Origin of the sequence: Streptomyces sp. NPDC058000, assembly GCF_042886435.1 — a bacterium.
Taxonomy (GTDB): Bacteria; Actinomycetota; Actinomycetes; order Streptomycetales; family Streptomycetaceae; genus Streptomyces.
Genome location: NZ_JBHVQS010000025.1, coordinates 57,672 through 114,081, shown reverse-complemented (window position 1 = coordinate 114,081; position 56,410 = coordinate 57,672). Strand labels below are relative to the sequence as shown.

The 56,410-nt window shown below is 70.8% G+C and carries 51 protein-coding genes and 1 pseudogene (2 of these 52 only partly in view); 29 read left to right on the top strand and 23 right to left on the bottom strand.

Annotated elements, in window-relative coordinates; all coding sequences use genetic code 11:
- From ACFVT2_RS23805 to ACFVT2_RS23790, 4 genes are all read left to right on the top strand, one after another.
- Positions 1-1,057, top strand: partial view of a sugar ABC transporter ATP-binding protein gene (locus ACFVT2_RS23805; RefSeq protein ID WP_390021155.1) — the 3' portion only. The gene continues 479 nt to the left of window position 1, outside the view; only the last 1,057 of its 1,536 coding nucleotides appear in the window; its start codon lies beyond the left edge, outside the window; the stop codon is at positions 1,055-1,057.
- On the top strand, positions 1,054-2,094 hold the full coding sequence (locus ACFVT2_RS23800; protein ID WP_390021154.1) for an ABC transporter permease: 1,041 nt from the start codon (positions 1,054-1,056) through the stop codon (positions 2,092-2,094). The genes ACFVT2_RS23805 and ACFVT2_RS23800 overlap by 4 nt, the downstream gene beginning before the upstream one ends.
- Before the next feature lie 68 nt (positions 2,095-2,162).
- A complete protein-coding gene (locus tag ACFVT2_RS23795; protein WP_390021152.1) occupies positions 2,163-3,308 on the top strand; it encodes a substrate-binding domain-containing protein in 1,146 nt (381 codons plus the stop codon).
- 257 nt (positions 3,309-3,565) lie between these two features.
- The gene (locus ACFVT2_RS23790) at positions 3,566-4,825 is read left to right on the top strand and encodes a hypothetical protein (protein ID WP_390021151.1); all 1,260 of its coding nucleotides are present in this window, start codon (positions 3,566-3,568) and stop codon (positions 4,823-4,825) included.
- Positions 4,826-4,860: 35 nt separating this feature from the next.
- On the opposite strand, the gene ACFVT2_RS23785 is transcribed toward ACFVT2_RS23790, so the two are convergent.
- The 4 genes from ACFVT2_RS23785 to ACFVT2_RS23770 all read right to left on the bottom strand — a co-directional run bounded on the left by ACFVT2_RS23785 (position 4,861) and on the right by ACFVT2_RS23770 (position 8,615).
- Positions 4,861-6,000 (bottom strand): IS30 family transposase, encoded by a 1,140-nt coding sequence (locus ACFVT2_RS23785; RefSeq protein WP_390021171.1) that lies wholly within the window; start codon positions 5,998-6,000, stop codon positions 4,861-4,863.
- 201 nt (positions 6,001-6,201) lie between these two features.
- The gene (locus ACFVT2_RS23780) at positions 6,202-7,236 is read right to left on the bottom strand and encodes a cytotoxin leucocidin (protein WP_390021149.1); all 1,035 of its coding nucleotides are present in this window, start codon (positions 7,234-7,236) and stop codon (positions 6,202-6,204) included.
- Between the two features lie 144 nt (positions 7,237-7,380).
- The gene (locus ACFVT2_RS23775) at positions 7,381-7,875 is read right to left on the bottom strand and encodes a hypothetical protein (protein ID WP_390021147.1); all 495 of its coding nucleotides are present in this window, start codon (positions 7,873-7,875) and stop codon (positions 7,381-7,383) included.
- A gap of 2 nt (positions 7,876-7,877) precedes the next feature.
- The gene (locus ACFVT2_RS23770) at positions 7,878-8,615 is read right to left on the bottom strand and encodes a molybdopterin-dependent oxidoreductase (protein ID WP_390021146.1); all 738 of its coding nucleotides are present in this window, start codon (positions 8,613-8,615) and stop codon (positions 7,878-7,880) included.
- A gap of 444 nt (positions 8,616-9,059) precedes the next feature.
- On the opposite strand from ACFVT2_RS23770, the gene ACFVT2_RS23765 reads away from it, so the two are divergent.
- From ACFVT2_RS23765 to ACFVT2_RS23755, 3 genes are all read left to right on the top strand, one after another.
- Entirely contained in the window at positions 9,060-9,506 is a 447-nt protein-coding gene (locus ACFVT2_RS23765; RefSeq protein WP_390021144.1) for a GtrA family protein, read from the top strand.
- Positions 9,507-9,607: 101 nt separating this feature from the next.
- A complete protein-coding gene (locus ACFVT2_RS23760; RefSeq protein WP_390021142.1) occupies positions 9,608-10,324 on the top strand; it encodes a molybdopterin-dependent oxidoreductase in 717 nt (238 codons plus the stop codon).
- Positions 10,308-10,934: a cytochrome b/b6 domain-containing protein gene (locus ACFVT2_RS23755; protein ID WP_390021140.1), complete on the top strand. Its 627-nt coding sequence runs from the start codon at positions 10,308-10,310 to the stop codon at positions 10,932-10,934. The genes ACFVT2_RS23760 and ACFVT2_RS23755 overlap by 17 nt, the downstream gene beginning before the upstream one ends.
- A gap of 128 nt (positions 10,935-11,062) precedes the next feature.
- On the opposite strand, the gene ACFVT2_RS23750 is transcribed toward ACFVT2_RS23755, so the two are convergent.
- The 5 genes from ACFVT2_RS23750 to ACFVT2_RS23730 form a co-directional block, all read right to left on the bottom strand.
- Positions 11,063-12,460 (bottom strand): glycosyltransferase 87 family protein, encoded by a 1,398-nt coding sequence (locus ACFVT2_RS23750; RefSeq protein ID WP_390021137.1) that lies wholly within the window; start codon positions 12,458-12,460, stop codon positions 11,063-11,065.
- On the bottom strand, positions 12,457-13,113 hold the full coding sequence (locus ACFVT2_RS23745; protein ID WP_390021134.1) for a DUF2064 domain-containing protein: 657 nt from the start codon (positions 13,111-13,113) through the stop codon (positions 12,457-12,459). The genes ACFVT2_RS23750 and ACFVT2_RS23745 overlap by 4 nt, the downstream gene beginning before the upstream one ends.
- Positions 13,110-13,835 (bottom strand): glycosyltransferase family 2 protein, encoded by a 726-nt coding sequence (locus ACFVT2_RS23740; protein WP_390021131.1) that lies wholly within the window; start codon positions 13,833-13,835, stop codon positions 13,110-13,112. The genes ACFVT2_RS23745 and ACFVT2_RS23740 overlap by 4 nt, the downstream gene beginning before the upstream one ends.
- 203 nt (positions 13,836-14,038) lie before the next feature.
- A complete protein-coding gene (locus tag ACFVT2_RS23735; RefSeq protein ID WP_390021128.1) occupies positions 14,039-15,091 on the bottom strand; it encodes an NAD-dependent epimerase/dehydratase family protein in 1,053 nt (350 codons plus the stop codon).
- Between the two features lie 214 nt (positions 15,092-15,305).
- Positions 15,306-15,782 carry a rhodanese-like domain-containing protein gene (locus tag ACFVT2_RS23730; protein ID WP_390021125.1) on the bottom strand — a complete coding sequence of 159 codons (477 nt, stop codon included), beginning with the start codon at positions 15,780-15,782 and terminating at the stop codon, positions 15,306-15,308.
- Positions 15,783-15,875: 93 nt separating this feature from the next.
- Between ACFVT2_RS23730 and ACFVT2_RS23725 the strand changes: the two genes are divergently transcribed.
- Complete coding sequence (locus tag ACFVT2_RS23725) at positions 15,876-16,349, top strand: Lrp/AsnC family transcriptional regulator (RefSeq protein WP_390021122.1); 474 nt, start codon at positions 15,876-15,878, stop codon at positions 16,347-16,349.
- Between the two features lie 50 nt (positions 16,350-16,399).
- Here the strand turns inward: ACFVT2_RS23725 and ACFVT2_RS23720 are convergent, their stop codons facing one another.
- Positions 16,400-17,047, bottom strand: coding sequence for a GNAT family N-acetyltransferase (locus ACFVT2_RS23720; protein ID WP_390021119.1), 648 nt, complete (start codon positions 17,045-17,047; stop codon positions 16,400-16,402).
- A gap of 152 nt (positions 17,048-17,199) precedes the next feature.
- Here ACFVT2_RS23720 and ACFVT2_RS23715 point away from each other — a divergent pair, with 152 nt between their 5' ends.
- From ACFVT2_RS23715 to ACFVT2_RS23705, 3 genes are all read left to right on the top strand, one after another.
- Positions 17,200-17,874, top strand: coding sequence for a TetR/AcrR family transcriptional regulator (locus ACFVT2_RS23715; RefSeq protein WP_390021116.1), 675 nt, complete (start codon positions 17,200-17,202; stop codon positions 17,872-17,874).
- Positions 17,875-17,898: 24 nt separating this feature from the next.
- Positions 17,899-19,098 (top strand): acyltransferase family protein, encoded by a 1,200-nt coding sequence (locus ACFVT2_RS23710; protein WP_390021113.1) that lies wholly within the window; start codon positions 17,899-17,901, stop codon positions 19,096-19,098.
- A 240-nt stretch (positions 19,099-19,338) separates the two neighbouring features.
- Entirely contained in the window at positions 19,339-19,662 is a 324-nt protein-coding gene (locus ACFVT2_RS23705) for a hypothetical protein (protein ID WP_390021110.1), read from the top strand.
- 16 nt (positions 19,663-19,678) lie between these two features.
- Here the strand turns inward: ACFVT2_RS23705 and ACFVT2_RS23700 are convergent, their stop codons facing one another.
- Positions 19,679-20,269 (bottom strand): TetR/AcrR family transcriptional regulator, encoded by a 591-nt coding sequence (locus ACFVT2_RS23700; RefSeq protein WP_390021107.1) that lies wholly within the window; start codon positions 20,267-20,269, stop codon positions 19,679-19,681.
- Between the two features lie 138 nt (positions 20,270-20,407).
- Here ACFVT2_RS23700 and ACFVT2_RS23695 point away from each other — a divergent pair, with 138 nt between their 5' ends.
- Positions 20,408-21,142: an SDR family oxidoreductase gene (locus ACFVT2_RS23695; protein ID WP_390021104.1), complete on the top strand. Its 735-nt coding sequence runs from the start codon at positions 20,408-20,410 to the stop codon at positions 21,140-21,142.
- Positions 21,143-21,390: 248 nt separating this feature from the next.
- Here the strand turns inward: ACFVT2_RS23695 and ACFVT2_RS23690 are convergent, their stop codons facing one another.
- Entirely contained in the window at positions 21,391-21,882 is a 492-nt protein-coding gene (locus ACFVT2_RS23690) for an HPP family protein (RefSeq protein WP_390021101.1), read from the bottom strand.
- Positions 21,883-22,088: 206 nt separating this feature from the next.
- On the opposite strand from ACFVT2_RS23690, the gene ACFVT2_RS23685 reads away from it, so the two are divergent.
- The gene (locus tag ACFVT2_RS23685; RefSeq protein WP_390021098.1) at positions 22,089-22,610 is read left to right on the top strand and encodes a MarR family winged helix-turn-helix transcriptional regulator; all 522 of its coding nucleotides are present in this window, start codon (positions 22,089-22,091) and stop codon (positions 22,608-22,610) included.
- Positions 22,611-22,716: 106 nt separating this feature from the next.
- Here ACFVT2_RS23685 and ACFVT2_RS23680 read toward each other — a convergent pair whose 3' ends face one another.
- The 3 genes from ACFVT2_RS23680 to ACFVT2_RS23670 form a co-directional block, all read right to left on the bottom strand.
- Positions 22,717-24,477 carry a chloride channel protein gene (locus tag ACFVT2_RS23680; RefSeq protein ID WP_390021095.1) on the bottom strand — a complete coding sequence of 587 codons (1,761 nt, stop codon included), beginning with the start codon at positions 24,475-24,477 and terminating at the stop codon, positions 22,717-22,719.
- A gap of 427 nt (positions 24,478-24,904) precedes the next feature.
- Entirely contained in the window at positions 24,905-25,141 is a 237-nt protein-coding gene (locus ACFVT2_RS23675; protein WP_390021170.1) for a DUF2180 family protein, read from the bottom strand.
- Between the two features lie 264 nt (positions 25,142-25,405).
- A complete protein-coding gene (locus ACFVT2_RS23670; protein ID WP_390021092.1) occupies positions 25,406-26,047 on the bottom strand; it encodes a carbonic anhydrase in 642 nt (213 codons plus the stop codon).
- 279 nt (positions 26,048-26,326) lie between these two features.
- Between ACFVT2_RS23670 and ACFVT2_RS23665 the strand changes: the two genes are divergently transcribed.
- From ACFVT2_RS23665 to narI, 4 genes are read left to right on the top strand one after another with little or no spacing between them, the layout of a single operon-like run.
- Positions 26,327-30,022, top strand: a complete 3,696-nt coding sequence (locus ACFVT2_RS23665; protein WP_390021168.1) for a nitrate reductase subunit alpha — start codon at positions 26,327-26,329, stop codon at positions 30,020-30,022.
- 2 nt (positions 30,023-30,024) lie between these two features.
- Positions 30,025-31,665, top strand: coding sequence for a nitrate reductase subunit beta (narH, locus tag ACFVT2_RS23660; protein WP_390021089.1), 1,641 nt, complete (start codon positions 30,025-30,027; stop codon positions 31,663-31,665).
- Entirely contained in the window at positions 31,662-32,252 is a 591-nt protein-coding gene (gene narJ / locus ACFVT2_RS23655) for a nitrate reductase molybdenum cofactor assembly chaperone (RefSeq protein WP_390021086.1), read from the top strand. The genes narH and narJ overlap by 4 nt, the downstream gene beginning before the upstream one ends.
- A complete protein-coding gene (narI, locus tag ACFVT2_RS23650; RefSeq protein ID WP_390021083.1) occupies positions 32,249-32,995 on the top strand; it encodes a respiratory nitrate reductase subunit gamma in 747 nt (248 codons plus the stop codon). Before narJ ends, narI begins: the two co-directional genes overlap by 4 nt.
- A gap of 129 nt (positions 32,996-33,124) precedes the next feature.
- On the opposite strand, the pseudogene ACFVT2_RS23645 reads toward narI, so the two are convergent.
- Positions 33,125-33,643, bottom strand: a pseudogene (locus ACFVT2_RS23645) (MarR family winged helix-turn-helix transcriptional regulator); the annotation flags it as partial.
- Positions 33,644-33,847: 204 nt separating this feature from the next.
- Here ACFVT2_RS23645 and ACFVT2_RS23640 point away from each other — a divergent pair.
- A complete protein-coding gene (locus tag ACFVT2_RS23640; RefSeq protein ID WP_390021080.1) occupies positions 33,848-34,018 on the top strand; it encodes a hypothetical protein in 171 nt (56 codons plus the stop codon).
- Between the two features lie 184 nt (positions 34,019-34,202).
- Here ACFVT2_RS23640 and ACFVT2_RS23635 read toward each other — a convergent pair whose 3' ends face one another.
- Genes ACFVT2_RS23635 through ACFVT2_RS23625 form a run of 3 tightly spaced genes read right to left on the bottom strand, consistent with a single transcriptional unit; the run spans position 34,203 to position 37,633 of the window.
- Positions 34,203-35,081, bottom strand: coding sequence for a geranyl diphosphate 2-C-methyltransferase (locus tag ACFVT2_RS23635; RefSeq protein ID WP_390021077.1), 879 nt, complete (start codon positions 35,079-35,081; stop codon positions 34,203-34,205).
- A gap of 32 nt (positions 35,082-35,113) precedes the next feature.
- Entirely contained in the window at positions 35,114-36,172 is a 1,059-nt protein-coding gene (locus tag ACFVT2_RS23630; protein ID WP_390021074.1) for a family 2 encapsulin nanocompartment cargo protein terpene cyclase, read from the bottom strand.
- An 18-nt stretch (positions 36,173-36,190) separates the two neighbouring features.
- Entirely contained in the window at positions 36,191-37,633 is a 1,443-nt protein-coding gene (locus tag ACFVT2_RS23625; RefSeq protein ID WP_390021071.1) for a family 2B encapsulin nanocompartment shell protein, read from the bottom strand.
- Between the two features lie 515 nt (positions 37,634-38,148).
- Here ACFVT2_RS23625 and ACFVT2_RS23620 point away from each other — a divergent pair.
- A complete protein-coding gene (locus tag ACFVT2_RS23620) occupies positions 38,149-38,619 on the top strand; it encodes a methyltransferase (RefSeq protein WP_390021166.1) in 471 nt (156 codons plus the stop codon).
- 159 nt (positions 38,620-38,778) lie between these two features.
- Here ACFVT2_RS23620 and ACFVT2_RS23615 read toward each other — a convergent pair whose 3' ends face one another.
- Positions 38,779-38,946 carry a hypothetical protein gene (locus tag ACFVT2_RS23615; protein ID WP_390021068.1) on the bottom strand — a complete coding sequence of 56 codons (168 nt, stop codon included), beginning with the start codon at positions 38,944-38,946 and terminating at the stop codon, positions 38,779-38,781.
- A gap of 215 nt (positions 38,947-39,161) precedes the next feature.
- The gene (locus ACFVT2_RS23610) at positions 39,162-40,235 is read right to left on the bottom strand and encodes a hypothetical protein (protein ID WP_390021065.1); all 1,074 of its coding nucleotides are present in this window, start codon (positions 40,233-40,235) and stop codon (positions 39,162-39,164) included.
- A 1,074-nt stretch (positions 40,236-41,309) separates the two neighbouring features.
- Between ACFVT2_RS23610 and ACFVT2_RS23605 the strand changes: the two genes are divergently transcribed.
- The 6 genes from ACFVT2_RS23605 (at position 41,310) to ACFVT2_RS23580 (ending at position 51,169) form a co-directional block, all read left to right on the top strand.
- On the top strand, positions 41,310-43,991 hold the full coding sequence (locus ACFVT2_RS23605; RefSeq protein ID WP_390021062.1) for a Pls/PosA family non-ribosomal peptide synthetase: 2,682 nt from the start codon (positions 41,310-41,312) through the stop codon (positions 43,989-43,991).
- Entirely contained in the window at positions 43,988-47,242 is a 3,255-nt protein-coding gene (locus ACFVT2_RS23600; protein WP_390021060.1) for an amino acid adenylation domain-containing protein, read from the top strand. Before ACFVT2_RS23605 ends, ACFVT2_RS23600 begins: the two co-directional genes overlap by 4 nt.
- A gap of 82 nt (positions 47,243-47,324) precedes the next feature.
- Positions 47,325-48,329 carry a TauD/TfdA family dioxygenase gene (locus ACFVT2_RS23595; protein WP_390021057.1) on the top strand — a complete coding sequence of 335 codons (1,005 nt, stop codon included), beginning with the start codon at positions 47,325-47,327 and terminating at the stop codon, positions 48,327-48,329.
- A complete protein-coding gene (gene sbnB, locus ACFVT2_RS23590) occupies positions 48,326-49,396 on the top strand; it encodes a 2,3-diaminopropionate biosynthesis protein SbnB (protein WP_390021054.1) in 1,071 nt (356 codons plus the stop codon). The genes ACFVT2_RS23595 and sbnB overlap by 4 nt, the downstream gene beginning before the upstream one ends.
- 36 nt (positions 49,397-49,432) lie before the next feature.
- Complete coding sequence (sbnA, locus tag ACFVT2_RS23585) at positions 49,433-50,419, top strand: 2,3-diaminopropionate biosynthesis protein SbnA (protein WP_390021051.1); 987 nt, start codon at positions 49,433-49,435, stop codon at positions 50,417-50,419.
- 171 nt (positions 50,420-50,590) lie between these two features.
- Positions 50,591-51,169 (top strand): methyltransferase family protein, encoded by a 579-nt coding sequence (locus ACFVT2_RS23580; RefSeq protein WP_390021048.1) that lies wholly within the window; start codon positions 50,591-50,593, stop codon positions 51,167-51,169.
- A gap of 126 nt (positions 51,170-51,295) precedes the next feature.
- On the opposite strand, the gene ACFVT2_RS23575 is transcribed toward ACFVT2_RS23580, so the two are convergent.
- Positions 51,296-51,784, bottom strand: coding sequence for a MarR family winged helix-turn-helix transcriptional regulator (locus ACFVT2_RS23575; RefSeq protein WP_390021045.1), 489 nt, complete (start codon positions 51,782-51,784; stop codon positions 51,296-51,298).
- A gap of 120 nt (positions 51,785-51,904) precedes the next feature.
- Between ACFVT2_RS23575 and lgt the strand changes: the two genes are divergently transcribed.
- Positions 51,905-52,810 (top strand): prolipoprotein diacylglyceryl transferase, encoded by a 906-nt coding sequence (gene lgt / locus ACFVT2_RS23570; protein WP_390021042.1) that lies wholly within the window; start codon positions 51,905-51,907, stop codon positions 52,808-52,810.
- Positions 52,811-53,031: 221 nt separating this feature from the next.
- On the opposite strand, the gene ACFVT2_RS23565 is transcribed toward lgt, so the two are convergent.
- On the bottom strand, positions 53,032-53,640 hold the full coding sequence (locus ACFVT2_RS23565; RefSeq protein WP_390021039.1) for an ArsR/SmtB family transcription factor: 609 nt from the start codon (positions 53,638-53,640) through the stop codon (positions 53,032-53,034).
- Positions 53,641-53,778: 138 nt separating this feature from the next.
- Here ACFVT2_RS23565 and def point away from each other — a divergent pair, with 138 nt between their 5' ends.
- The 3 genes from def to ACFVT2_RS23550 form a co-directional block, all read left to right on the top strand.
- Entirely contained in the window at positions 53,779-54,411 is a 633-nt protein-coding gene (def, locus tag ACFVT2_RS23560; protein ID WP_390021165.1) for a peptide deformylase, read from the top strand.
- A gap of 270 nt (positions 54,412-54,681) precedes the next feature.
- Positions 54,682-55,557, top strand: coding sequence for an NAD(P)H-binding protein (locus tag ACFVT2_RS23555; RefSeq protein WP_390021036.1), 876 nt, complete (start codon positions 54,682-54,684; stop codon positions 55,555-55,557).
- 450 nt (positions 55,558-56,007) lie between these two features.
- Positions 56,008-56,410 carry the 5' portion of a DUF4360 domain-containing protein gene (locus ACFVT2_RS23550; RefSeq protein WP_390021033.1) on the top strand. It continues 251 nt past the right edge of the window, so 403 of the gene's 654 nt are visible here — the first part of the coding sequence; the start codon lies at positions 56,008-56,010; the stop codon falls past the right edge of the window.

The following is a 56,410-nucleotide window of genomic DNA, read 5'->3' as shown; positions in this document are numbered from 1 at the left end:
GGCCATCGCCCGGGCGCTGTCCACACGGGCCAGGGTCATCGTCCTCGACGAGCCGACGGCCAGCCTTCCGGCAGCGGACTGCGCCCGGCTCTTCGGCGTACTGCACACCCTGCGCGACCAGGGCCACGCCATCGTCTACGTCACCCACCGGCTCGACGAGGTGTACAAGGTCGCCGACGCCTTCGCCGTCCTGCGTGACGGCCGTCTCATCCGCCACGGCGCTCTTGCCGACCACAGCCCGGCCCGGCTGGTGCGGGACATCGTGGGCCACGAACCCGGCGGCTACCGTTTCTCCCCCGCCACGGGCCGCACCGTGTTGCAACTCGACCGCGTACGGACCGACAACACCGCACCGGCCAGCCTGGAACTGCACGCCGGTGAGATTCTGGGCATGGTGGGACTCACCGGCGCCGGGCACATGGAGCTGGGGCGCGCGCTGGCCGGCGCGGGACATCTCCTCGGCGGACGGGCCCTGCTCGACGGACGTCCCTACCGACCGGGGTCGGTCGCGGCCGCGGTCGACCGCGGCGTCGGCTTCGTGAGCAGCAACCGTCAGGAAGAGGGCTGCGCCGCCGAACTGACCGTACGGGAAAACTTCCTGGCCAACCCACGGGCGAGCGGCCTGCCGGCCTTCCACCGGATCGGCCCCCGACGCGAACGGGCCCAGGCCGATGCGCTGATCACCCGGTTCGCGGTGTACCCCCGGGACAGCGAAGCACCGATCTCCACCCTGTCCGGGGGGAATCAGCAGAAGGTCATGGTCGGCCGGTGGCTCGGGACGAGCCGAAGGCTGCTGATCCTCGAAGAGCCGACCGCCGGGGTGGACGTAGGGGCGAAAACGGCGATCTACCGCCTGCTCCGGGACGCGCTGGCCGACGGCCTCGCCGTCCTGCTTCTCTCCACCGACTTCGAGGAGGTCACCCACGTGTGCCATCGGGCCCTGGTGTTCGTCCGCGGGACGGTGACGACGGAGCTGAGCGGCGATGCCCTCACCGTCAGCGGACTCACCCGGGCTTCCTCGGCCATGCCCGCTCTCACCGGGACCACGGGCCCGTGACCCGCTCCCCCCGTCACCCGCCGGGGCACCGGTTCGGACACTTCCTCGGCGCCTACGGCCTCCTGGCCCTGGCCGCCCTGCTGTTCCTGGTCTTCTCCCTCATCCTGCCGGACACCTTTCCCACCCTGGACAACATCTCCGCGGTCCTGTCGAACCAGTCGATCCCCGCCCTCCTCGCGCTCGGCGCGACGATCCCCATCGTCACCCGCAAGTTCGACCTGTCCCTCGGCTACGGTCTCGGGCTCGCGCACGTGATGACCATGCAGCTCATCGCCAACGAAGCCTGGCCCTGGCCGCTCGCCTGTCTCGTGGTGGTACTCGGCGGGGCGGTCGTCGGCGCCTTCAACGGTGTGGTCGTCGAATTCGCGAGGATCGACTCCTTCATCGCCACCCTCGGCACCGGCAGCATCCTGTACGCCGTCACCGGCTGGATCACCGACGGGGCCCGGATCGTCCCCGGCCCGCACGGCCTGCCGGCCGCCTTCACCGATCTGTACGACTCCAGGTTCCTCGGCCTTCCGGTATCCGCCTGCTACGTCCTGATCCTCACCGCCGTACTGTGGCTGCTGTTGGAACGGCTGCCGCTCGGCCGGTACCTGTACGTCATCGGCTCCAACCCCCGCGCCGCCGAGTTGGTCGGCATCCCCACCCGGCGCTACGTCATCCACGCCTTCGTCGGATCGGGGCTGGTCGTCGGCATCGCCGGTGTGCTGCTCGCCGCACAGCAACGCATCGGCAATCCCAGCGTCGGCCTGGACTATCTGCTGCCCGCCTTCGTCGGTGCGCTGCTCGGCTCCACCGCGATCACACCCGGCCGGGCCAACGCGTTGGGCACCCTGGTCGCCGTCGTCGTCCTCGCCATCGGGCTCGCCGGCATCGGCCAGTTGGGCGCCCAGTTCTGGGTCACCCCGCTGTTCCACGGCACCACCCTGCTCCTCGCCGTCGGCCTGGCCGGCTACACCGCTCGACGGCAGCTGCGGCAACGGCGCAAGGAACCTCCGCGGGCGGTCCCTGATCTGCCCAAGGTCACCTCGTGACCTCCGCCCGTCACCACCGCGCCGCCGCTGCGCGAGGAGGCCCGCTCCCCTCGCCCCACAGGACCGCCATGGACAGCGCCGTCGCCGTATTGGTCGCGGCCGCCGTCCTCACCGGCAGCGCCGTCCTCGTCGGCTGTGAGCGCGGCGCCTCGGTCGGCGGTGGTTCCTTCTCGGCGGGCCCGGCGAGCACCGGCTGCCCCGCCACCCTGGCTCGCGCCGAGGCGGCCGTTGAGCGGGCCGAGAAGACCATCCCCGCAGCGCACGGCATCCCCGACGGCCCCACGGCAGCCTCCGGCAAGAACATCGTGTACGTCGCGCAGACCATGACCAACCCCGGCGTCGCGGGCGCCGCCAAGGGTGTGCAGGAGGCCGCCCGGGCCATCGGTTGGCGCCTCCGGCTGATCGACGGCCAAGGCACCCCCGCCGGGATCCAGGCAGCCTTCGACCAGGCCGTCGACCTCCGGCCCTCGGGCATCGTCATCGGCGGGTTCGACCCCGATCTGACGTCCGCTCAGGTCGCGCGGGCGACCGCGAAACACCTCCCGCTCGTCGGCTGGCACGCGGTCGGCTCCCCCGGCCCGAGCAAGCACCCCGCGCTCTTCAGCAACGTCACCACCGAGGTGGAGGACGTCGCGAAGGCCAGTGCGGACTGGGTCATCGCGCATTCCCACGGCCACGCCGGAGTCGTCGTGTTCACCGATGCCTCGATCCCGTTCGCCCGAAGCAAGTCCGCACTGATCGAGAAGGAACTCGCCACCTGCCGCGGTGTGCGGCTGCTGGCGGAGGAGAACATCCCGATCCCGGACTCCAGCAGCCGGACTCCCGTGGAGGTCTCCTCGCTCCTCGCCCGCTACCGGGATGCCTGGACCCACTCGGTCGCCATCAACGACGTGTACTTCGCCGACGCCGCCCCGGCCTTGCGCGCGGCACGCAGGAAGGGGGCGGCGGCCCCCTTCAACATCGGTGCGGGCGACGGCGATCCGTCCGCCTTCCAGCGCATCAACAGCCGGCAGTTCCAGGCAGCCACCGTTCCCGAGCCGTTCGCCCAGCAGGGCTGGCAGATCCTCGACGAATTCAACCGCGCCTTCGCAGGCGCCCCCGCCAGCGGATATGTCGCGCCTGTGCACATCGCCACGGCCGCCAACAGCCGCGGGGCGACGACCTGGGACCCGCCCGGCTATCGCGCGGCGTACCGGAGGATCTGGGGCAGGTAAGTGCCGGTTGACGGCTTCTGCGCACCGACGACACATGGCATGATCATCCCAATCATTACCTGCGGGTAATAGCTCGGCCGGAGTGCTTCCTCCCTCCGGCCGCCCCACATCACGCCCCCGAGGAACCAACTGTGCGCAAGACCATCAGATACGCCGTTTTACCGGCACTCGCGGCCACGTCCCTGCTCGTCGTCAGCGGGTGTGCGCAGGGGCCGTCCGATACCTCCGCCGCCGGGAAAAGCGACGGTAAGGGGCCGGTGAGCGCCGTCGAGGACACCGACGCGCAGTCACCGCTCGCCGTGACCGCGGCGCCCACCGGGGCCGGTGCCCCCAGCGCCGTGGCGAAACCGGGGACAGGCGGCCGTCCGGCGGCCAAGTCGCCGCTGAAGATCGTCGCGTTCGACAGGAACAGTGGTCGGGCCGTCCTCGCCGCGGCGGCCCCCACTGCCCCGCCGAAGGGCGCCGGCAAAGGCGGCGACCACGGCAGCAACGGGGACGAGCACCAGGCCGGGGACCACGGGAAGGGCTCAACTCCCCAGCACCCGGCTCCCGTTGCGGTCGGCGACGTGATCGCCAGCGCCCCTGCCCCTGGTGCGCCGCACGGCACGCTGGCCAAGGTCACCGCGGTGGTGGGCAAGACCGAACAGGGCACCGAGGTCAAGACCGCCCCGGCCACCCTGGGCGCGCTGCTCGGCGGTTCCACGGCGAAGGGGCGGGTCCCCGTCGACCCCTCCGCGGTGAAGGTCGAGCCGCTCACCCCGAACGTCAAGGTCTCCTGGGCGAAGACCGGCAGCGTGCACTTCGGGCCCGAGGGGGCGCAGTTGCCGCTGGGCAACCTGCGGGTCGACGTGAGTGCGGTGCTGCCCACGGTCAAGACGCCGGCGGGTACCGTCGACGCGTCGGCCTCGGGCTTCGTCCAGCTCGCACCCGAGGTCGACTTCTCCTACGACGGCCAGGGCCACACCACCGGCACACCAGGCACCGCATCGGTGAGCCTGTCCGGCGACTGGGCCTCGCAGTGGGAGCTCAAGGGCCAGGCGGCCACCTCCACTCCGGACGGCAAACCGGTCCGGGTGCCGTTCGCCAAGCTGCACGCCGACCCCGTCATCCAGGTCGGCGTGGTGCCGGTCGTGGTCAACCTCGACCTGACCTGCTATCTCCAGGTCGACGCCGACGGCAAGGTGAGCGTCGACGTCAGGCAGGACGTCAAGGGGCACTTCCGGGTCGGCGGCTCCTACAGCCGGGCCAAGGGCTGGACGCCCGTCGCCCAGGCCGACATGACCGGCACCCCGGTGACGGCGACGGCAACGGCCGCCGGAAAGGTGAAGGCCGCACTCGGCACAGAGGCGAGCGTCGGCCTCTACGGCACCGTCGGCGTCACCGGCACACTGGCCCCGTACCTGCGCGCCGAGGTCACCGGCACGGCCACCGGCACGTCGAACGGCACGGGCTCGCTGGTCGGAAAGTGGGCGGCGTACGGCGGCGTCGACCTCTCCGGCGCCCTCCGGGCACGGTGAATTCGAGGGGTCGTTGCAACACTGTGGTCGGTTGATCAGGCCGCGAGCAGTTTAGACAGGTGCTCGGCTGGGGTTTCCCAGCCGAGCGTCTTGCGTGGGCGGCTGTTGAGTTCGGCGGCGACGGCGTCGAGGTCCTCGCGGCTGTGGACGGACAGGTCGGTGCCTTTGGGGAAGTACTGCCGGAGCAGGCCGTTCGTGTTCTCGTTGGAGCCGCGCTGCCAGGGGCTGGCGGGGTCGCAGAAGTAGACCGGGACGTCCGTGGCGATGGTGAACGCCCGGTGGGCGGCCATCTCCGATCCCTGGTCCCAGGTCAGCGAGCGTCGCAGATACGCCGGAAGTGTCCTGACTGTCTCGACCAGGGCGTCCCTGGTTTTCGGCGCGGTGTGGTCGATGGGGAGGTGGACCAGCATCACGTAGCGCGTGGTGCGTTCGACGAGCGTGCCGATCGCGGATTTGTTTTCCGTGCCGATGATGAGGTCGCCCTCCCAGTGGCCGGGGACGGCCCGGTCTGCAGCGTCGGCCGGGCGCTCGCTGATCATCACCATGTCCCTGACCGCGCGGGGCTGGCGCTTGCTGGACTGGCGGTGCGGTCGGCGTCGGGCGCGTCCGGTCCGCAGAGCCTTGGTGAGTTCGCGGCGGAGTTCGCCCCGGCCCTGGACGTAGAGGGCCTGGTAGACCGTCTCGTGCGTCACGTGCATCTCCGGCCGGTCGGGGAACTGTCTGCGCAGAGCCTGACAGATCTGCTCGGGGCTCCACCGCCGGGTCAGATGCTCCTGGATGAAGTCCCGCAGTTCGGGGTTCTGGCCGATCTTTGCGGGCTTGGGCCGGGGCCGGCGGGCATCGGCGCGGGCCTGGGCCGCATGCGGCCGGTAGTGCCACTGGCTGTGCGCCCCGATGGTGCGGTTGCGGCGGATCTCCCGGCTGACGGTGGAGGGGCTGCGGCCCAGTTCGGCCGCGATGGCCCGGATGGTGGCCTTCTCCCGCAGCCGGTCGGCGATGTGGATGCGCTCGTCCTCGCGCAGGTACCGCGACGCAGTGGACCGCGGCGTCCGCGGAGCAAGCGCGGGTGCCACGGTCCGGTTGGGACTCGTCCTGCCGTTCCGCCATTCACGGCCGGTTCTCAGGTTGATCCCGACGACCCGGCAGGCTTCCTTGTTCGAGTACCCCAGCTGCATGAGGCGGAAGTATTCCTCCCGCTCCCGACGCAGCTTCTTGGGCCCCTGAGCCTTCCGCACCTTGCGGATTTCGAAGTCCATCGCATCCCCTGAGCTGGGGTGTTGCGACGACCACTAGAACTCAAGCCTCACTCCGGCGGGGCTTCTTCGTCCGCTGCGCCACGGGGAGGCGGCCCGGGCATCCCGGACGGCTTCCACCGGTCAGCGGCCGGCGTGGATGACCTTCGCGCCGTCCCGGCTGAGCGGGACCGGGACCGTCCGTGGCGCGTCGCGCCGCTCGCGCCCTTCGAGGTCCTTCTGGACCACGTTCACGTTGAGGGACACGCCCTGGCCGCCGCTGAACTTCCCGCTCGCGAAGGCGCCCACGCCGTCCGTGGTGATCTCGTAGCCGGTCGTGTCGACGATCGCGTGGGCGCGGCAGTCGCGGAACACCTCCTCGATGGGGACGAACCAGAGCCAGTGGTAGTCACCGTCGTGCTGGAGGTCGACCTTCTCCTCGAACCAGATCGCCACGTTTCCCACCAGGTTCACGGTGGCCGTCCAGTCGATGTCGTACTTCTGGGTACCGACCACGAGCGACGCCTCGATGAGCGACTTCGACGGGATCCGCAGCGGGAGGTCGACGCTCCAGTTCTGCGTCTCCTTGTGCGTGAACTCCTGCGTCGAGGTCAGGGTCGCCTCGATCGAGGTCGTCTCGCTGACCTTCGCCACGGCCGGGACCTCCGCCGAGACCTCCACCGTGACGCCGATCTTCAGCGACTCCGTCACCGAGATCCGCAGGTCCTGTTCGGTCGTCTTGGCCTGCTTGTACGTGACGACCTGTTCGACCGTGGATCCGTTGCGGTAGTTGGTGGTCACGGAGCTGACCTGGCCCGGTATGGGCGAGGGGGCGTTGGGGTCGTACGTGATGCCGTGGTACTCGGCGCCGACCTGGTGCCTGTGGTAGTCACCGAGCGCGCTCTGCTTGCCGTAGTCGGTGGAGGCGGTGAACCGACAGCCGTGGGAGCCGGGGAAGCGCTCCTTGGCCATCCATGCCCCCCACGCGTCCGTGATCTCCTGCAACGAGCGGGCCGCCGCCTTGCGCTGCGGGGCGGCCGCTCCCCCCTGTGGCCGGGCGCTCGGTCGGCCGGGGGCGGCGGCCGCGGTGCCGGCAGTGGCGAGGGAACCGGGGACGGCCGCGGCAAGGCCGGCGGCCGGGGCGAGGGCGAGCAGGCGGCGCCTGGAGACATGGCTCATGGAGGTCCCAATCCGGTAGGGGCGGAACGGAGAAAACGTCGTGGGAAACCATGCAACCGACGATCCTCCGCAGCGCGTAGGGGCTTTGGTCCCGACGTCCGTGTGGCGCACCTGCCGGGCGGTGGGCGGTGGACCACGTGCTCGTCAGCGGTCCTTGTCTCCGCGGGCGGCACGGGCGACACGATCGGCGCGTCGCATGCGGCCCAGTCGCAGGGCGAGGGCCAGGGCGGAGGCGCCGAAGAGCACACCCGTGATCGCCAACCAGCGGCCGAGGTAGACGTCTTCGGACAACCGCGTGGCACCGGGGTAGGGGGCCGAGAGACCGAAGACGAGGGGGAACCAGACGAGGAGGAGCACGCCGGAGAGGAAGGCGGGCACGCGGAGGTAGTTGATCCATGGTGCGGTCGGCATGCCTGTGGTGCGGTGCCGCAGCACGGTGTGGGTGGAGAGGTCGGCCAGGGAGTACAGGGGCAGCAGGATCAGGTCGTGGAGGATCGCCGCGCCGAGGAACCAGATCGCCACGGCCAGCGGCCGGACGGCGAGCAGCCGCACCAGGGCGTAGCCGGTGAGGGCGAACGAGCAGACCAGTACGAGCAGGTGCAGGGGGTTGGCGCCGTACCAGCGCACGAAGCGTGCCACGGTCAGGTCCTGAAGGTGAGCCGGTGGACCCACTTGGTGTTGTTCACGCCGGGGTTGGCCGGGACGATGATGCGGGCCGGGTAGCCGTGGTCGAGGGAGAGAGCCGCGCCGTTGACGCGCAGGGCGAGCAGCGCTCGCGGGTCGTGGATCTGGTTGCCGCTGAGCAGCACGGAGCTGTAGGGGCCCGGGGGTTGGACGGATTCCACCAGGACGCTGCCGGCACCGGGCAGTCCGGCCATGGCGGCGAGGTCCGCCAGGCGCAGGCCGCTCCAGTGCTGGTCGGGGGTGGACCAGCCCTCCACACAGGCGATCGGCAGGGCGGCGGCGTGCTGGGGCATGCGTTCCAGTCCGTGGGCGGGGCTGCGGACCGGCAGCCAGGTGAACAGTTTCGGGATCACCGACCACAACTTGGCCAGCAGCACCGGCACCAGCATCACGCCCAGTGTCACGTGCACGCCCTGGGTCAGCCGGTACAACCAGGGGGGACGGGTGGGCCAGTCGAAGAGGTAGAAGCCCAGCAGGCCCTTGTCCGGGGTCTGGTCGTTGATGCGGCCCAGTCCGGGGTTGTAAGCGGCGTAGGACAGCATTCCGGTGACGAACATCAGCGGGATGCCGAAGAGCAGTACCAGGCCGAACACCGAGGTCAGCCAGGGGCCGCGGAGCGGGCTGCGCCAGAATTCCGGGCGGAACGGCCCCGGGGGCGGCGGGATCCGGCCGGCTCGCCGTGCGAGGGCGGCCACGCCGGCTGCGGCCCCGGCGGCCCGAGCCACCGTGGCGGTGCGGATCCCCCGGAGACTCCCCCGTCCCCGCTTCGGCCGCGTGCCCGGCGCCGGGCGCTCCGGCCCGCCGGATGCGGCCGGGGCCGACGGCCGTCCGCCCTCTTCCATCGGTTCTCTCCTCCGTCCTGGGCCTACGCGGCACGGTGCGGTGCGGTGTGATGCGGTGCCCGTGGCGTCCCATCGGTGCCCAGTTCATGGGCTCATCTCAGGTGACTGGCTCAGGTGCCTGGCGCCGGTGCCGGGTGAGTGGGCAGAGTGGGCAGAGTGGGCAGGCTTCAAAGTGCCCCAGGTCCGCTCCACCGGTCGGGTCCGACGTGCCCGCGCGGGTCCGGCTCCAACCGAACGGGCGAACCGCTGCTCCGCACGGTGCTACGGGTTCCCGCGTGCCGGCCCCATCATGGTGGGGTGCGAAACCCCCGCGCACGGTGCGCCGCAGCCAGCTCCGCCCGGCCCGGGCGCGCCACGCTGACCAGGGAGGTCGGCTGGTTCGTCGTGATCGGGGTGGCCTCCACGGTCGCCCAGGGCCTGTTGTACTGGGTGCTGCGTCACTGGTGGCCGCCCCTGTCGGCCAATTTCGTCTCCCTCGTCGTCGTCACCGTCCTCAATACGGAGGCCAACCGGCGGCTGACCTTCCGCGGATCCGGGGTCCGGGTCCTCCGGACCCACCTGGCCGCGGGCGGCCTGTTCGTCCTGGCCTACCTGATCACCTCCGGCGCGGTCCTGCTGCTCCGCCACCTCCGGCCCACCGCCTCGACCGCAGCGGAGATCGCGGTACTGGTGCCGAGCGCCGCCCTGGTGACCGTGGTGCGCTTCACCGTGCTGCGGCTGCTCGTCTTCCGCCGCCGTCGCTGACGCCCCCACGGTCGGCGGTCGGCGGGGCCGAACCTTACGAATCGCTGACGACAGGGCACACGGGCTGGTCGGCGACCCCGGAGCAATGTTCTGCTGGTCGCATGGTCGGAGAGAGTCAAGGCAGGCCCGTCGGGCGACGGCTGATCCTGGGGATGCTCGGTCTGGGTGCCGTGGGAGTGGCGGCCGGGGCGCCCCTACAGGACGGCGTGGGCAGGGTGCTCGGCGCGGTGCGCGACAAGGACCCCACCGGCATCACGGGCGTACTGCCCGGCTCGGGCGGGTTCCGGTTCTACTCGGTGGCGTCCTCGGTCCCGCAGCGGTCCGCCACCGACTATCGCCTCTCCGTGGACGGGCTCGTCGAGCGTCCGGCGGTGTACACCTTGGCGGACCTCCAGGGGATGCCGCGTACCCGGCTGGTGCGGGACGTGCAGTGCGTCACCGGCTGGCGGGTTCCCCAGACACCGTTCGCCGGGGTGCTGTTGTCCCATCTGCTCACCACGGCCGGGGTGAAACCGGGGGCCGCGGCAGTGCGCTTCACCTGCTTCGACGGCGTGTACAGCGAGAGCCTCACCCTGGATCAGGCCCGGCGGCCGGACATGCTGGTCGCGTACGAGATGGCGGGCCGACCGGTGACGGACGGGCACGGCGGCCCGGTCCGCCTGTATGCCGCGCCGATGTACTTCTACAAATCGGCGAAATGGCTGTCCGGCATCACGGTCACCGACCGTGTCCGGCCCGGTTATTGGGAGCAGTACGGGTATGACGTGGATGCCTGGGTCGGCAGGTCGAACGGGCGTGACGATGCCCCGGTCGCCTGAGTCTTCGGCCCCGGTGCGGGCATCGGGGACGCTGCGGCGGTTCAGCGTCGCGGAGCGGTGGGTGCACCGGACCACGGCGGCGCTGATGGGCGTCCTGCTGGTCACCGCGGCCTGCCTGTACGTGCCGTCGCTGGCGGAACTCGTGGGGCGCCGCCGGCTGGTGGTCACCGTGCACGAGTGGGCGGGGCTCGCCTTGCCGTTGCCGTTGCTGGCCGGTCTCGTCTCGCGGGCCCTCCGCGCGGATCTGGGCCGGCTGAACCGGTTCGGCCCACACGACCGCGGTTGGGTCCGGGCCGCCCTGCGCGGGGAACGCCGCCCCTCGGGAAAGTTCAACGCCGGGCAGAAGCTGTACGCGGCACTGATCGCCGGATCGGCGCTCGTCCTGCTCGGCACCGGTCTGCTCCTGTGGTTCCCGCGTCTGGCACCCCTGCTCTGGCGGACCGGAGCGACCTTCGTCCACGACTGGACCGCCCTGCTCGTCGGCGTCCTCGTCCTCGGCCACCTGTGGATGGCCGCCCGTGACCCGGAGGCCCGCCGTGCCCTGCGCACCGGCTACGCCTCCCGTGACTGGGCACGGCGGGAGCATCCGCTGTGGGAAGAGGAATCCTGAACGGCGTTGCTCGTGCGGGGAGGGAGGGAGCCGGCGGCCGGTTGTCCTGTCTGGGGCGCGGCGTCGTACCGGACCCCGCGGGTGCGGGTCTGCAACAGTCCGGCGCCCGGCCGGCTCAGGCGGCCGGCTCAGGCGGGCGGCCGGCACCGGAGATGACGTCCGGTCAGGAGGTGCCGGGCGGTATCGGCGCGGGCGACGGTACCGGCCGTGACGGCCAGGGCGGCGCTGCCGTACGTCACCGCCTGGAGGGGAAAGCCGGGCAGCACAGGCCCCGCGAGGTACAGCACGGCGCCGGTGAGGGGGACCGCCAGCCACTCCCAGCGGCCGTCGAGGGCGACGAGGCCGACGACGAGCAGGGCGTACCAGGGGTAGTTGGGCGAGAGCAGCAACAGAGCCGTGCCGGTCACCAGGAGGGCGCCGCGCCAGGGGCGTGCGGGGTCGCCGTACCACCACACGGACAGGGCGAGCAGCGCGAGCAGCACGACGGCGGTCACCGCGGCGGCGGTATCCGGCAGCAGCAGACGCAGCAGGGCGAAGCGGCGCACGTCGCCGGGTGCGTAGCCCTCCTCCTGGAGGTAGCCGGGCAGGTAGCCCAGGACGGCCTGGCCGGAGAGGAGGACGTACGGCAGGTAGCCGAGCGCGATCGTGGCGAGCAGGGGTGCGAGCAGGCGGATCACCCGCTTCGGGGTGCGCTGACCGGACAGAGCGCCGGGCAGCGCCAGGACGGGCAGCAGTTTCACGGCGATCGCGGCACCGAGGAGTGCACCGCGGCGGGCCCCGGCGGTCGCGGTGCCGAGGGCGAGCACGGTGAGCAGGACGCCGAGGGCGTCGATATGGGCGTTGTTGACGGCGTCGAAGGGGACGGCCGGACACCACGCCCACAGGGCGGCGCGGGACGGGGCCCGGTGCGGATCGCCGCGTCGGCGCACCACGGTGAGCAGGGCGACGGTGGTCCCGAACGCCAGGGCGGCGCCGCCGACTTGGAACGGCTTGTGGCGGCTGTCCGGTGGGGAAAGGGCGTGAACGGCGACGTACCAGCCTTCGGCGAGCGGAGGGTAGAGGGTGCGGACCGTGGGGCGGTTGATGCGGGTGCACAGGCCGGTTTCGGTGCGGGTCAGGCCCCAGCCCGTGCAGGGGCCCGTGGTGGGGAAGAGCCAGTCGTCGCGCAGTCCGGCGAGTTCGGGGGCGGCGGGCGGTTGGGCGTAGGGGGAGATGCCGGCGGCCTGGACGCGGCCGTCCCAGGCATAGCGGTACATGTCGGTGCTGGTGCGCGGCGGGGTGGTGATCCCGGCCAGCGCCAGGGCCGCCGCACCGACCAGGACCAGTCCCGTGGCGGCGCGCGCCGGGACCTTGCGCACGGTCCATGCGGCGGCGGCGAACAGGCCCCAGGCGAGGGCGTAGCCGGCCACGAGGCGGCCGGGGGCGCGCTGGCTGTCACCGGCGTGCAGGGTGCCGATGACGGCAGCGGTGAGGGTGGCGAGCAGGACGGCGGTGACGACGGTGCCGGTACGGGCCGGGACCTTCACCGCGCCACGCCCGCGAGCAGGGTGACAGTGGCGGCGAACCGCGAGCCAGGTGGGCAGCAGGCGGCGACCGGGGCGACGTCGGCGGCGGTGTCCACGTCACGCAGCACCGGCAGGTCGCACACCGTCAGTCCCGCCGCGACGAGCCGGCGGCGCTGGATCTCCCCGGTGCGGTCGGTGGACATCGGGACGCCCGGCACGAGGGCCGGGGCGCGCGCCGGGTCGGCGAAACCCAGGGCCCAGAATCCGCCGTCGGCCGCCGGGCCGAACCAGGCGTCGTGCTCCTCTCCGCCGACCCCCGCGAGGAGAGCGGCGGTCAGCTGGGGCGTGTCCATGCCGATCAGGAGCGCCGGTCCGCGGTCGCACTGGGCGAAGGCGGCCGCGATGCGGTCGTCGAGGCCGCCGGTCGCCTGGGGCAGGACGTCGAAGCCCGGCGGAAGCCAGGGGCCCGGACGACCGTCGAGGACGAGGACGCGCCGCCGGGCGGGGGCCCGGGACACGGTGTGCAGGGTGTCGGCGAGGGCGGCCTCGGCCAGGGCGGCCGCCTCCTGGGGCGTATAGGGCGGGGTGAGCCGGGTCTTGACCCGGCCGGGCGTGGGTTCCTTGGCGAGGACCAGGAGCGTGGCCGGGCCCGGCGCCGGGATGCGGGCGGTCATCGCTCGACTCCGGGGACGTGAGCGGTCCTCGCTGGGCCGGTGGCCGGCCGCTCGGCGAGCACCGCGCGCATATCGCGGACCGCCTGCCAGGTGCCGCGCCAGGTGCCGGTGACCTTCGAACGGCCCGTGCGCGGGTGGTAGGGCACGTCCGTCTCCCGTACCCGCCAGCCGGCGTCGGCGGCCCGGACCAGCATTTGCAGCGGGTAGCCGGAACGACGGTCGGTCAGGGCCAGGGCGATCAGTGCCTCGCGGCGGGCGGCGCGCATCGGTCCGAGGTCGTGCAGCCGCAGTCCGGTGCGCCGCCGGACCAGACGGGCCAACTCCACATTGGCCAGGCGGGCGTGGAGTGGCCAGGCACGCAGTGTGGTGGGCCGGCGGCGGCCGAGGACCAGGTCGGCGGAGCCGTCGAGGACGGGCCCGGCGACCTCGGGCAGCAGTCCGGGGTCGAGGGAGGCGTCGCAGTCGCAGAAGCAGACGACGTCGGCGGTCGCGGCGGTCAGGCCGGCGTGGCAGGCGGCGCCGAAGCCGCGGCGGGGCTCGTGGACGACGTGTGCGCCGAGGCGGCGGGCGATGTCCGGGGAGGCGTCGGTGGAGCCGTTGTCGACGACGATCGCCCGCCAGCCCGACGGGATCCGGTCCAGCACCCACGGCAGCGCCGCGGCCTCGTCCAGGCAGGGCAGCACGACATCGACCGTTGAAGGGGAGGGGGAGGGCTCGTTCACCCCACTCACCCTACGAGCCCAAAGGGCGCGAAAAGGACTTTGTAGCCTTACGGATCGCTGACGTCGCGGCACGGGACGGACGGGCCGCACGACGGGGACGACCGTCGACGGAGGGCAGACGGCGGACGGCGGACGGCGGCCACCCTCCGCCGCCTTCCGCCGGCATCACCGACATCACCGACATCACCGACATCACCGGCAAGTCAGCCGGCGCGCAGCGGTGCCGCCGCGAACTCCGCCACCCCCGCCGCGAAGGCGATCCCCGGCTGCCAGCCGAGTTCCGCACGGAGCCGGTGCGAGGAGGCGGTGATATGGCGGACGTCGCCGAGCCGGTACTCCCCCGTGACGACCGGCGCCGGACCGCCGTAGGCCGCGGCCAGGGCGGCGGCCATCTCCCCCACCGTGTGCGGCTCGCCGCTGCCGACGTTGTACGCCCGGGCCGCGCCCGACGGCAGGTCGTGCACGCCGGCCAGGGCCGCGAGGTTGGCCGCGGCGACGTCCCGCACGTGCACGAAGTCCCGCCGCTGGCCGCCGTCCTCGAACACCCGGGGCGCCGCGCCGCGCGCCAACGCGGAGCGGAACAGCGAGGCGACGCCCGCGTAGGGGGTGTCGCGCGGCATCCCGGGGCCGTACACGTTGTGGTAGCGCAGGGCCGCGGCCCGCCCGCCGGTCGCCCGCGCCCATGCGGCGGCCAGATGCTCCTGGGCGAGCTTCGTTCCGGCGTACACGTTGCGCGGGTCGGTCGGCGCGTCCTCGTCCACCAGCCCGGGGGCGAGCGGCTCGCCGCACGTCGGGCAGGACGGTTCGAAGCGTCCCGCCTCCAGGTCCGCGACCCGACGCGGCCCGGGCCGTACGACGCCATGCCGGGAGCACACGTACCGGCCCTCCCCGTAAACCACCATCGAACTCGCCAGGACCAGACGTCGCACCCCGGCCGCGGCCATGCCCGCCAGCAGCACGGCGGTGCCCAGGTCGTTGCACCCGACGTAGGCGGGAGCGTCCGCAAAGTCCTTGCCGAGCCCGACCATTGCGGCCTGGTGGCAGACGGCATCGACGCCGTGCAGCGCATCGGCGACGGCGTCCTCGTCGCGGACGTCGGCGTGCCGCCAGTCCACCCCGTCGGGGATCGGCGGGGCGGTGCGGTGGGCGGCGGGCAGCAGGGCGTCGAGCACGCGCACGGCGTGCCCGGCCCCGGTGAGTGCGGTGACGAGGTGCGAGCCGATGAAGCCCGCGCCTCCGGTGACCAGGATCAGCATGGCACCGACCGTACGGCCGCCCGCCAGCCCGCCGGCCGCACCGCGACGGAACGTCAGACTTTCGTCATTCTTCCTGCCGGCGGTCGGCCCACGTCATGGTGAGCTCGCGTCCGAAGTTGACGTGGCCGGCGCGGTGGAAGGCGTTGGCCATCGGCAGGTTGCCGAGGTCCGTCGACGCCCGGATGCGGGGCGAGGCACCGCGTGCTGCGCCTGTTCAGCAGGCGCAGTGGGGGGATCCGATCGGGGCCGTCAACGGGTCGACCGGTGCGCGCCGCAGGTCGCCGTTGGCGTCGGCGACCGGCAGTCCTTCGCGGGTCCAGTACTCGATTCCGCCGATCATCTCCTTGACCTGGTAACCGAGTCGGGCCAGGGCGAGGGCCGCACGGGTCGCCCCGTCGCAGCCGGGTCCCCAGCAGTACGTGATCACGGGCACGGTCGGATCCAACAGCGTTGCGGCGCGGGCCGGAATGTCGGCGGTGGGCAGATGCACCGCGCCAGGCACGTGCCCCTGCGTCCATGCGGCGTCCCCGCGCGAGTCGACGAGCACGAAGCCGGGGTCGCCGGATTCCAGTGAGGCATGCACATCGGACACGTCCGCCTGGAAGGCCAGTCGGGCGGCGAAGAAGGCGGCCGCGTCGGCGGGTGCCGCCGGCGGCACCCGGAGGGCGGCGCTGATCTGGGTCTTTGTCATGCCCCAAACGCTATGCTCCCCGCCCCCTCTCCAGAACCCGCGATCCACGGCCCTGCCTGCTCCGCGCCGGGATTTCCGTGGTATTACTCGGCCATGGCCGCTGATTCCCTCGACCCCACCGATATACGACTGCTGGAAGCGCTACAGCGCAACGGGCGGGCCAGCTATGCCGAGTTGGCCCGCAGCGTGGCAATGTCACCGAGCGCCGTCACGGAACGGGTACGTCGGCTGGAGGAGAGCGGCGTCATCTCCGGCTACTCCACCCTTGTGCGCCCGGAGGCCCTGGGGCTCGACGTCCTGGCCTTCGTCCGGCTCCGCTATCCCAACGGGAACTACAAGCCGTTCCATGACCTGCTCGACACCACGCCCGAGATCGTGGAGGCCCACCATGTGACGGGCGAGGACTGCTTCGTCCTCAAGGTCGTCGCGCGTTCGATGCGCGACCTTGAAGTCACCACCGGCCGCATCGCCGCCCTGGGTTCCGTCACCACGAGCGTCGTCTATTCCAGTCCGCTCCCCAACCGGTCGTTGACGACGGCCGTTTCCCGAGGCCCGTCGGGCGGGTAGCGGGGCGTGGGGTGGGTGGCAGGCACCCGATGCGGAGTTGCGTCAGCAGGTCAGACGTCGCCCTGTACGAGCGCGTGCAGATGCTCGTCGTGCCATCCGTCCGCGTGCAGCAGTGCGCTCCGCATGGTGCCTTCGAAGGAGAAACCGGCCTTGGTCGCGACCCGGCAGGACGCCGGATTGGCCACCGAGTGGCACAGTCGCAGCCGATGCAGACCGAGGTCGTCCAGGGCCCACCGGCTCACGCGTCGGGTGGCCTCGGTCACGACACCGCCACCGCGTGCCGCGGGCAGGAGCCAGTACACGATCTCGGCGCTGCCGCCCCGGAGATCGATGTCGCCCCACCCGATGAGCCCGACGGCCTCGCCGTCCGGTTGCGCCAGGGCCCAGATCGCGCTCAGCTCGGCGCGCCAGCGCTGGTGCATGCGCTCGATCCGCTGCCGGGCCGCTTCGGCCGTCTCCACCAGGAGGCGGTTCCACTGCCGTATCGCCGGGTCCTGACTGGCGGCAACCAGGACATCGGCGTCGGTCGGGCGCCAGGGGCGTAGTGCCCAACCACTCGGCAGATTGAGCACGGGTTGACTGTGCAGGGCCATCCGGCCCGCGGGCACGACGGCCGGGATACCGGTCGGTGCGCTGGTGGGTGCGGCGGTTGGCGCGGCGATTGGCGCGCCGGTCGGCTGGGGCGAGTTGGTGGTCATCGCGGCATCGTGCCACAGCAGGTCGGGAACCGGCTGCGTTGCTGGTCACGGCAGTCCACACCGTTGCCTGTGGGGCTTTGACGTGGCGTCAGGCATGGTCGGTCATCGGTCTCCGCTGGACATCGATTGGCCGGGCGGCTAAATTTCTGGCCATGCGGTCAGAAAATGGTCCGAGCGGCCAGCCCGGTGGCGGGAAGAGCAGACAGCCGGCGCCGGAGCCGGAGCGTTCGCTCATCGAGAAGGTGCGCCGGGCCCAGATCGTCGAGGCTGCCATCGAAGTCATCGCGGTACGGGGGTTCGCGAAGGCTTCGATGGCGCAGATCGCCGAGCAGGCCGGCGTCAGCAAGGGCGTGATCTCGTATCACTTCGCAGGCAAGAACGAGTTGATCGAGCGGACCGTCGAGCAGGTCTACGACGGCCTCGGCACCTTCGTCGCATCCCGCCTCCCGGAACAGACCGGCACGGCCGCCTGGCTGCGCGTCTACATCGGTTCGATCGCGGAGTACATGGCCGACCACCGGATCCAACTCAGTGCGCTCGGTGAGATCTTCACCAACTTCCGCACCGAGGACGGGGGTCTCCGGTACGGCATCGCCTCCAGCGAGTCGATCTACGCCCACTTGGAGGACGTGTTCCGCGCGGGCCAACAGTGCGGGGAACTGCGTGCGTTCGACGCCCGGGTGATGGCCGTCAGCCTTCAGGCCGCGATCGACGACATGTTCGCGTACTGGAGCGTCCACCCCGACCACGACCTGACGGCGCACGCCCGCGAGCTCACCGACCTCTTCTGGCACGCCACCCGCGCGGACCGCCCGTCCGCGTCCTGAACCACACCCAACGGGGGAATTTCCATGGCACATGACCTCGGGCGTACGGTGGCGCCCGCCGACACCGCCGGGCCGACGCGCCCACGCCTGCACTACGTCGACAACCTGCGCATCGCCCTGACGGCGCTGGTGGTGCTGCACCACACGGCCGTCACCTACGGCAACATCCCCGCCTGGTACTACACCGAGCCCGCCAAGGACGGGACCGGGCTGATCCTGGACGCCTTCGTCGTCGTCAACCAGGCGTTCTTCATGGGCTTCTTCTTCATGATCGCCGGGTTCTTCACCCCGGCGTCCTACGACCGCAAGGGCCCGGGCCCGTTCCTCCGGGACCGACTCAAGCGGCTCGGCATCCCGCTGCTCGCCTTCCTGCTGCTGATACGTCCGCTCACCGGCCTCGACGCGTACTTCCACCTGAAGACCGCTTTCGCGGAGCGCGGCGATGCCCTGCCCTACTGGGTCTACTACCTGGCGAGTTGGGACGCGGGCCCGCTGTGGTTCGTGGAAGTGCTCCTGGTGTTCGCCCTGCTCTACGCCCTCGTCCGGCGCCGTGGCGCCCGGCGTGCCCTGGCCGCGGCCGGCACGTCGACGAACGGCCTCCCGACGCCCCAGCCACTGCGGCCGCTGCGGCCGCGTGCCATCGTCCTCTTCACCCTCGCTCTCGCCCTGGCCACCTACGGATGGCGCATCCTCGTACCGGTCGGCGTGTACGTCCCGTTCGTCGGGCTGCCCACCCCCAGCTATGCCGTGCAGTACGGGAGTTTCTTCGTGCTGGGCGTGCTCGCGCACCGCCGTGGTTGGGCGCAGTCCCTCTCCCGCCGTACGGGGCGGGTGGGCTTCATGGTCGCCAGCGTCGCGACCCTCGCCTATCTGCCGGTCCTCGCCACGGCGAAGGCCGGGGCGACGGACGGACACGGTACGTGGCAGTCGCTGGCCGCGGCCGCCTGGGAGTCGACGTTCGCGGTGGGGGTCGTCCTGGGGCTGACCGTGCTCTTCCGGGAACGCCTCAACCGCCAAGGCCGGAAGGCCGCGTTCCTTTCCCGGCACGCCTTCGGGGTCTACGTCCTGCACGCGCCGGTACTGGTCGGGCTCGGGCTGGCCTTCCGCTGGTTGGACGCCCCGGCGGTCGCCAAGTTCGCGCTGGTCGCCGCCCTCGCCCTGCCCCTGTGCTGGGCCGTGGCCTACGTCGTCCGCCGCATACCGCGCGTCGATCGGGTGCTGTAGGGGCGGCTGGCCGGTTCCCCTCCTGCTGGATGCGGCAACTGGGGCCTGTCCGGGCCTGATCCACCGGACAGGCCCCAGCGTGCCGCGGAGGGAAAATCCCCCGGCGTTCTCCGTGCGATCTACGGAAAAGCGGTCAGACTCAACGGAGACGGCCTGCCGGGACCCCCACCCCGGCAGGCGCGTCGCGTTGCCCCGCGCTTCCCTTCCCCCCTGCACCCCGTGCCGAGGAGTCGACATCGCATGACCGACACCGAGCAGACCGCCCGCACCCGGCGGGCGGCGTTCCGAGCCGCGGCCTTCGCCCGTGACGGGCGCTGGCACCTGGAGATCACCAGCCTCGACCGCGAACCCGACACCGGTGACACCGAGGCCGTCCTCGTCACGCTCTGGCCCACCGGGGCAACCCCGGACGGCGCCGGGTTCCCGGCGGACGGCCTGCGCGCACAGTTGCTCAGCAACGGCTTCGCCCTCGATGACCCCGGCGCCGGGAGGGGCGGATGGACACGCACGGAAGACCAGGAGCACTACACCGCGGCGTGCCATCCGACGGCGGGAGCGGTCTGATCGGGTCCCTGCCCCGTCAGCGTTCCGGGGTGCGCGGCACCAGGTGCTTCAGTCCGTCCACGGTGAGGTCGAGGAGCCGTTCGGCCTGCCCCCGCTGCTCGGGTCGCGCCGAGGTGAGGGCGACGCCGGCGAGGGCGGCGAACATGTCGGTCGGGCGGATGTCGGACCTGAACACGCCGGCTGTCGTACCGGCCTCCAGGAGGGAGGAGAGGGCCGCCTGAATCATCTCGCGGCTCTCGCCGTAGGGGTTGGCGCCCGCGGCGACGACGGCGCGCAGGGCCTCGGCCATGCCGAGTTTGGCGGTGGCGTAGTCGATGAAGCGACGCGTCCACGCGCGCAGGGCCTCATCGGGCGGCAAGGTCGCCAGGAGGCCGGGTACGGCATCGCAGAGCCGCGCCACCTCATTGCGGTAGGCCGCCTCGATCAGGGCCTCCCGGGTCGGGAAGTTCCGGTACAGGGTGCCGCTGCCCACGCCCGCTTCCTTGGCGATGCGCTCGAAGTGTGCGTCCAGTCCCTCTTCGGTGAACACCCGCACCGCCGCGGCCAGGATCTTGTCCCGGTTGCGCTGTGCGTCGGCCCTCAGTGGGCGATCTGCGGCTCGGGCCATCGGTGGCTCTCCTCTCCTCACCGGTTGCTAACTGGAGGCGTCGCCACTTAACGTACGATCAAGTGGCGGCGCCCCCACTTTCACTGTAGGGCATGGCTCCGGTCTGCCCTCTTCCCCCTCCTGGAAGGGCTGTCCATCATGTCGGGAATCGAAGGCAAGGTCGTGGCGATCACCGGCGCAAGCAGCGGCATCGGCGAGGCGACCGCCCTGCTGCTCGCCGAGCGCGGCGCCCGGGTCGTCCTCGGGGCACGCCGCCCGGAACGCCTTGCGGCCCTGGCCGCGCGCATCGAAGAGGCCGGCGGCCAAGCCGCCTGGTCCCGCACGGACGTGACGCGGCGCGCGGACCTGTCCGACCTCGTCACGCTGGCGTGCGACCGCTACGGCAAGCTCGACGTCCTCGTCAGCAACGCCGGGGTCGGCTTGATCTCCCCCCTGGACGACCTGCGCGTCGAGGACTGGGAGGAGATGATCGACGTCAACGTCAAAGGGGTGCTGTACGGGATCGCCGCCGCCCTGCCCGTCTTCCGGGCACAGGGCTTCGGACACTTCGTCAACACCGTTTCCACCGCCGGACTGCGCATCGTTCCGCTCCAGTCGGTGTACGCCGCCACGAAGAACGCCGTCCGCACCCTCTCCGAGGGCCTGCGTCAGGAAGCCGGCGACAGTCTCCGCGTCACCGTCGTCTCGCCGGGCTTCGTCCGTACGGAGTTCGCAGAGCGCATCGATCCGTCCGTGAAGGCCCGGATCGTCGACAAGATGGACGCGATGGGGCTCTCGCCGGACGCGGTGGCCCGCGCCATCGCGTTCGCCATCGAGCAGCCGGACGGTGTCGACGTGGGTGACATCGTCGTCCGGCCCACCGCCCAGGATTGAGGGGGCGTACTCGCTTGATCGACGGGCGAGTTGGACGGCGGTGCAGCGGGCCGCGCCGGCCGGGAGAGCCGCGTTCGCGGGCGCACGGTACCGACTGCGCCGGTGGCAGTGCCCGTGGCTGCGTCTGTGGCGGTGATCGCGCCTGCGTCAGGCGGATTGACGGGACGTCATGGGGGCGCCGGGCCGTGTGCGTCATGGTGGGCGCAGTGGGTGCGGGGCGGACTATCAGAGGCGGTGGGGCGGCAGTGTCACCAGGCAACCGGGTAGCGAACCGGGTGCCCTCCTATGCGGCCCGGCAACAGGCCGATCGCCACCAGCAGCACGGTGGCCAGCCCGAGCAGCGGGAGGAACGGCATCGGATGCGGGGCCTGCAGCACCACGATCACCGACGTGGCGGCGGCCGGAGAGTGGGAAAGGTGGGTGAGCATCATCGCGCCCAGCGAAAGCCCGGCGGCCACCGCGGCGCCCCAGGCGGTGCTCCCGGTCACCGCCAGGGTGCCGAAGCCGATCGCAGCGGACATCAACTGGCCACCGACCAGGTTGCGCGGCTGGGAGATCGGCAGCCCGGGCGCCCCGTGCACCAGGGCCGCGCTGGCCGCCAGGGGCGGGATCAACAGCGGCTCGTGCAGCAGCACACCCATCCCGACCAGGAGGAGCAGGGCACCGATGGCGAAGGCGGTTTCCCTCAACACGTGCAACGGGTGCGGCCTGGGGGTGGCAGGGGGCAGTGGTACGGACATGCAGGGACTCCAGGCAGGCAGGTGCGGCCTCCTGATCATAAACAAAATGTTGATTGAACCGTGAACGTACCCTCACGGGACCAGCCAGCCAGGCAGATCACGCTTGAGCGAGACCCCTCGACCGCCCGCCGACAGCTCCGTGCACCCACCAGTCCGCACGGGGGCTCGCCCTTCGTCGCCACCCTGGGGAACGGTATAAAAGCGGTATGGTGCGACAAGCTCAGGACGGTGGACAGCGAAGCCCGGCCGACCGGCCGGCGGACGACCTGTACGAGACCGTGGAGGAGGTCGCCGCGGCCGTGATGACGGCGTCCCGCCTGTTCGTTGCGCTCTCCGCGCGGGCACTCGCCGAGACCGAGCCGACACTGACGCTGCCGCAACTGCGCACTCTGGTGGTCCTGCACAGTGAGGGCCCGGTCAAGCTCGCCGCGCTCGCCGCAGGGCTGGACGTGAACCCGTCCACGGCGATGCGGATGGTCGACAAGCTGGAGGCGCGCGGCCTCGTGGACCGTCAGATGAACCCCGACAACCGTCGCGAGGTCATCCTGGGCCTCAAGCCGCACGGCCGGCGCCTGGTCGAGAAGGTCTTGGCCCACCGGCATCAGGAGATCCAGGCCATCGTCGCCAGCCTGCCGGCCGACCGGCGCGCCGAGTTGGTGCGGGGACTGCGCGCCCTGACCGATGCGGCCGGTGAGCAAACCGTCGATTCGCTGACGGAGCGGTACTGACTGACGCAGTTCCCAGGCAGGTTGGCCGGGTGTCGAGAGGTCCGGCGAGCCGAACGAACCAGGTGTGCGAACGGGGCCTTCGCCGCGACGAAGGCCCCGGGGGAACTCAGGTGAGGACGACGTCCGGGTCACGTCGACGGTTGCCCGGAAGCAGACGTTGCCGGTGGTGCTCCTCCGTCAGGTCGTGCCGTCGCGCGTGGAGCAGATGGTGGAGCGTGACTGTCCCCACGACGCGGGCGTCGGGGCCGTGACTGACCACGGGGGCCTGGGTCACGTCGTGTTCGGCGAAGAGGTAGGCGGCACGGCGCAGGGTGTCGTCCGGCCGGAGGGTCACCGGAGACGGTACGCAGACATCCGCCACGGTGCTGCTCCCTTGCAGACCGGCGTCCTGGGCGAGCGCTTCCAGCAGCCGGTCCCGGGTCGTCACCATGCCCGTCGTACCCTCGTCGGTCGTCACCGGGACCAGCCGCTGTCCATCGCCTGCGGAGCCTTCCGCATCCCTGATGAGCTTGATCGCGACGTCCACGCCGCCCTTTCCCTCAAGGAGGAGGGGCTGGCGTTCCATGACCTCTTCGACGAAGAACGTCTCCAGCGGGTCGGTGGAGTATTCCCTGGTCAGGTGCAGACCACGGCGGGCGATCTTCTCGGTGAGCACCGAGCGCTTGAGCAGGAGAGCGGACAGCGCGTAGGCGGCGGTGGAGGAGATCAACAACGGCAACACCGCGCCCCAGGCATGGGTGAGTTCGAGGGTGAAGACCACTCCGGTCAACGGTGACCGCATCACCCCGCCCACCACGGCGGCCAGTCCCATCATCGCCCAGAAGCCTGGAATGACGTGGGGGAAGACCAGCCCTTCGGCCGCGCCGACCGCCCCACCGATCATGAAGACCGGAGCGAGGACCCCGCCGGAGGTACCCGAGCCGAGCGAGAGCGACCAGATCAACGTCTTGACGATGAGGATGCCGACGATGAGCGACACCGTGGCGCGGCCGGTCAGCAACTGCTCGATGACGTCGTAGCCGACACCGAGGGCACGCGGCTCGACCAACCCGCCCAGGCCGATGACCAGCCCGCCGATGGCGGGCCACCACATCCAGTGGAAGGGCAGCCGGGCGAAGCCGTCCTCGGCCCGGTAGACCAGCCAGGTCGCGGCCACCGCCAGGGCACCGCCGAGCAGTCCGGCCACCGCGCAGAGCACGTTGACCGCGGGGGCGACGTGGAGGCCGGCGGCGGACACCGGGAAGACGGGGGCCGTCCCCAGCAGGAAGCCGCGCACCACAGTGCTGACACCGACCGCCGCGACCACCGGCACGAAGCTGCGCGGGCGCCACTCGAAGAGCAAAAGTTCGACGGCGAGCAGCACGGCCGCCAGCGGCGAGTTGAAGGTCGCCGCCATACCGGCCGCCGCCCCGGAGACCAGCAGCGTCTTGCGTTCATCGGCGCTCAGCCGCAGAGCCTGCGCCAGGATCGAGCCGATCGCGCCACCGGTCATGATGATCGGCCCTTCGGCACCGAACGGGCCGCCGGTGCCGATGCTGATCGCCGCCGACACCGGCTTGAGCACCGCCACCCGGGGCTCGACCCGGCTGCCACCGGTCAGGATCGCCTCGATCGCCTCGGGCATACCGTGCCCGCGGATCTTCTCCGACCCGTAGCGCGCCATCACACCGATCACCAGTCCGCCGAGCACCGGCGCGCCCAGCACCAACCACCACGGCCGGTGCTCCAGGCCCGGCGCAACCAGCGAGGTCGACCAACGCTGGTAGAACACCACGTTGGTGACCAGTCCGATCAACCGCAACAACGCCAGCGCTGCCACCGCACCTGCGCCGCCGACCAGCAATGCCCAGCCGCAGATCACCAGCATTCTCGGCTGAACCGTGAAGTCACCGAGGTGGGCGCCCCGGTGTCTCGTCTTCCCCGTGCGCGCCCCGTTCACCGCAGCGACCCACCACATCGCGGCGCGTCGGTGGACACCGCTCGCCCGCCTGACCACAGGCACGTTCGTATGATTTCCATAGCGCAAGTATTGCAGTGTGCAAGACTTGCAGACAGGTGGTGTCCAGCACCCGGACGGACCGGTGGTCGGCTCCCGGGGGCGGACACCCCAGGAAGTGCGCCCGAGCGCACCACTCCCCACCACCCTGGAGACGTCAAGGCAGCCGACGGCACCGGCCCGGATCACGAGGGGCGGCGCGTTGCCGCCGCACAGGCATCCCCCAGGCACCCACGCGGACCCGCCCCCCAGCCAACCCCGACGCCGCCCGCACGACCCGCACCCCGGGCCGGCGCCGTTAACGCACGCTCTTCTTCGCCTCAGCCTGGTACGTGGGAGCCATCGCGAAGTGGCAGGTCAGACAGGTGAGTTCGCGCGCCGGCCGAGAGAGCGTCGACTGGCCGACCCCGGCAAGCCGATGGCCGGGCTCCAAGGCAACATGACAGTGCCGGAGGCAGACACCCACACCGCAGTGATGACAGATACCCACGGCGTCGACGACCTCTTCGGCCCACGCGCAGTCGAAGCACTTCATGAGACTCACCCGCCTCCTGTGCGCCCACCCGAACCCATTCTATCGCCAGGAAAGTATTGCGGTAGGCAATGTTCCAGCGCCGCGGCCCGCGCCAGGCAGACCGTGAGCAACACCGTGCCCACCGTCACCGCCGCGTACGCGGGGCACACACATGTAGGTACTCCGGAGCCGCACGCACCGTCCGGGCTACGCACGGTTACGCATGGCGACGGACGGGACTCCCCCCCCGACCCCGACAAGCCCCGACCGACGCCGTTCGGACGGTCAGGACGAGGGGCCGGCGGGTTCGTCGAGGCCGCGGGCCGCGACGAGGTGGGCGCTACCGTCGGCCAGCCGGTAGGACAGCCCCACCACCGCCGCCCGGCGGGCCGCCACCCGCCGGGCCAGCTCCCGAGAGCGGTCCAGCAGCAAGTCGACCGTGTGCCGTACGTGCTCGGCGAGGATCTCGTCGGGCCGCACGCGCCCGGCGGCCCGCGCAGCCAGCACGCTGGGGGTGACGCGCTCGACGACGTCCCGGATGTAGCCGGCCGGCGTCACACCGGTTTCGAGTGCGGTACAGGCGGCGCCGATCGCGCCGCACGAGTCGTGGCCGAGGACCACGACCAGCGGGCAGTCCAGCACCTCCACCCCGTATTCGATGCTGCCCAACACCTCCGCCCCCACGACCTGGCCCGCGGTGCGGACGACGAACAGGTCACCCAGGCCGCGGTCGAAGATGACCTCGGCGGCCAACCGGGAGTCGGAGCACCCGAAGAGTACGGCGAAAGGACGCTGGACCGGCGCGATCTCGGTGCGGCGCGTGGCGTCCTGGTTGGGGTGTGCGGGTGCGCCGGCGACGAAGCGTTCGTTGCCGGCGAGCAGCAGCTCGAAGGCTTCGCGAGGAGTGGGGGACGTCATGTCGCTCATAGATCCCCACCGACGGCTCCGTCAATCACACGGCCCATGCGGCTCAGCACTGCCATCTCCCTGCTCACTCTTCTTCTCCTCACCGATTCGAAGTACATGCCATTGGCAAGTATTGCAAAGCGCAAGAAAAACTACGTATAACTCTCATCAACCCTTCCGTGGTGGTGCGTCAGGAACGCCGCGGCACGGTCAAGCTGGTCCCGGTGGCACGCGACCTTCCCGGCACGGGGGCCGAGTGGTCGGCGCTGCCACCCGCGTACCGTGAAAGGAGCGACGGTGGTGGTACGACGCGGTGCCCGCAAGGAAGCCGAACGCGTTGCGGCGGCGGCCGCAGAGCAGCTGCTGCGGATCGGAACGGCCTTGCGGAAGGCACCCACGACGCCGGACCTACGGGCGGTCTACCGGACCGACCAGAGCGTCAACGACACGCCCTACCGGGAACGTTGGGCCCATGACCGGGTCGTCCGTTCCACGCACGGGGTGAACTGCACCGGCTCGTGCTCGTGGAAGGTGTACGTCAAGGACGGCGTGATCACCTGGGAGACGCAGGAGACGGACTACCCCTCGGTGGGCCCGGACCGGCCGGAGTACGAGCCGCGCGGCTGTCCGCGGGGCGCCTCGTTCTCCTGGTACACCTACTCACCGACCCGGGTGCGCTACCCGCACGTGCGCGGGGTGCTCCTGGAGCTCTACCGCGAGGCGCGGGAGCGCATGGGCGACCCGGTGGCGGCCTGGGCGGAGATCACCGGTGACCCGGACAAACGGCACCGGTACCAGTCGGCGCGCGGCAAGGGCGGCCTGGTGCGGATCGGGTGGGACGAGGCCCTGGAGATCGCGGCCGCCGCCCACGTGCACACCATCGCGGCGTACGGCCCCGACCGGGTCGCCGGCTTCTCGCCGATCCCCGCCATGTCGATGGCCTCGCACGCGGTCGGCGCACGGTTCATGTCCCTGATCGGCGCGCCGATGCTCTCCTTCTACGACTGGTACGCCGACCTGCCCATCGCCTCGCCGCAGGTCTTCGGCGACCAAACGGACGTACCGGAGTCCGGCGACTGGTGGGACGCCGCCTATCTGATGCTGTGGGGCTCCAACGTGCCGGTGACCCGCACCCCGGACGCGCACTGGATGGCCGAGGCCCGATACCGGGGCCAGAAGGTGGTGGTGGTCTCCCCCGACTACGCGGACGCGACGAAGTTCGCCGACGAGTGGTTGCATCCGCATCCCGGCACCGACGGCGCCCTGGCGATGGCCATGGGGCACGTGATCCTCACCGAGTGCTTCGTCCGGCGGCAGGTCCCGTACTTCGTCGAGTACGTCAAGCAGTTCACCGATCTGCCGTTCCTGGTGGAACTCGACGAGCGGGACGGGCAGTTCGTGCCGGGGAAGTTCGTCACCGCCGCGACCCTGGGGCTGGAGACGGATGACGAGGCAGCAGCGGCCTGGAAGCCGGTGCTGCTCGATGCGGCCTCCGGCCGGCCGGTCGTCCCGCACGGCACCCTCGGCGACCGCTGGTCCAAGGGCGGCGCCGGCCGCTGGAACCTGGACCTGAACGGGATCGAGCCCGCGCTGACCTTCCAGCGGGAGGGCGGCACCTCCGTCCCGGTGCTGATGCCGCGCTTCGACGCGCCCGGTTCCGTACGGCGCGGCGTCCCGGTGCGGGAGATCGACGGGCGCCGGGTGACCACCGTCTTCGACCTGCTGCTCGCCCAGTACGGCGTTCCGCGGCCGGGGCTGCCCGGCGACTGGCCGGAGGACTACGACGACGCCACGCGTCCCTACACCCCTGCCTGGCAGGAGACGATCACGTCGGTGCCGGCGGCCGCGGTGGTGCGCGCGGCCCGGGAGTTCGCGCACACCGCCGAGAAGACCCGCGGCCGCTGCATGATCGTCATGGGCGCGGGCACCAACCACTGGTTCCACTCCGACACCATCTACCGGTCGTTCCTCACCCTGCTGCTGCTCACCGGCTGCCAGGGCGTGAACGGGGGTGGCTGGGCCCACTACGTCGGGCAGGAGAAGGTCCGCCCGTACACCGGCTGGCAGCAGTTGCAGTCCGCGGCGGACTGGGTGCGCCCGGCACGCCAGGTGGCCGGCACGCCGTACTGGTACCTGCACACCGACCAGTGGCGGTATGACGGTCAAGACGCCGGCATGCTGGCCGCAGCGACCGCCGGCGGCGCGTTCGCCGGCCGGCACACCGCCGATCTGGTGGCCCAGTCGATGCGGCTGGGCTGGATGCCGTCCGCCCCCACGTTCACCGCCAGTCCCCTCGACCTCGGCCGCCGGGTGCACGAGTCGGGCCACGAACCGGGCGAGTGGGCGGCCGCCGAACTCGCCGCGGGCCGACTGGCGTTCGCCTGCGAGGACCCGGACGATCCGGCCAACTGGCCGCGGGTGCTCACCGTGTGGCGGGCCAACCTCATCGGCTCCTCGGCGAAGGGCAACGAGTTCTTCCTGCGGCATCTGCTGGGGGCGAGCGACAACGCCCGCGCGCAGGAAGCACCGGACGGGAGTCGGCCGCGCGACCTCGCCTGGCACGACGAGGCGCCACGCGGCAAGCTGGACCTGCTGCTGGCCCTGGACTTCCGGATGACCTCCACCACGCTGATGGCCGACCTCGTCCTGCCCGCCGCGACCTGGTACGAGAAGCACGACCTGTCCAGCACCGACATGCACCCCTACGTGCACGCCTTCTCCCCCGCGATCAACCCGCCCTGGCAGGCACGCACCGACTTCGAGATCTTCCACGGACTCGCAGCCCGGTTCAGCGAGTTGGCGACCGGCCGGTTGGACACCGCGTACGACCTGGTGGCCACCCCACCCCAGCACGACACCCCCGGCGAAACGGCCCAGCCCGGCGGCACGCTGCGGGACTGGCGGGACGGTACGCCGCCGGAGCCGGGCCGCAACCTCCCGATGTTCACCGTCGTCGAGCGGGACTACCCCGCGGTCGCCGCGAAGCTGGCGGCGTTCGGCCCGCTCGCCGAGGAACACGGCATGACCGTCAAGGGCATCACCGTCCACCCGGTGCCGGAGGCCCGCTGGTTGGCCGAACGCTGCGGTACCGCCGCCGCCGGCCCGGCCCGCGGACGTCCCCTCCTGGACACCGACGTGAAGCTGTGCGAGGCCGTCCTGGCGTTGTCCGGCACCACCAACGGGCGCCTGGCCGCCGAGGGTTTCGACCGGCTCGCCGAACGTTGCGGTCCCGGCAGCGGATTCGCCGGGCTCGCCGAGGCGGTCCGCGAGCGCCGGGTGGTCTTCTCCGACACCCAGAACCGGCCGGTCCAGGTCGGCACCAGTTTCGAATGGTCCGGCAAGGAGGCCCCGGACCGCCGCTACGCACCCTTCACCGTCAACACCGAACACCACAAACCCTGGCACACCCTCACCGGACGCCAGCACTTCTACCTCGACCACGACTGGATGGCCGAACTGGGCGAGCAACTCCCCGTCTACCGGCCACCGTTGGACCAGGCAGCGGTACAGGGCGCCGCCCCCGCCGAGGACGACTCCCGCTCGGTGACCGTCCGCTACCTCACCCCGCACTCGAAGTGGTCGATCCACTCCGAATACCAAGAAAACCTCCTCATGCAGACCCTGGCCCGCGGCGGACCGGTCATCTGGATGAGCGTCACCGACGCCGAGGCCATCGGGGCCGCGGACAACGACTGGATCGAGGCGGTCAACCCCAACGGCGTGGTGACCGCCCGGGCCGTGGTCTCGCACCGGATGCCGCCCGGCACGGTGTTCATGTACCACGTCCAGGAGCGCCTGGTGAACGTCCCCCGCACCCAGGCGACCGGCCGCCGCGGCGGGGTGCACAACGCCCTCACCCGCCTGCTGATCAAACCCACCCACCTCATCGGCGGCTACGGACAGCTCTCGTTCGCCCCCAACTACTACGGGCCCACCGGCAACCAACGGGACGCGGTCACCGTCATCCGCCGCCGCACCCAGCACGTGGAGTACTGAAGATGCCCCGTCGCAAGACCACCATCGGTCGCTGTATGGCACAGGTCGCCATGGTCATGAACCTCGACAAGTGCATCGGCTGCCACACCTGCTCGGTCACCTGCAAACAGACCTGGACCAACCGCCAGGGCACCGAGTACGCCTGGTTCAACAACGTCGAGACCCGCCCCGGCCAGGGCTACCCCCGCGGCCACGAGGACCAGGACAAATGGAAGGGCGGTTGGCGCCTGGACGGCCGGGGCCGCCTCGTGCCGCGCTCCGGCGGCCGCGCCCGCCGCCTGGCCCGGCTCTTCGCCAACCCCGAACTCCCCGCGCTCGACGACTACTACGAGCCCTGGACCTACGACTACGACACGCTGATCTCCGCACCCCTGGGCGACGACCTGCCGACCGCCCGCCCCCGGTCCCTGATCGACGGCCGCCCCACCGCGGTGACCTGGGGCCCCAACTGGGACGACGACCTCGGCGGCGGCCCCGAGCACCTGGCCGGCGACCCCGTGCTGCGCCGGATGAACGACCAGGTCAAGCTGGAGTACGAGCAGGCGTTCATGTTCTACCTGCCGCGCATCTGCGAGCACTGCCTCAACCCGTCCTGCGTCGCGGTCTGTCCCTCCGGCGCGCTGTACAAACGCATCGAGGACGGCATCGTCCTGGTCGATCAGGACCGCTGTCGCGGCTGGCGGATGTGCGTCAGCGGCTGCCCGTACAAGAAGGTGTACTTCAACCACACCACCGGCAAGGCCGAGAAGTGCACCCTGTGCTACCCGCGCATCGAGGCGGGCGAGCCCACCGTCTGCTCGGAGACCTGCGTCGGCCGGCTGCGCTACCTCGGGGTCATGCTCTACGACGCCGACAAGGCCGGTGCGGCCGCCGCCGTCCCCGACGAGCGGGATCTGTACGAGGCCCAACTCGACTGCTTCCTCGATCCCGACGATCCCGAAGTCGCCCGCGCCGCCGAGGAGTCGGGCATCCCGCACGACTGGATCACCGCCGCCCGCCACTCCCCCGTCCGCGACCTGATCACCCGATACCGGGTCGCGCTGCCCCTCCACCCCGAATACCGCACCCTCCCCATGGTCTGGTACGTCCCCCCGCTCTCCCCCGTCGTCGACGCGCTGACCCGCAGCGGCCACGACGGCGAGGACCCCGCCAACCTCTTCGGCGCCATCGACACACTGCGCATCCCCCTCGACTACCTGGCCGGGCTCTTCACCGCCGGGGACCCCGAGCCGGTCGAGGCCGCACTGTGCCGGCTCGCCGCGATGCGCGCGCACATGCGCCGGCTCAACCTCGGCGAGGAACGGGACCCGGACATCGCCCGCGGCGTCGGCATGGACGAGCACTCCATCGAAGCCATGTACCGGCTGCTCGCGCTCGCCAAGTACGAGGAACGCTACGTCATCCCCACCGGATACGCCGCCGACACCGGCCGGGACGCCGACACCGGGGACCCCGGCTGCAGCCTGGACGGACACGGCGGGCCCGGCATGTACGACCCGGACGCCTTCCACGCCGCGCCGGTGGCCACCGCCGGAGCGCCGAAGGGCGGACTGCGGGATCGGATCAACCTGCTCAACTGGAACGGCCGGGGCCGGCCACACGGTCTCTTCCCGCCCCACGACGCCGAGGGCGGGAGCCGATGAACCGCCATCGCGCCGTGCACCAGGCGGCAGCCTTGCTCCTCTCGTACCCCGACCCGGCCTGGCCGCAACGGGTCACCCAAGTCACCACCGCGCTCACCCAACTCCCTTGCGTAGAAACGGAGTTGTTGCACCGCTTCTGCCGCGCTGCGGCGCTCACCCCACCGCTGGACCTGGCGGCGCGCTACGTCACCACGTTCGACCGCAGCCGCCGCCGGACCCTGCACCTCACCCACTACACCGACGGCGACACCCGCCGCCGCGGCGCCTCCCTCGCCGCGCTCAAGGCCCGGTACCGCGAGCACGGCTGGGAGCCCGACGCCGGCGAACTACCCGACTTCCTCCCCGCAATGTTGGAATTCGCCGCCCGCTGCCCCCAGGCGGGCACCCCCCTGCTCCACCAGTACCGCGGTGCCGTGGACCTCCTGGCCCAGGCACTCGACGCCTACCACAGTCCCTACGCCGACGTCCTGCGGGCCGTCCAGCGCACGGTGCCCGCCGGCCCACTGCCCGTGCCCGTACCGGATGCCCCCACCCCAGTCCCCTTCCCGATCCTGACCACCCCGGGCGACGAAGGAGTCCGCCGGTGACCACGCACGTGCGCATCGCCCTCTGGGGCGTCCTGCCCTACCTCTCCCTGACCGTCCTGGTCGCCGGCACGCTCTGGCGCTACCGCTACGACCGCTTCGGCTTCACCACCCACTCCAGCCAACTCCACGAGTCCCGACTGCTGCGCACCGGCGGCCCGCTCTTCCACTACGCCCTGCTCTTCGTCGCCGGCGGCCACGTCATGGGGCTCCTGGTACCCGAATCGCTCACCCAACGACTCCGGGTGAGCGAGACGATGTACCACACGGTCGCCCTCGCCATGGGCGGTGCGGCCGGCATCGCCGCCGTCTGCGGCCTGGCCGTCCTCCTCTGGCGCCGGCTGCGAGTGCCCGCCGTCCGCCAGGCGACCAGCCGCAGCGACCGCCTCGTCCATCCGCTACTGACCGTGGTCCTGTTGGCAGGTCTCACCGCCACCGCCTCCTCCGTGGCCAATCCCTACGACTACCGGCTCGGCGTCTCCGTCTGGTTCCGCAGCCTGTTCGCCCTCGACCCCGACGTCCCGGCGATGGCACACGCCCCGCTCGTGTACCAACTCCACGCCCTGCTCGCCATGGCCCTCTTCGCGCTCTGGCCCTTCAGCCGGCTCATCCACGCCTTCACCGCCCCCGTCGGCTACCTGGTCCGGCCGTACATCGTCTACCGCTCCCGGGCCCGCGCCACGCCCTATCGCCACCCCGCCACCGCCCGCCCCGCCACACGGAAACCCGCCGCAAAACGACGGTAGGTCGACACACCGCGCCGACCGGCACGGCGACCCACCCCGCCAGGCTGGCCGCCGCCGGTGCCGCTCACCCAGGCCCAGCCCGTCACGTCCTCCCGATGCGAGCGGGTCCTCGACGAGCCCGGCTATCCGCCGCACCTCGTCGAAGGAGTCGACGGCCAACTCGCCGGCAGCCTGGGTGAGGGCCCGCAACGTCGTTACCAGACCCGCCCGTTGCTCGGCCGGCAACCGACCGACCAACGCGCAGATCTCGGCCCGACGATGCGCGAGGACCTGCTCCACCATGTCCCGTCCCGCTGCCGTGAGTCGCAGGACCACCTCGCGGCGGTTGTCCGGGTTGGTTCTGCGGTCGACCAAACCGACCGCTTCGAGCTTGTCCACCATCCGCATCGCGGTCGACGGGTTGACGCCCAGGGTGGCCGCCATTGCCGCGAGCTTGAGGGGTTCGCAGCTTTCCAGCACCACCAGGGCCCGCAGCTGCGGCAGGGTCATGGCGTCGTCTATCGAGGCGAGGGCGCGTGCCGAGACGGCGATCAGCAGACGGGACGCCGCCATGACGGCGACCGTCACCTCCTCGGCCTCCTCATCAAGATCAGACCACTCGGCGGGCCGGCCGGAGGGCTTCTGCGATGCGGCTTCGTCAATCGGCATGGGGAAGGTTATACCGGCCGGCCCGCCGACCTGTGCCCTACGGGAGTTGCGCGTCCCCAGCCGCACCGCATGCGAGGTTCGACCACGAGAAGGGACAACCGCTGCCGGGGGGGAAACGAGGGGACGGTGTACCTCACGTACCAGAAGTCCTCGGGAAGTAATTGCGCGGTCAGTATCCGCAAGGGGACCGGCGACACTGTCCCCATGTCGGTATTCCTCATGCGGTCCGACGATTCCTCGACCTGGATCTCGGACGAGGGTGACTACACGTCGTACGCCGGCCCCGTGTGGGTCAACGCCAGAGGTGCGTGCGTGGACTGGGGCGGCGTCGTCGGCGGCAGCTACAGCCACCGGGAGAACGACCACTGCGGCTAAGAAAGGCGTACCGGGAAGCGTCCCCCGGTAGCCGTGGCCGGGCGTTCGCGTGCCTGGGCGTCACGATGCGCCGCAGACGTCGTCCTGCGAGCGGAACACCTTCAGCGATCGGGCGCCTGACTGGCGCCCGATCGTCGGTGTCACCTCGCCGGGGCCGCGCCGTCAGTGGCGCGGCCCCGGAGATTCACACGCGGTCGGCGGCGATCAGCAGGTACTGGAAGCTGCCGTTGCGGTAGGCGTTCAGGAAGGTTTCCTCGATGCCCGTGACCAGGTGGTCGGCCTGGCGGCGCAGTTCCCAGTACGGCAGCGCGGCCTCCGTCAGGTCCTCGACGTGCACGGGGACGAGCCGGTTGCGGGCCATCGCGCGGAAGTACTCCGAACGCGGGTGGATGTCGCAGATGTAGTGGGCGTTGATGAGGGACACCTCGCGCGAGGCGCGCCCGTAGGCGTCGTTGTAGCAGCCGGTGATCGTGACGTAGCGGCCACCGCGCCGCAGCAGTCGCGCGTGCTCCGCGAACAGCTGGTCCAGTTCGACGTACATCGTCGACTCGTTGTTCCACGACGCCGCGTACGCGCCGGCGGTGAAGCCGGTGTCGAGCATGTTGCGGTGGTGGTAGCGCACCTTGTCGTCGATACCGCGCTTGCGGGCCTGTTCGTTGGCGAAGTCGGCCTGCTTGGCGGAGATCGTGACGCCGTCGGAGTGGCAGCCGTGGCGCAGGTGCGCGACCACGCTGCCGCCGCCGCGTCCGCACCCGGCGTCGAAGACGCGGTCGGTCGGCGAGAGGTCGCCGAGGTGGGAGGCGAGGAGTTCGGCCTGGGCGTGTTCCAGCCGGTGCAGTTCGCCGGTGACCCGATCGCGGCGGAGGTCGGGGTTCTGCTCGTCCAGCACCGACCAGTCGGCGTCCCCGATGCCGTAGTGGTGGTGGTACAGGTCGTCGATCTTTCCGAGTTCGAGGTTGACCGCGTTTTCCTCGGCGTTCCAGTAGTCCGCGACCCGTGACTGGTACGTGGACTGGGTCGGCACCGGTGTGCGGGCTGCGGTGTCGGCGTGTGCAGTGGTCAACGGTGACTCCTTGCAGTGGTGCGTGGATCGGTCTACCAGTAGTTGGGCAGCTGGTAGCGGTCGGTGTTGGTGGCGTGCCACTCGTGGTTGCCGGAGACCCAGTCGGCCAGGCCCCGGACGTACTTTTCGAGGAGGGGCGAGAGGGCGGACAGCGGGGCTGACTCCGTCTCGAACGCCTCGAAGACCTCGTTGTGGATCTCGACGCTCTTCAGGTAGGCGGCCTTCAGGCCACGTTTGTCGTTGGCGGCCACCACCTGCGGCAGGTTCAGGTGGTTCGGGTCACTGGCCAGTTCCTTGGTGAAGGAGTACAGGTCGTTGACGATGGTCGTGGCATTGGACGCCAGGGCGGTGACCCGCTGGACCTCGGGTCGGGCGTAGAGGGCTTCGGGCAGTTCGTAGCCGTCCACGGCGTCGACCAGGGACAGGCAGGGGCGGAAGTTGTTGAACTGCCGCATCACCAGGTACTCCCAGACCTGCGGGGTGTGCCGCGTCTCCGCCCAGGACGCCTCGCCGAGATAGCCGAGGTGCAGCCGGGCCATGTCGTGGACGAACCGGTCCGTCTGGCTGGGCGTCGCGACGGCCGCATAATCCTTCAGGGCCCAGTAGTACGAGCGCAGGGGTCCGTCCGCCTGCATGCCCGCCCGCCACTCCTCCTCCAGTGCGGGGGTGGCGTGGTACGGGTCGAGGGCCGACTGGGCCAGGATCAGGCGACCGCCGAGGTCGCTGCGGGAGGCACCCCGGCCCTCGTCCTCTTCGCAGTAGCAGCTGTCGACGACGTTCTCGGCCAGCAGGAACTTGCCCGCGACGGTGAGGCGTTCGAGGTCGGCCGCGCCGGGATGTTGCAGGACGACGGCCCGGCCGCACTGGAACTCCGCGAAGTCCCCGGTCCACTGGGCGGGGAACAGGTCTAGTTGGCGGGCCCAGGCTTCCAGCCTCCGGTCGATCTCCTTGGCCTTTTCCGGGTCGGCGGGGGCGGCGGGCCGGTACTTCAGCCCGGGGACGGCTCCGCCGCGGCGGGCCCGCAGGTCGCGGGCGAGGTTCGGCGGGCCGGGCATCGAGAACCCGGCGGCGGTGTTGGGGGGCGTGCTCATGGTTCGTACTCCACCGGGTCAGTCGGCGCTCCGGCCGAGCTGGACGTTCTCCAGGATTCCGACGGCGTCGGGCACGAGGATGGCTTGCGAGTAGTAGGCGGTGACGAGGTACTTGATGATGGCGGCCTGGTCGATGCCCATGAAGCGGACGTTCAGACCCGGTTGGAACTCCTCGGGGATGCCGGTCTGGTACAGGCCGACGACGCCTTGGTCCGCCTCGCCGGTACGCAGCGCGATGATGCTGCTGGTGTGCGCGTTGCCGATCGGGATCTTGCCGCACGGGAAGATCGGGACCCCGCGCCAGGCAGGCACCTCGTGCCCGTCGACGTCCGCGGTGCCCGGCACCAGTCCGCGTTGGTTGCACTGCCGGAAGAAGGCGGCGATCGCCTTCGGGTGGGCCAGGAACAGCCGGGTCTTGCGGCGCATGGACAGCAGCTCGTCCATGTCGTCGGGGGTCGGCGGGCCGGTGTAGGTGCTGATGCGCTGGCCGTAGTCGGCGTTGTGCAGCAGGCCGAACTCCCGGTTGTTGACCAGCTCCCACTCCTGGCGCTCGCGGATCTCCTCGACGGTGAGCCGGAGTTGCTGCTGGGTCTGGTCCATGGGTTCGTTGTAGAGATCGGCGACCCGGCTGTGCACCCGGAGTACGGTCTGGGTCAGGGAGAGTTCGTACTCGCGCGGGCCGAGCTCGTAGTCGACGAATCCGCCGGACAGTGTCGGCTCGCCGACGTGTCCCGCCTGTACCGGGACATCGGCTTCCCCCTTGCGGTTCATGGGGAGTTGCTGCTGCTCCGCGTAGGCCGCCAGGTGTGCGGCCAGGGACGGCGCGCGGTCGGTGAACTCCCGGATCACGTCCCAGGGCAGCACCAACAGCACGCCCGCCGTTTCGGCCCGGACCGAGCTCAACCACAGCGGGTCGGGCCGGCCGATCGCCTCGTCCCCCATCTGGTCGCCGTCCGTGACGACGCCGACGACCTCCTCCGCGCCGTACTTTCCGGCCTGATAGCGGGCGAACCGGCCGTGGACGACGAGGTACGCCTCGGTGGCGGGCTGCCCCGCCTCGAAGAGGACCTGGCCGGCCCGGACCTCCCGGACGTGGAAGCGACCGGCGATCTCTTTGAGGACCTCGATGTCGTCGTAACCGCGCAGGACGGGCAACTCGGTGAGGGTCTCGGGGATCACCTTGATGTTGTCCGCGCCGTTCTGCTCGAACTGGACACGGCCCCGACCGACTCGGAGTTGCAGACGCCGGTTGACCCGGTAGGTGCCACCCTTGACGTCCACCCACGGCAGCTTCTTCAGCAGCCACCGCGAGGTGATGGCCTGCATCTGGGGCTCGGACTTGGTGGTGGTGGCCAGTTGGCGCGCGGCCTGTGTGCTGAGGCTGGTGCGCGCGCTGTCTGCGGGTGGTTCGAGTACGGGCTCCTCGGTGGCGGAACCGGTGACGCTGTCCGGTGTGGACACATTCCCTCCCGGGACGTGAACAGAAGTAAGCAGAACGGCCAGTGGTGCGCAGGGTGGCCGTGCGCAGGGTCAAGCGAAACAGGCGAGAGATCATCTCGGTACGGCGTGAAGGGGGGCGGCTTCGTATTCAGGGGGCGCAAACACCGGGATGTTGCAGGCAGAACGGAATCGCGCACCAACACGCCCCTCGTTCACCGCATTTGCCAGGCATGCGTGCGCCGGGACGGGGAACACCCACATCCCTCGTCCGTGGCTGCTTCGCACAACGATCCGAAACGAGCGACCGGACTTCCGCTGGTGCAAGGCGAGTGCCGCCACACTCCGTCTGACCTGACACGCGGTTCAGACAGAGCGCGACGGCACTCATGGGACTTCTTGCGGGAACGTGTGCCTGTTAGCCCAAGGCGAGGGCCGCCAGCCACAGCGAATGGACCGCGGGGTGGTTCCCGGGCGCGTTGACGCTCAGCAGGCGCACCGGCGGCGCCACACGACCGCGCCGCGTCCCCGATGTCGCGGTGCTGCCAGTCCGGTGGCGGTGCCCCCGTGGGCGGGCCTGCTCGGCGGTGCCGGCCGCGGCCGGGCTCGCCGACCGCATCTCCTTCACTCCGAGGGGCTTCTTCGCCGACCCATTCCCGACCGGCCAGGGCGTCATCCTGTTGTCCATGATCCTGCACGACTGGGACGTCGATCAGTGCCGCAGCATCCTGCGAAGCTGTTACGGCGCACTGGCCCCTGGCGGCCAGCTGCTGATCAGCGAATTGCTCGTCGCCGACGCCAAGGACGGCCCGCTCGACGCCACCTTGATGAGCCTGTCGATGGTCGTCGTGGAGACGTTCGGTCGCAACTACACGGGCGAGGAGTACCGGGTCCTGGCTGCTGGACGTCAGGTTCATCGACGCCGAGATCCGCCCGTTCGCCGCCCCCGCCGCGAACGGGGTCATCATCGCCCGCAAACCGTGAGCGCGCGGCGGTGCGGGTGGTCGTGACTCCGCCAGCGGGGCGACTTCGCCGTTGACGGTGCAGGTGAGGCCGGCGTCCGGCGGACTGCCGGAGCGGAACGAGTTTGCCGCCCGTCGTCCCCGTGCACCCTTGGAGCGAGCAATGCGCCCCGCCCCTACCTCGGCAGGGGCGGGGCGCATGGCCATTCAGCTCGTGGTCGGACGTGGCTGTAGGGACTTCGCCCAGATGGCGAGCAGTTGCTCGTACTCGGCTTGTTCCTCGGGCCATAGCGGCCGACCTACTCGGGCGGCCATGAACGCGCGTATCCGTTCGTTGGCCTCGGCAGTGGCGTCTGGGACGCATGTGGGCGTCATGTCGCAGATGATATGCGGCTGAGTGGTCTGCGGCCATTACCGCTTTTGGATGACGTTCACAAGCTCTGCCCTTGATGTGACGTTTCCTCACGACTGCATGCGGATCGCCCACCGCTCCGATCCCATGACCGAGGCGATCGACGAAGGCGTCGAGGGTCCTCTCGTACAAGGAGGGTCCGGTCGCACGAGGTGGTCACCTGCTCGTCCCGCGGCGCCTAGAAGGGGTGAGAGTACGGACGCTCCTGTACTCGGTCATAGATCCTGCGCAGCCACGGCTGCCGGACGGCGGGAAGCCGTGCCAGGGTGCGGAGGAAGACCTCTCCGTCCGGCCGGAAGGGGCTCCACGGACGCATCGGCAGTGGATCGTCGCGGAGGACGCCGTCGGGAAGTCCGCCCGTCGCGGGGACCGGCAGCCGCTCGTCGGGGAAGGCTAGATGCGTCCACACTTCGACGGGCAGGGGAACGGTCTGCGCGGTGTTCGCGGTGGCGGAGGGCCGCCATGGGCGCCCCGTCCGCACGTGCCGCGGCACCAGGAGGATGTCGGGGGCCGGGTCCGGGGCGGGCCGGCCCGGGCCGGCCAACGCCGCGGTCTTCGCCGGTGTCCCGGCCGGGAGCAGCGCGTGGAGCGCACGGCCGAACAAGTCCGCGACGAGGCCGTCGGGGACGGCCACGGCTGTCCCCGACGAAGCAGCCAGCAGGTGCGCCAGCGCTGCCCCGACAGCCGCTGCCCACTGGGGACTCCATCGCCCGCTCTGGTCGACCGGCGGCGATCCGTACCGCTCTCGCGCCGGCGTCGCCTCCTCGCCGGTCGGCCGACCGGCCGGCTCGTCGGTGGGACGACCGCGTACGGCGTCCGGGGCGAACCACACCGTCTGCCAGAGCGAGCAGTCGTCGATGCGGGTGGCCACGGCCCGGCCGCACCGCTCGCACGCAAGGTTGGGGCCGTCGCTGCCGTCCAGTCCACAGCAGTAGCCGCCGCATCGCTCCGGGATCAGGACGGTGCCGCGTGCGTCACCGGGCGCGATGACGATCGCTCCCGGGGCGCCGAAGGACAGGGCATACACCGGCGCGAACACACCGCGGGCCGCCGCCTCGTCCACTCCGACCTCGCACCACCGCCGCCACGGCGGCCCCCATGGGTCCGGGTCCACGGCATAGGTGCCCGGGTCCATGAGCACCGGGAGCAGCACTCCGTTCCCCCATGTCTGGTGGGCGTGGACGGGAAGCGCAACCTGCGACACCGGAGCACTCAACGCGGCGTCACATCCCGCGCACACGAACACCGTCACACACCCTCCCCGCCCCTGACATACGGATTGTCCTTGGTTACGGGAACTGAGGGAAATCTCTTCCGAGCGCCCTGGCAACCGGTTTACCGGAGTGTGGCGCGCCATTACCGGAGAGGGGGCGAATCTTTATCGACGGGTCTCAGCCCGTCGGCTGCTTTGCGCCAGTCCGGTTGACTGTTGACGCGGATAGCGTTCCCTTCCCCCTACCGCCGAGCGTAGGCATTCGACCTTTTTGTTCCGAATGTGATATTTTCGAGTATTGCGGGTCTTCTCCCTTTTGTAAATCCGGGGCGGCCGGGCCGCTGGCGTTCCGAGCGGGGTATGGAGGGAACGAACCAGCAGGTGGTGAACCTCACATGAGGCTGCGTCGCACAGTGGCCGAACCCCCGAGGAACGGCCGGATTGATCCTTTTTCGTTGTGTGCACGGGCGCATTTTTATTGGCCTACACCTGCCTAGTTCGTCATCCGGTCGAGTCCTACGTTCTTCAACGACCCCATTCGGTCGGATCGGAAAGGGGGCAATGGTTTTCCCAGGTTCCACCTTCGGCCGGGCCGCGAAAGAGCGCCGGAGGGTGAGCCCGGGGAACCTGGGTCAGCGTCACGCCCATGGTGAGAAACGTCTGCACAGGGGCGGAAAGGTCGAGGGTTGGCGTCACTCTCCCACGCCGGGAAATCAACCGGAGAGCCGTCTTCCGTTGGCCATCCGCGTTACGCCTGAGGGCAGGTGCCGCATTCACCCGGATCAGCGTGCCGTGCTGCGTCCGGCCGTGTTCGTCAGGTGAGAAAAGCTCGGCAATATTCCCGTTCGGCAGCGGTGTCTACGTGTCGTCGTGGGGACGGCGCGGAAAGCTCACATTCTTTCGGCCCTGGGCCCGGTGGCCGGCATGCCCGCAACGGCGGCGTGCCCGCAACGGCCCGGCCGACGCGCTCATCACGGTGAACGCACTCTGATGCACTGCACCACGGCACGCCTTCCATCGGCACTGCGGCACGTCACGGGCTCGTCCCGACCGCAGGTCCGGTGAATCGACTTCAGCCCGCAGAAACGCGCATGACGCGCGCAAGGAGCTCGCATGGTGAGAGAACCTGCCGAGGGCCCATCCGACGGCCCACCGGAATCCGTAACGTGCCCCCGGGGTAGCGGGGATTCAACGGCCGGCGTGGAGCGCGCCTTCGCCGAGTTGCTGGCCGAGGTCGTGCGTACCGAACAGGTCCCGGTCGACGGTCATTTCTTTGCCGATCTCGGTGCCGACTCGCTGGTGATGGCGCATTTCTGCGCACGCGTCAGAAAACGACCGGATTTACCGCCGGTGTCGATGAAGGACGTCTACCAGCACTCGACCATCCGAAGTCTGGCGGCAGCACTGGCCGATGCCACACCCGAACGGGCCACCACAGCTGCCCCGGCTGACCCGATGCCGGACGAGGCGCCGCTCTCCGGCAGCACCGTGCGCTATGTCCTGTGCGGGGCAATGCAGTTGTTGTTCTTCCTTGGATATTCCTACCTCGTCGCATTCACCACCGCGAGGGGCTATCGGTGGGTCGCCGACGGTTCGGGGCCGATCGGCGTCTACGGGCGAGCGGCCCTCTTCGGTGGGACCGAATTCCTGGGCCTGTGCGCATTCCCGGTCCTGGCCAAATGGCTCCTCATAGGCCGGTGGAGATCCCGCGAGTTCCCGGTCTGGGGGTTGGCCTACCTGCGCTTTTGGATCGTCAAGGTGCTGGTGCACGCCAACCCCGTGGTGCTGTTCGTCGGTAGCCCCGTGTACGTGCTCTATCTGCGGGCCCTCGGCGCGAAGATCGGCAAGCACGTCACGATCCTGTCCCGCACCGTCCCGGTCTGCACCGACCTGCTCACCGTCGGCGCCGGAACGGTGATCCGGAAGGACTCGTTCTTCCTCTGCTACCGGGCGCATGCCGGGAGGATCCAGACCGGGACGGTCGCCCTCGGCCGGGACGTGTTCGTCGGCGAGCGGACCGTCTTGGACATCGACACCGCGATGGGGGACGGTGCGCAGCTCGGCCACACCTCCGCCCTGCAACGCGGCGAGACCGTGCCCGGCGGCCAACGGTGGCACGGCTCTCCGGCACAGCAAACCGAGGTGAACTACGTACGGGTGGCGCCGGTACGGTGCGGCACCTGGCGACGGGCCGCGTTCGGCGTGGTCGGCCTGGTGAAGGCGTTCCTCGTCGTCGTGCCGCTGACCGTTGCCGGTGCCGCCCTCCTCCTGACCCGGGTGCCCGTGCTGGGCGGCCGGGAGGACCTCGCCCAGCGGTCCTTCGCCTCTGCCGCGTTCTACCTCAACGCGCTGGTTCTGTCCCTCGTGGTGTTCTTCGGCTTCGTCGTCGTGGGACTGGCCGTGCTCTGCACCGTCCCGCGCCTGTCGCACCGGGTGATCGAACCCGGGACGGCCTATCCGCTCTACGGCTTCCGTTACGCGGTGCACCGCACGGTCGCGCGGATGACGAACCTCAAGTTCTTCATCTGGCTCTTCGGTGACAGCTCCTACATCGTCACCTACCTACAGCGTCTGGGGTACGGCCTCTCCCCCGTCGAACAGACCGGCTCGAACTTCGGCATCGGGCTCCAGCACGACTCCCCCCACCTGAGCGTCGTCGGCAGTGGCACGATGGTCGCCGACGGCCTCTCGCTGATCAACGCCGAGGTCTCCCGCACCTCCTTCAGCGTCTCCCGCACGGCGATCGGGAAGCGCAACTTCCTCGGCAACTACATCGCCTACCCCGCACAGGGCCGCACGGGCGAGAACTGCCTGCTGGCGACCAAGGTGATGGTCCCGCTCGACGGAGAGGTCCGGACGGGAGTGGGGCTGCTCGGCTCGCCGTGCTTCGAGATCCCGCGGTCGGTGGAGCGCGACACCCGCTTCGACCACTTGCGCAGCGGGGACGAACTGCACCGCCTCCTGGCCGCCAAGAACCGCTACAACCTCCGCACCGTGGGCCTGGTCCTGCTCATCCGGTGGGTGCACGTCTTCGGTGTGACGCTGCTGAGCCTGGCGACCGCCACCCGCGACGACGGCATCGGGAACCTCCTGGACGCCGGGTTCCTGGTGTGCGCCATGGGGTTCACGGCCGTCTACTACGCGCTGGTGGAGCGGTGCATGACGCGGTTCCGCCCGCTGCGGCCGCAGGTGTGCTCCATCTACGACCCGTACTTCTGGCATCACGAGCGCCTGTGGAAGGTACCCGACACCCATTTCAACGCGTTCAACGGAACCCCGTTCAAGAACGTCGTCTGGCGGCTGCTGGGGGTCCGGCTCGGTCGCCGGGTCTTCGACGACGGCTGCTACCCCTCCGAGCGCACACTCACCGCCATCGGTGACGACTGCACCCTGAACGCCGGCAGCAGGATCCAGTGCCACTCGCAGGAGGACGGCACCTTCAAGTCCGACCGCAGCACGCTCGGCGCGGGCTGCACCCTCGGGGTCGGCGCGCTGGTCCACTACGGCGTGACGATGGGCGACGGCGCGGTGCTCGCCGCCGACTCCTTCCTGATGAAGGGCGAGGACGTACCCCGGCACGCGCGGTGGGCCGGGAACCCGGCCGCCGAGACGCGCGACCGCCGGCAGCGGACGCCCGGCACGGACTCCGGCCCCGGGCCTGCACCGTCGGCCGTCCGCCGGGCACCGTCACTGCCCGCTCCCCGTCACCAGGCCACACCGGACGAGCCACCACCGCATCGCCGCGACCGGCGACCGGCGGCGCCACGGCACGAGCCAGCAGAGGAAGCCCGATGAAGAAGCCGACGGACGACGACCGCGCGTACTGGCGGAAGGTCCTCGCCGGCGGAGGATCCACCTCGATCCCTCGATGGGCCACCGCGCCGACGGCCGGCCTCGCCGGACACGAACTGCCCCTCCCCGACGACCTGGTGACGCGACTGGACCGATGGGCCGAGACCCATCGCCTGCCCCTGGACGCGGCCCTGTTGGCCGCGCACGCCACGGTGCTCGCCGCGCTCTCCGGAGAGCAGGAGGTGACCACCGGCTACCTCGCCGCCGACGGTGGTACGGCGCTGCCCTGCCGGGTGTCCACCGCCCCGGATACCTGGCACGAACTGGCCCTGGAGTCAGCCCGGACGGTGACCGGACTCCTCGCGCACCGGGGCATCGCGGTGGACGACCTCACAGCCGAACTGGGCCTGCCCGAAGCCCCGTTCGAGACCGAACTCGACCTGTCCGGTACCGGCGACGAGCTGGCCGCGAGCACGGTGCTACGGGTGACAGCAGCGCGACACGGCGGTCGGCTCACCCTACGGCTGCGGTACCGGACCGACGTACTGGACGCGGAGAGCGCAGCCCGCACGGCCGGCTACCACCTCACTGCCCTGACCCGGTTCGTTGCGGATCCGCACGCCGCACACGGACGGCAGAGCCTGCTCTCCGCCGCCGAACGCCGCTTCCAACTCGACGGGTTGGCCGGGCCCCAGCGGGAGCTGCCCGACCTTCGGTTCCACGAACTGTTCGAAGAGCGGGTACGAGCCCATCCGGACGCCGTCGCCGCCGTGCACGGCGACCAGCAGTGCACCTACCGGGAACTCAACCGCCGCGCCAACCGGTTGGGGCACGCCCTGTTGGCCCGAGGGCTGGCCCGCGAGGACGTCGTCGCCGTCGTCACCGAACGCAACCTGGACTGGATGGCTGCCGTCCTTGCCGTTTTCAAGGCGGGCGGCGTCTACCTGCCCATCGAGCCGCACTTCCCGGCCGACCGCATCGCGGCCGTGCTCGCCCGCGCCGAGTGCGGCCTCGTCCTGACCGAACCCGGCGCCACCGTCACCCTCGACCGGGCCCTGGCCACCCTCCCGGGTGTCCGTACGCTCGGCGTCGGCGCCGCCCACGACAGCGACTACGCGGCGGACGACCTCGGTGTCACGGTCGGCCCGGACCAGCTCGCCTACATCTACTTCACCAGCGGCTCCACCGGGGAGCCCAAAGGCGCGATGTGCGAGCACGCCGGATTCCTCAACCACCTCCACGCCAAGATCACCGACCTGGGGATCGCCGAGGGCCAGGTCGTCGCCCAGACCGCCCCCCAGTGCTTCGACATCTCCCTCTGGCAGCTGGTCTCCGCCCTCCTGGTCGGCGGCCGCACCCATCTGGTCGACCAGCGGGCCGTCCTGGACGTCCAGCGCTTCGTCGACACCCTCGCCGACGGACGCGTCACCGTCCTCCAGGTCGTACCGTCCTACCTCGAAGCCGTCCTGTCCCATCTGGAACTCCACCCGCGCCCCCTGCCGGACCTGCGGTGCGTCTCGGTCACCGGAGAGGCGCTGAAGCACGAGCTCGTCCAGCGGTGGTTCGCGGCGCGGCCGGGCGTCCGGCTCGTCAACGCCTACGGGCTGACGGAGACCTCCGACGACACCAACCACGCGGTCATGGACCGGGCGCCCGACGGCGACCGGGTCCCGCTCGGGCCGTGCGTGAACAACGTGCGCGTCTACGTCGTGGACGAGCTCCTGGAGCCGGTGCCGCTGGGCGCCCCCGGCCAGATCGTCTTCTCCGGTGTCTGCGTCGGCCGGGGGTACGTCAACGACCCCGAACGCACCCGCCTGGCCTTCCTCGACGATCCGCACCGACCGGGCCAACGGCTCTACAAAGGCGGCGACTACGGCCGGTGGCTGCCCGGGGGCACGTTGGAGTTCCTCGGGCGCCGGGACGCCCAGGTCAAGGTCCGCGGCTTCCGGATCGAGATCGGTGAGATCGAGAACGCGTTGCTGCGCGTGCCCGGTGTCCGGGACGGTGCCGTCGTGGTCGCCGGGCACGACGGTCAGGCCAAGCACCTGGTGGCGTTCTACTGCGGCCCGCAGCCCTTGGCGGCGGAGTCCCTGCGCGAGCGGTTGGCCGAGTCGCTGCCGCCCTACATGCTTCCCAGCGCCTTCCACTGGCGGGCGCACCTGCCGTTGACCCCCAACAGCAAGATCGACAAGAAGGCGCTGACCTCCCTCGCCACCCGACCGGAGACGCCCGGGGAGGGCCATCGCGCCCCGCGTACCCCCACCGAGCGGCGGCTGGCCCGTGCCTGGGCGGAGGTCCTCGGCATCCGGGAGGACCGGATAGGACGGCACGACCACTTCTTCGACCGGGGCGGTACGTCGCTGTCGGCCGTGAAACTGGCGATCGCCCTCGACCGCACGGTCTCCCTCAAGGACCTCACCCGCCACCCGGTACTCGCCGACTTGGCCGAACTGGTCGACGGCCGCCGCGAACCGGACCACGGGCTGCTCCAGACCCTCGCCGAGCCGGCGGGCGAACCCACGGGTCACCTGGTGTGCTTCCCCCAAGCCGGAGGCAACGCGGTCGCCTTCCGGCCGCTGGCCCAGGCACTGCGGAACAGCGGCCTGGCCGTCCACGCCGTCGAACTGCCCGGCCACGACCCGGCCGCCGACCACGAGCCCTTCGCACCGTTGGACGACGTCGCCGAGCAGACCGCCGCCGAGATCGTCCGGCGCGGCCTGACCGGGGTCCTGCTGTGGGGCCACTCCTCGGGCGCCGCACTCGCCGTGGCCACCGCCCAGCGGCTCCAAGCCCGCCAGGTGCCCGTACAACGGGTCTTCCTCGGCGCCCAGTTGCTCGGCGACGCCGCCGAACGGCGCGCCGCCGCCGGCGCCCTGACCACACGGAGCAATACGGAGCTCGCCGAGGAATTGAGCGCTGACCGCGACCACCCCGCACGAGGCACACCGGATTCCCGGCACGCCGCACACACCGGCGCCGCCTACCGGCACGACTGCGTGGCCGCGCACCACTACTTCGCCGACGCCCTGGACCACCCGCCGACCACGAGGCTGACCGCGCCCCTGACCGTCGTCGCCGCCGACGACGACCCGAGCACGGCCGACGCCGCACACCGGCACCTCGACTGGCAGCTCCTGGCCGAACACGTCGACCTGCACCGGCTCCCCGACGGCGGCCACTTCTTCCCCCGCACCCGACCGGCCGAGACAGCGCAGACCGTGCTGTCCGCCGTCCCCCTCCCGATGCCTTCGTGAACCGCACGGAAGACATCGGCCGCACCACCCCGTACCCCCACCCACGGGACACGAAGTTGCCCACAACAGGAGAGGCACCGACATGTCATCGCCACCTTCAGTGACCCTGCTCGACGTGGCTCTGCGGCCCGGCCGACCGCCGATGCTCCTGGCCGAACCCCACGGCGACCCGGCACACTGGGCAGCCCGGCACCGGGAGGCCCTGCGCGCCACCCTCGCCGAACACGGTGCCGTCCTGGTCCGTGGTCTGGGCCTGCACGACACCGCCGGGACCACAGCCACCTTCAAGGCACTGTCCACCGATCTGATGGTGGAGACGGAGAGCTTCGCGCCCCGGCAGCGCTACGAAACGGGCGTGTACTCATCCTCGAAGTGGCCCCAGAACCAACCGATGTGCATGCACCACGAACTCAGCTACACCCTGGAGTTCCCCAGTCTGATGCTGTTCGCGTGCCTGCGGGCCCCCGCCGACGGCGGGGCGACCGCGGTGGCCGACGCGACCACCGTCCTGGACGCACTGCCCAGGAAGGTGGTCAAGCGCTTCGACCGGCAGGGCTGGCTGCTGACCCGCACCTACAACGACGAGATCGGAGCCTCCGTCGCCGAGGCGTTCGGCACCGACGACCGCGACACCGTCGAACGGTACTGCCGCGCCAACGCCATTGACGTCCGATGGCAGCCCGACGGCACCCTCCACACCCGCCAGCGGCGCAGCGCCGTGGTGCGTCACCCGCTCTCCGGCCGCCGCTGCTGGTTCAACCAGATCGCCTTCCTCAACGAGTGGACGATCGCCCCGGAGATCCGGGAGTACCTGGTGGACACCTACGGCGCCGACGGACTGCCGTTCAACACCCGCTACGGCAACGGCGACCCGATCGACGCGGACGTCATCGAGCTGCTGAACACGGTCTACCAGCACCACACCGCACGAGAACCGTGGCAGGACGGCGACCTGCTGCTCGTGGACAACATCCGCACCGCACACAGCAGGGAGCCGTTCGAAGGGGCCCGCGAAGTGCTCGTCGCGATGGCCGACCCCATCCGCCTTGCCGACTGCTCCCCCAGCATCGAGGTGATCCTCCCGTGACGACCCTGCACTCCTCCGTTCCCCAGCCCGCCGACCCCGCGCCGCCCACCGCACCGTCCTTCGCGGTGATCTCCGGGGCCCAGGTCCAGCACGCCTTGCAGGGACGAGCGCGTGCCATCGTGGACCTGGTCGAGGCCACCTACCGTCTGCACGGCACCGGTGATTCGGTCAACCCGCCCTCGTACTTCCTGAGGTTCCCCGACCGACCGACCTCCCGCATCATCGCGCTGCCCGCCTCGATGGGCGGGTCGGCCCCGGTGGACGGCCTCAAGTGGATCTCCAGCTTCCCGACGAACGTGGCGGCCGGAATCCCGCGGGCCTCCGCGGTACTGATCCTCAACGACCACGACACGGGGTACCCGTTCGCCTGTCTGGAGAGTTCGATCATCAGCGCCACCAGGACGGCGGCGTCCGCGGCCCTGGCCGCCGACCGGCTCAGCCGCGGCCGGCCGCGCCCCCGCAGCGTCGGATTCTTCGGCACGGGCCTGATCGCACGCTACATCCACACCTTCCTGGCGAACACCGGTTGGGAGTTCGACCAGATCGGCGTGCACGACCTGTCCGCCGACAGCGCCGCCGGATTCCGCCTGTACCTGGAGCAGTCCGGCGCCACCCAGTGGATCACCGTGCACGACAGTGCCGAGCAGCTGATCCGCACGAGCGATCTGATCGTCTTCGCCACCATCGCGGGACGACCGCACGTCAGCGAGGTGTCGTGGTTCGACCATCACCCGCTGGTGCTGCACATCTCGCTGCGCGACCTCGCCCCCGAGATCGTGCTCGCCTCGACCAACATCGTCGATGACATCGAGCACTGCCTGAAGGCGGACACCTCGCCGCACCTGGCCGAACAACGCACCGGGCGGCGGGACTTCCTCCTGGGGACGCTCGACGACGTACTGGCGGGGCGGGTGACGCCACCTGCGGACCGGACCGTGCTGTTCTCGCCCTTCGGACTCGGGGTCCTGGATCTGGCGGTCGGCAAGTACGTCTACGACGAGGTGGTCCGCTCCGGCGAACTGCACGTCGTCGACGACTTCTTTCACGAACTGCGCCGCCATGGCTGACCGGCCCGGAGCGGTGCCGCTGATGAGGTGGACGTCATGACCGTCATTTCCGTTCCCATGGACTTCAACGCCGAGGATCTCTACGTCGACCTGCGGGCGATCGTGGGGCATGCGCTGTTTCTCAAGTGTGAGGGCTTCAACTTCGCCGGTTCGATCAAGCTCAAGGCGGCGACCGAGATGGTGGAGGCCGCCGAATGGAACGGCCTCCTCAAACCGGGATCCATCCTGGTCGAGTCCTCGTCGGGGAACCTGGGCGTCGCCCTGAGCATCCTCGCCGCCAGCAAGGGCTACGGCTTCCTGTGCGTGACCGATGCCCGCTGCAACCTCTCCGCGCGGCGGTTCATGGAGGCGATGGGAAGCCAGGTGCACATCATCGCCGAACCGGCGGCCGAGGGCGGTCTGCTCGGCGCACGGATCGCCCACGTCAGGGCGCTGTGCGCCGCCGATGACCGGTACGTATGGCTCAACCAGTACACCAACGGGGACAATTGGAAGGCTCACTACCGCACCACTGCGCCGGCCATCGCCCGCCGCTTCCCGCGGCTGGACGTGCTGTTCGTCGGAGCGGGCACCACCGGGACCCTGATGGGGTGCGCCCGCTACTTCCGGGAGTTGCACCGGCAGGTGCAGGTCGTGGCGGTGGACAGTGTCGGCTCGGTGACTTTCGGAGGCGAGCCGGGTCGACGGATGATCCCCGGGCTGGGGACGAGCGTGCGCCCGGCGTTGCTGGACGAGTCCTACGTCGACGATCTGGTCCGCGTCGAGGAGGCGGACACCGTCCGGGCCTGCCACCGTCTGGCCAGGCGCGGCTTCCTCTTCGGCGGGTCCACCGGCACCGTGGTCAGCGGTGCCGTGGAGTGGCTGGCCCGGCACGACGGCCACGACCTCACCGCGGTGGCCATCGCCCCGGACCTCGGCGAGCGCTACCTGGACACCATTTACCAGACCAACTGGCTGCACGGCCTGTACGGCGAGGACGTGCTCGATCCCGACGAACTCGCGGCGGACCTCAGATCGGTCTGAGGGCTGTCTGAGACCGCGGCTGACGGGCACCGGCGGGCGCCCTGCCACCGGTGTGGATCCACCCGGGCTCCACCCCTGAGTGGATCCACTCCACCCGGCCCGGGTGCGAAGCTGAAGTCGCACGACCCCGTGTCGGGGTACGGGGTCCGGGAACGGCCAGGAGGTGCTGTGATGCAGCACGCCGTGAACACCGCGCTCGCCGTCACCGTGTGGGTCTGGGCGGCGGCCGAGATCCTGCTCCAGGTGCGGCAGCGGACCCGTAGCGAGCGGACCGAGCGGACCGAGTGGCTCAGCCTCCTGATCTTCCCGGTGCTGATCGGTGGCGGGATCGCGCTGGCGGCGCCCATCCGGCACGCGGTGCCCGCCCTGTCGTACTCCACGCAGTTGCCGGCCGTGCGGATGGCGGTACTGGTCGTGGCATGGGCCGGGATAGCGCTCCGGCTGTGGGCCATCGTCACGCTGGGCCGCTTCTTCCGCGGCACGGTGCACATCCAGCACGGGCACCGGGTCGTCACCTCGGGGCCGTACCGGTACGTGCGGCACCCGGCCTACACCGGCATCCTGCTCGCCGGGACGGACCTCGCACTGCTCCTGGACAACGCGGCGTCCTGGCTGGCGTTCACGGTCTGCTGTCTGATCGCAGTGGGCTATCGGATACACGTCGAGGAGCGGATGCTGCTCGACGCCCTGGGCGAGGAGTACCGGGCGTACGCGGCCCGGACCCGCAGGCTCGTACCGGGCGTGTGGTGAACCCCGGGCACTGTCAGCCTCGGGAACCGGAACCGGAACCGGCCTTGCCGCGCTCGCTCAACGCCCTCCGCCACGCTTCGCACGTCAGCCTTCGCACGTCACCCTTCGGACACCATCCCCCGAACGTCACCCTTCGGAGTCCTCCAGGAACTCCGCGACGCGGAAGAGGGCGGGCAGTGCGGCCCGGACGGCCGCGCGGTCGGCCTCGTCCAACGACTCCAGGGCGGCGTCCAACCGGTTCTCGTGGGCGCGTGTCCAGGCGGCGAGCTGGCTCCGGCCCGCGCTGGTCAGGGTCACGACGGAGGCGCGGCGGTCCGCGGGGTCGACGGCGCGGGCGATCAACCCGGCATTGATCATCTGCCCGACGAGGCCGCTGACCGTACTGGCGGCCAGCCGTTGGCGGGCTGCCAGATCCCCGATCCGGGCGGGCGAGTGCTCGGCGAGCACCTGGAGGAGTTCGACCTGGGCCATGGGCAGCGTCTCCCACGGGTAATCGGTGCGGATCGATGCGCGCAGGGCGCGCCGCAGGCGCGTGACGGCCTCGGTCAGCAGACGGGAATCCGTGGCGTTCCCCGTCCGGTGCGCGGGGAGACGGGAGCGGGACTGCGGGGGCATGCAGGCACTTTACCCACGCTGCCCACGGGCCATCCTGGGAGAAATTTCGGTGTCCGATGTAATCTCGGGCCCGTCCCTCCCGGCAGACGGCCGGGTCCGCCCGTGAGAACGGTCGACCGTATGAACCTGGCGTATCTGCCGAGCCCCTCGCAGGGGGTCTGGCACCTGGGCCCCGTGCCCATCCGCGCGTATGCACTGTGCATCATCCTCGGCATCTTCGTGGCGGTGTGGCTGTCACAGCGCCGGTGGGCGGCGCGGGGCCGGGATCCGCAGGAGATCGCCGACATCGCGATGTGGGCGGTGCCGTTCGGTCTGCTGGGTGGCCGGCTCTACCACGTGATCACCGATCCGGAGCTGTACTTCGCACCGGGCAAGCGCCCCATCGAGGCGCTCTACGTCTGGAACGGCGGGCTCGGCATCCCCGGCGCGGTCGCCCTCGGTGCGTTCGGTGCCTGGCTCGGTTGCCGTCGGCGCGGCATCAAACTGGCCGACTTCGCCGACGCGGTCGCGCCCGGCCTGGTCCTGGCCCAGGGAATCGGCCGCTGGGGCAACTACTTCAACCAGGAGCTCTACGGCGCCCCCACCAACCTGCCGTGGAAGCTGCTGATCGACCCCGCCCACCGGCCCCCGGACAGCCCCGCCGTCGCCTTCTACCACCCCACGTTCCTCTACGAATCCCTGTGGGACGTCGGCGTCATGGCCCTGCTGCTCTGGCTCGACCGCCGCTACCGGCTCCCGCGCGGCCGACTGTTCGCCACCTACGTCCTGGCGTACGCGGCGGGCCGCGTCTGGATCGAAGCCCTGCGCATCGACCACGCCAACCACTTCCTGGGCCTGCGCCTGAACGACTGGGTCTCGGTGGCCCTGATCGTCTCGTCGTTGGTCTACCTCGTCGCCACCCGGCGCCGGTCCGCCGAGCAGGAGCAGGAGCAGGAAACGGAGTCGAAGTCGGAGTCGGAACAGGGCGACGACGCGACTCCCCATGACGGGACCGCCGAGGATCTGCGGAACGCGCAGCAGCAGTAACCGCCGCCCCCTCCACCGCCCGGGAACGGAACACCCGCACCGCAGCGCGCGACAGCTGGCACCGGCCCCGGGACGTGAGTACCGGGGCCGCCCTACATGGGGCCGTGCAGTTCCCGCACGGCCGGTACGACGCGACATCGGCGCCCTGCTCGACAACGGACTCCGAGCACGGCAGTTGAGGGCCGCCGGACCGCACGGCGGCCCTCAACTCCCCACCGTCCTCATCTGCCCCGCTCTCCTCGGTCCCGGTCCGTGTCGTCGTCCGCCGGACCGGAAGCCGGATGGGGAAGCAGGGGGAAGAGTCGGGTGATGAGCGCTACCGGACGGGCGTCCGCGGGGCGGGCCAAGGGGCGTTGTTCGCGGTCGTTGTAGGGGGCGAGTGCCTTGCGGATCGCGGCGGCGACCCGGCTCATCTCCTCGGGAGTCAGATAGGCGACCGCGCTGAAGGCTTCGTCGTGGCGCCATCCGGACGGTGCCTGGTCCCGCAGTTCGAGCCAGCGCTGCCAACTCTCGTCCTCCAGCCCGCGGGCCAGGTCACCGAAGTCGTCCGCGGACGGGCCGGCCGCGCGAGTCGACTGTCGCAGACGCCACGGGCGAGCGCGGCCACCGCTGTGCGGGGCTTCTTCGATGTGGCCGTGGCGGGCCAACTGCCGCAGATGGAACGAGCAGAGCCCGGAGCTGTAGCCCAGGCGAGCGGCGGCTTCGGTGGCCGTGACGGTGCCGACTTCGGCGAGCAGGGCCAGCAGGGCCGTCCGGACCTCGTGCGCGGGCAGTTCCTCACCGGTCCGTGTGGGTTGGCCGGGCTGGGGGTTGAGGTCTTCTTCAGTCACTTTGCAAAGTCTGCTACTTTGCAAAGCACCAGGCAAGTCCTGTTACCGGGACGGGCCGAGCAGCCGTCACATCCGGCGCGCTCGGGACGAGATGAGGGGGAGACTGCGGTGCCGCGTCACAACGATCGACCGGATCCCATGGACCGGCGGGTCCGGGTCCAGGGCGAACCGGTCGAGTCCTATCCAGCTCTGCCACCGGAGGCCGAACGGGGTTCGGTGCGCCGGATCACGGTGGTGGGCGAGGAGGTGCTGAGCCGTCCGTGCCGCGCGGTGACCGAGTTCGGGACCCCCGAGCTGTCCGCGCTGATCGACGACATGTTCCTGACCATGCACATCGCCGAAGGCGCCGGTCTCGCCGCGAACCAGGTCGACGTCGACCTCCGGTTGTTCGTGTACGACTGCCCGGACGACCACGGGATCAGGCATGTCGGCCACCTCGTCAACCCGGTTCTCGACCTCCCCGATCCGGGGCGGCGCCGACTCCTCGACGACTCCGAAGGGTGCCTGTCCGTACCCGGTGCGGCCATGGAGGTCCCCCGTACCGATCGAGCCGTCGCCCGCGGATTCGACAAGGACGGAAATCCCCTGGTCATCGAGGGGACGGGCTACTTCGCCCGGTGTTTGCAGCACGAGACCGACCACCTCATCGGTCACACCTATCTCGACCGGCTCGCCAAGCGGGACCGCAAGGACGCACTGCGGCAGATGGCGGACCGCCGCGAGGACGTCTTCGCCCAACGTGCCCGCAGGGCGGCGAATCTGAGTCAGTGAGCCTGGGCCGGCGCTCTCCAGGCAGAGCCTCAGCCGGTGTACCCCGGTCGGTGAATCCAGTCGGTCAACCCGGTCGGTGAGCCGCACGGCGATCGGCGCACTCCCCCGCAGCAGGATGACGGTCGTCGTCATCGACCACATCCCGTCTGACGGTTTTCGTCGTCGACGGCGCCGGAGCTGTTGCGCCCCGGCGCGCGGCGCGGAGGGTGATGTCGCGCCCGGCGTGCCGGAGGGACCGGCGGTGCGGTGGCGCGGGATTCGAGGTCTTCGATGGGTGCAGTGCGCAGGGTTCTCGTCACCGGTGCGACGGGAAACGTGGGGCGGCAGGTGACGACGCAACTCGTGGCGGCGGGTGGGGTTGAGGTCCGGGCGCTGACCCGTTGCCCGGAGACGGCCGGGCTGCCGCGGGGCGTGGAGGTGGTCCGGGGCGATCTGTCCGATGCGGACGGTCTGGACGCGGCGCTGGAGGGGGTGGACGCGGTCTTTCTGATGTGGCCGTTCCACGGCTGTGCACCGGCCGCCCCGGTCGTGGCGGCCCTCGGCCGGCACGCCCGCCGCGTGGCGTTCCTCTCGTCCGTTTCAGTGCAGGACGGCGTCGAGCCCGAGGCGCAGCCAGGTCCGGTGGGTCAGTGGCACCGAGCCGTCGAGCAGCGGATCGAACGGTCCGGACTGGAGTGGACCCACCTTCGGCCCAGTACGTTCGCCGCCAACACGCTGTGGTGGGCCGACCAGATCCGGGCCGGCGACACGGTGCGGGGAGCGTACGGCGCGCTGTCGATGGTCCTGCTGCACGAGGCGGACATCGCGGCCGTTGCCGTACGGGCGCTGACCGAGGACGGTCACGCCGAGGCCGTGTACACGTTGACCGGGCCGGCGGCCCTCACCCAGATCGAGCAGGTGCGCGTCATCGGCGACGTGCTGGGCCGACCGATCCGCTGGGAGGAGCTGTCCCGGGACGCCGCGCGCCGCCAACTCCTCGCCGACGACGGCTTCCCCGACTCGTTCGTGGACCCGCTGCTCGACGGCTACGCGGAGATGCTGGCGGCGCCGCGCCCCGCGGTCACCGGCACCGTCGCAGCCGTCACGGGGGCACCGGCGCGCACGTACCGGGATTGGGTGGCCGACCACGCCGCGGACTTCGGCTGAGCCGACCGGGCGGCCGGTGGCCACAGGCGCAATCCGGCACGATAGCCGGGCGACGCTGCGGGCCTCCTTCAGCACGGCGGAGGACCTCGCCCCCGGCGAGCGCACCGGCCGCTTCCGACTCGGCGGGGACCACCCGTCCTGGATGCCGTCGGGTGCGGCCGCATCTCGGTGGAGGACGCCGCCGCGACCCTGATCGACGAGGCGGAACTGCCGCGTTTCGTGCAGCGCCGCTTCCTCATCAGCTACTGACGGCCCCACCCACAACCCCTTGGGGCGGGGGCTCAAGATCCCCTCGGGATCGGGGCTCAGGCGTCCGAATCAAGGCGTAGGTTCACCCCAATCCTGGGGAGCAGAGCTGTTCAAGCCGAGATTCCCGTGCTGGCATGCGCTCGTCATCCCACTCCTGGTGTGCCCGCGCCGCGGGTCCAGGACGACCGGAAGGAAGAGCCCATGCTCAGCACGCTCAGTGCTGGTACCGCAGTGGCAGCCTTGCTCCTCGGATCGGCATCCCCCACCACGCCAGCGCGGTTCGGCGACGACCCGCCCACCGGAAAGATCACCATCACCGTCGCCACGGTCAACGGATCGGGGTGCAGACCCGGCAGCGCCGCCGTGGCCGTGGCCCCCGACAACACCGCGTTCACCGTCACCTACAGCGAATACCTCGCCCAGGTGGGCGGCAGCAGCAAACCGACCGACGCCCGCAAGAACTGTCAGATCGCCCTCAACGTGCACGTCCCGCAGGGCTTCACCTACGCCGTCGCGCGGGCCGACTACCGCGGTTACGCCTCGCTGTCCCCCGGCGCCAAGGGCCTGGAGCAGGCGAACTACTACTTCCAGGGCCAGCCGGAGA

Excerpts from the sequence above, each read along its gene's own strand:
- ACFVT2_RS23700 (WP_390021107.1), bottom strand. The coding sequence starts at position 20,269 with ATGGCCCGAGCCGCAGATCGCCCACTGAGGGCCGACGCACAGCGCAAC.
- ACFVT2_RS23670 (WP_390021092.1), bottom strand. The coding sequence starts at position 26,047 with ATGAGCGACATGACGTCCCCCACTCCTCGCGAAGCCTTCGAGCTGCTG.
- def (WP_390021165.1), top strand. The coding sequence starts at position 53,779 with ATGGACCGGCGGGTCCGGGTCCAGGGCGAACCGGTCGAGTCCTATCCA.
- sbnA (WP_390021051.1), top strand. The coding sequence starts at position 49,433 with ATGACCGTCATTTCCGTTCCCATGGACTTCAACGCCGAGGATCTCTAC.
- ACFVT2_RS23780 (WP_390021149.1), bottom strand. The coding sequence starts at position 7,236 with ATGAGCCATGTCTCCAGGCGCCGCCTGCTCGCCCTCGCCCCGGCCGCC.
- ACFVT2_RS23595 (WP_390021057.1), top strand. The coding sequence starts at position 47,325 with ATGTCATCGCCACCTTCAGTGACCCTGCTCGACGTGGCTCTGCGGCCC.
- ACFVT2_RS23690 (WP_390021101.1), bottom strand. The coding sequence starts at position 21,882 with ATGTCCGTACCACTGCCCCCTGCCACCCCCAGGCCGCACCCGTTGCAC.
- ACFVT2_RS23575 (WP_390021045.1), bottom strand. The coding sequence starts at position 51,784 with ATGCCCCCGCAGTCCCGCTCCCGTCTCCCCGCGCACCGGACGGGGAAC.
- lgt (WP_390021042.1), top strand. The coding sequence starts at position 51,905 with ATGAACCTGGCGTATCTGCCGAGCCCCTCGCAGGGGGTCTGGCACCTG.
- ACFVT2_RS23675 (WP_390021170.1), bottom strand. The coding sequence starts at position 25,141 with ATGAAGTGCTTCGACTGCGCGTGGGCCGAAGAGGTCGTCGACGCCGTG.
- ACFVT2_RS23735 (WP_390021128.1), bottom strand. The coding sequence starts at position 15,091 with ATGCTGATCCTGGTCACCGGAGGCGCGGGCTTCATCGGCTCGCACCTC.
- ACFVT2_RS23685 (WP_390021098.1), top strand. The coding sequence starts at position 22,089 with ATGGTGCGACAAGCTCAGGACGGTGGACAGCGAAGCCCGGCCGACCGG.
- ACFVT2_RS23755 (WP_390021140.1), top strand. The coding sequence starts at position 10,308 with ATGCCCCGGTCGCCTGAGTCTTCGGCCCCGGTGCGGGCATCGGGGACG.
- ACFVT2_RS23640 (WP_390021080.1), top strand. The coding sequence starts at position 33,848 with ATGTCGGTATTCCTCATGCGGTCCGACGATTCCTCGACCTGGATCTCG.
- ACFVT2_RS23785 (WP_390021171.1), bottom strand. The coding sequence starts at position 6,000 with ATGCAGCTGGGGTACTCGAACAAGGAAGCCTGCCGGGTCGTCGGGATC.
- ACFVT2_RS23715 (WP_390021116.1), top strand. The coding sequence starts at position 17,200 with ATGCGGTCAGAAAATGGTCCGAGCGGCCAGCCCGGTGGCGGGAAGAGC.
- ACFVT2_RS23710 (WP_390021113.1), top strand. The coding sequence starts at position 17,899 with ATGGCACATGACCTCGGGCGTACGGTGGCGCCCGCCGACACCGCCGGG.
- ACFVT2_RS23720 (WP_390021119.1), bottom strand. The coding sequence starts at position 17,047 with ATGACCACCAACTCGCCCCAGCCGACCGGCGCGCCAATCGCCGCGCCA.
- ACFVT2_RS23680 (WP_390021095.1), bottom strand. The coding sequence starts at position 24,477 with ATGCTGGTGATCTGCGGCTGGGCATTGCTGGTCGGCGGCGCAGGTGCG.
- ACFVT2_RS23795 (WP_390021152.1), top strand. The coding sequence starts at position 2,163 with ATGGACAGCGCCGTCGCCGTATTGGTCGCGGCCGCCGTCCTCACCGGC.
- ACFVT2_RS23630 (WP_390021074.1), bottom strand. The coding sequence starts at position 36,172 with ATGAGCACGCCCCCCAACACCGCCGCCGGGTTCTCGATGCCCGGCCCG.
- ACFVT2_RS23760 (WP_390021142.1), top strand. The coding sequence starts at position 9,608 with ATGGTCGGAGAGAGTCAAGGCAGGCCCGTCGGGCGACGGCTGATCCTG.
- ACFVT2_RS23730 (WP_390021125.1), bottom strand. The coding sequence starts at position 15,782 with ATGACAAAGACCCAGATCAGCGCCGCCCTCCGGGTGCCGCCGGCGGCA.
- ACFVT2_RS23615 (WP_390021068.1), bottom strand. The coding sequence starts at position 38,946 with ATGACGCCCACATGCGTCCCAGACGCCACTGCCGAGGCCAACGAACGG.
- ACFVT2_RS23555 (WP_390021036.1), top strand. The coding sequence starts at position 54,682 with ATGGGTGCAGTGCGCAGGGTTCTCGTCACCGGTGCGACGGGAAACGTG.
- ACFVT2_RS23580 (WP_390021048.1), top strand. The coding sequence starts at position 50,591 with ATGCAGCACGCCGTGAACACCGCGCTCGCCGTCACCGTGTGGGTCTGG.
- ACFVT2_RS23695 (WP_390021104.1), top strand. The coding sequence starts at position 20,408 with ATGTCGGGAATCGAAGGCAAGGTCGTGGCGATCACCGGCGCAAGCAGC.
- ACFVT2_RS23605 (WP_390021062.1), top strand. The coding sequence starts at position 41,310 with ATGGTGAGAGAACCTGCCGAGGGCCCATCCGACGGCCCACCGGAATCC.
- ACFVT2_RS23725 (WP_390021122.1), top strand. The coding sequence starts at position 15,876 with ATGGCCGCTGATTCCCTCGACCCCACCGATATACGACTGCTGGAAGCG.
- narJ (WP_390021086.1), top strand. The coding sequence starts at position 31,662 with ATGAACCGCCATCGCGCCGTGCACCAGGCGGCAGCCTTGCTCCTCTCG.
- narH (WP_390021089.1), top strand. The coding sequence starts at position 30,025 with ATGCCCCGTCGCAAGACCACCATCGGTCGCTGTATGGCACAGGTCGCC.
- ACFVT2_RS23745 (WP_390021134.1), bottom strand. The coding sequence starts at position 13,113 with ATGACCGCCCGCATCCCGGCGCCGGGCCCGGCCACGCTCCTGGTCCTC.
- ACFVT2_RS23705 (WP_390021110.1), top strand. The coding sequence starts at position 19,339 with ATGACCGACACCGAGCAGACCGCCCGCACCCGGCGGGCGGCGTTCCGA.
- ACFVT2_RS23600 (WP_390021060.1), top strand. The coding sequence starts at position 43,988 with ATGAAGAAGCCGACGGACGACGACCGCGCGTACTGGCGGAAGGTCCTC.